This window comes from Ectothiorhodospira mobilis, assembly GCF_900114895.1.
GTDB classification, from domain to species: domain Bacteria; phylum Pseudomonadota; class Gammaproteobacteria; order Ectothiorhodospirales; family Ectothiorhodospiraceae; genus Ectothiorhodospira; species Ectothiorhodospira mobilis_A.
In genome coordinates this window covers 168553-226223 of the sequence record NZ_FOUO01000003.1, presented here as the reverse complement: position 1 = coordinate 226223, position 57671 = coordinate 168553, and the positions used below count along the sequence as shown (strand labels likewise).

At 68.4% G+C, this 57671-nt stretch carries 50 protein-coding genes, 1 tRNA gene and 1 riboswitch (2 of these 52 only partly in view); of the genes, 27 read left to right on the top strand and 24 right to left on the bottom strand.

Annotation, left to right across the window (positions count from 1 at the left end):
* From BM214_RS03955 to BM214_RS03945, 3 genes are all read right to left on the bottom strand, one after another.
* On the bottom strand, positions 1–604 hold the start of the coding sequence (locus BM214_RS03955; protein ID WP_090483901.1) for a DEAD/DEAH box helicase. The gene continues 2378 nt to the left of window position 1, outside the view; 604 of the gene's 2982 nt are visible here — the first part of the coding sequence; the start codon lies at positions 602–604; the stop codon falls past the left edge of the window.
* Positions 601–1413: a Hachiman antiphage defense system protein HamA gene (locus BM214_RS03950; protein WP_090483900.1), complete on the bottom strand. Its 813-nt coding sequence runs from the start codon at positions 1411–1413 to the stop codon at positions 601–603. The genes BM214_RS03955 and BM214_RS03950 overlap by 4 nt, the downstream gene beginning before the upstream one ends.
* 116 nt (positions 1414–1529) lie before the next feature.
* A complete protein-coding gene (locus BM214_RS03945; protein WP_090483899.1) occupies positions 1530–2390 on the bottom strand; it encodes an FRG domain-containing protein in 861 nt (286 codons plus the stop codon).
* 149 nt (positions 2391–2539) lie between these two features.
* Here BM214_RS03945 and BM214_RS03940 point away from each other — a divergent pair, with 149 nt between their 5' ends.
* The 4 genes from BM214_RS03940 to BM214_RS03925 all read left to right on the top strand — a co-directional run bounded on the left by BM214_RS03940 (position 2540) and on the right by BM214_RS03925 (position 5947).
* Positions 2540–2905: a hypothetical protein gene (locus tag BM214_RS03940; RefSeq protein WP_143096344.1), complete on the top strand. Its 366-nt coding sequence runs from the start codon at positions 2540–2542 to the stop codon at positions 2903–2905.
* Between the two features lie 199 nt (positions 2906–3104).
* Positions 3105–3315, top strand: a riboswitch (cobalamin riboswitch).
* Between the two features lie 174 nt (positions 3316–3489).
* Positions 3490–4098, top strand: coding sequence for a TroA family protein (locus tag BM214_RS03935; protein ID WP_090483897.1), 609 nt, complete (start codon positions 3490–3492; stop codon positions 4096–4098).
* Positions 4095–5183 carry a FecCD family ABC transporter permease gene (locus BM214_RS03930; protein ID WP_244887829.1) on the top strand — a complete coding sequence of 363 codons (1089 nt, stop codon included), beginning with the start codon at positions 4095–4097 and terminating at the stop codon, positions 5181–5183. Before BM214_RS03935 ends, BM214_RS03930 begins: the two co-directional genes overlap by 4 nt.
* Positions 5180–5947, top strand: coding sequence for an ABC transporter ATP-binding protein (locus tag BM214_RS03925; protein WP_090483896.1), 768 nt, complete (start codon positions 5180–5182; stop codon positions 5945–5947). Before BM214_RS03930 ends, BM214_RS03925 begins: the two co-directional genes overlap by 4 nt.
* On the opposite strand, the gene aroC is transcribed toward BM214_RS03925, so the two are convergent.
* The 3 genes from aroC to prmB all read right to left on the bottom strand — a co-directional run bounded on the left by aroC (position 5941) and on the right by prmB (position 9549).
* A complete protein-coding gene (gene aroC / locus BM214_RS03920; RefSeq protein ID WP_090483895.1) occupies positions 5941–7002 on the bottom strand; it encodes a chorismate synthase in 1062 nt (353 codons plus the stop codon). The two genes, BM214_RS03925 and aroC, sit on opposite strands and share 7 nt — an antisense overlap.
* A gap of 109 nt (positions 7003–7111) precedes the next feature.
* Positions 7112–8500, bottom strand: coding sequence for an oxygen-independent coproporphyrinogen III oxidase (gene hemN / locus BM214_RS03915; RefSeq protein ID WP_090483894.1), 1389 nt, complete (start codon positions 8498–8500; stop codon positions 7112–7114).
* A 131-nt stretch (positions 8501–8631) separates the two neighbouring features.
* Complete coding sequence (gene prmB, locus BM214_RS03910; RefSeq protein WP_090483893.1) at positions 8632–9549, bottom strand: 50S ribosomal protein L3 N(5)-glutamine methyltransferase; 918 nt, start codon at positions 9547–9549, stop codon at positions 8632–8634.
* Between the two features lie 83 nt (positions 9550–9632).
* Between prmB and asd the strand changes: the two genes are divergently transcribed.
* Positions 9633–10517, top strand: coding sequence for an archaetidylserine decarboxylase (gene asd / locus BM214_RS03905; protein WP_090483892.1), 885 nt, complete (start codon positions 9633–9635; stop codon positions 10515–10517).
* Between the two features lie 31 nt (positions 10518–10548).
* Here the strand turns inward: asd and epmA are convergent, their stop codons facing one another.
* The gene (gene epmA, locus BM214_RS03900) at positions 10549–11499 is read right to left on the bottom strand and encodes an EF-P lysine aminoacylase EpmA (protein ID WP_090483891.1); all 951 of its coding nucleotides are present in this window, start codon (positions 11497–11499) and stop codon (positions 10549–10551) included.
* Entirely contained in the window at positions 11496–12059 is a 564-nt protein-coding gene (efp, locus tag BM214_RS03895) for an elongation factor P (RefSeq protein ID WP_090483890.1), read from the bottom strand. Before efp ends, epmA begins: the two co-directional genes overlap by 4 nt.
* A gap of 139 nt (positions 12060–12198) precedes the next feature.
* On the opposite strand from efp, the gene epmB reads away from it, so the two are divergent.
* From epmB to BM214_RS03880, 3 genes are all read left to right on the top strand, one after another.
* The gene (epmB, locus tag BM214_RS03890) at positions 12199–13272 is read left to right on the top strand and encodes an EF-P beta-lysylation protein EpmB (RefSeq protein WP_090483889.1); all 1074 of its coding nucleotides are present in this window, start codon (positions 12199–12201) and stop codon (positions 13270–13272) included.
* Between the two features lie 71 nt (positions 13273–13343).
* Entirely contained in the window at positions 13344–15152 is a 1809-nt protein-coding gene (locus tag BM214_RS03885; protein ID WP_090483888.1) for a hypothetical protein, read from the top strand.
* Positions 15153–15278: 126 nt separating this feature from the next.
* A complete protein-coding gene (locus tag BM214_RS03880; protein WP_090483887.1) occupies positions 15279–17375 on the top strand; it encodes a GGDEF domain-containing response regulator in 2097 nt (698 codons plus the stop codon).
* Positions 17376–17456: 81 nt separating this feature from the next.
* On the opposite strand, the gene htpX is transcribed toward BM214_RS03880, so the two are convergent.
* The 4 genes from htpX to parE all read right to left on the bottom strand — a co-directional run bounded on the left by htpX (position 17457) and on the right by parE (position 22999).
* On the bottom strand, positions 17457–18347 hold the full coding sequence (gene htpX / locus BM214_RS03875) for a protease HtpX (protein ID WP_090483886.1): 891 nt from the start codon (positions 18345–18347) through the stop codon (positions 17457–17459).
* 187 nt (positions 18348–18534) lie between these two features.
* Positions 18535–20781, bottom strand: a complete 2247-nt coding sequence (parC, locus tag BM214_RS03870; protein ID WP_090483885.1) for a DNA topoisomerase IV subunit A — start codon at positions 20779–20781, stop codon at positions 18535–18537.
* Positions 20782–20848: 67 nt separating this feature from the next.
* Positions 20849–21079 carry a hypothetical protein gene (locus tag BM214_RS03865; RefSeq protein ID WP_143096342.1) on the bottom strand — a complete coding sequence of 77 codons (231 nt, stop codon included), beginning with the start codon at positions 21077–21079 and terminating at the stop codon, positions 20849–20851.
* A gap of 24 nt (positions 21080–21103) precedes the next feature.
* A complete protein-coding gene (parE, locus tag BM214_RS03860; RefSeq protein ID WP_090483883.1) occupies positions 21104–22999 on the bottom strand; it encodes a DNA topoisomerase IV subunit B in 1896 nt (631 codons plus the stop codon).
* Positions 23000–23164: 165 nt separating this feature from the next.
* Between parE and trxA the strand changes: the two genes are divergently transcribed.
* A complete protein-coding gene (trxA, locus tag BM214_RS03855) occupies positions 23165–24028 on the top strand; it encodes a thioredoxin (RefSeq protein WP_090483882.1) in 864 nt (287 codons plus the stop codon).
* A gap of 45 nt (positions 24029–24073) precedes the next feature.
* Here the strand turns inward: trxA and BM214_RS03850 are convergent, their stop codons facing one another.
* The 5 genes from BM214_RS03850 to BM214_RS03830 all read right to left on the bottom strand — a co-directional run bounded on the left by BM214_RS03850 (position 24074) and on the right by BM214_RS03830 (position 28492).
* The gene (locus tag BM214_RS03850; protein WP_090483881.1) at positions 24074–24805 is read right to left on the bottom strand and encodes a DsbC family protein; all 732 of its coding nucleotides are present in this window, start codon (positions 24803–24805) and stop codon (positions 24074–24076) included.
* A 44-nt stretch (positions 24806–24849) separates the two neighbouring features.
* Positions 24850–25746, bottom strand: coding sequence for a site-specific tyrosine recombinase XerD (gene xerD, locus BM214_RS03845; protein ID WP_090483880.1), 897 nt, complete (start codon positions 25744–25746; stop codon positions 24850–24852).
* Positions 25743–26549 (bottom strand): slipin family protein, encoded by an 807-nt coding sequence (locus tag BM214_RS03840; protein WP_090483879.1) that lies wholly within the window; start codon positions 26547–26549, stop codon positions 25743–25745. The genes xerD and BM214_RS03840 overlap by 4 nt, the downstream gene beginning before the upstream one ends.
* Positions 26546–28033, bottom strand: coding sequence for an NfeD family protein (locus BM214_RS03835; protein ID WP_090483878.1), 1488 nt, complete (start codon positions 28031–28033; stop codon positions 26546–26548). The genes BM214_RS03840 and BM214_RS03835 overlap by 4 nt, the downstream gene beginning before the upstream one ends.
* An 84-nt stretch (positions 28034–28117) precedes the next feature.
* Entirely contained in the window at positions 28118–28492 is a 375-nt protein-coding gene (locus BM214_RS03830; protein ID WP_090483877.1) for a PilZ domain-containing protein, read from the bottom strand.
* Positions 28493–28652: 160 nt separating this feature from the next.
* On the opposite strand from BM214_RS03830, the gene BM214_RS03825 reads away from it, so the two are divergent.
* Positions 28653–29174 (top strand): RDD family protein, encoded by a 522-nt coding sequence (locus BM214_RS03825; protein ID WP_177217571.1) that lies wholly within the window; start codon positions 28653–28655, stop codon positions 29172–29174.
* 4 nt (positions 29175–29178) lie between these two features.
* On the opposite strand, the gene lptG is transcribed toward BM214_RS03825, so the two are convergent.
* Together lptG and lptF are read right to left on the bottom strand one after the other, a co-directional pair.
* The gene (gene lptG / locus BM214_RS03820; protein ID WP_090483875.1) at positions 29179–30240 is read right to left on the bottom strand and encodes an LPS export ABC transporter permease LptG; all 1062 of its coding nucleotides are present in this window, start codon (positions 30238–30240) and stop codon (positions 29179–29181) included.
* Positions 30237–31343 (bottom strand): LPS export ABC transporter permease LptF, encoded by a 1107-nt coding sequence (gene lptF / locus BM214_RS03815; RefSeq protein ID WP_090483874.1) that lies wholly within the window; start codon positions 31341–31343, stop codon positions 30237–30239. The genes lptG and lptF overlap by 4 nt, the downstream gene beginning before the upstream one ends.
* 88 nt (positions 31344–31431) lie before the next feature.
* On the opposite strand from lptF, the gene BM214_RS03810 reads away from it, so the two are divergent.
* From BM214_RS03810 to cowN, 5 genes are all read left to right on the top strand, one after another.
* Positions 31432–32925 (top strand): leucyl aminopeptidase, encoded by a 1494-nt coding sequence (locus BM214_RS03810; RefSeq protein WP_090483873.1) that lies wholly within the window; start codon positions 31432–31434, stop codon positions 32923–32925.
* 75 nt (positions 32926–33000) lie between these two features.
* On the top strand, positions 33001–33420 hold the full coding sequence (locus tag BM214_RS03805; protein WP_090483872.1) for a DNA polymerase III subunit chi: 420 nt from the start codon (positions 33001–33003) through the stop codon (positions 33418–33420).
* 85 nt (positions 33421–33505) lie between these two features.
* Positions 33506–36271, top strand: coding sequence for a valine--tRNA ligase (locus tag BM214_RS03800; RefSeq protein WP_090483871.1), 2766 nt, complete (start codon positions 33506–33508; stop codon positions 36269–36271).
* A gap of 140 nt (positions 36272–36411) precedes the next feature.
* Positions 36412–37335 (top strand): DUF808 domain-containing protein, encoded by a 924-nt coding sequence (locus tag BM214_RS03795; protein ID WP_090483870.1) that lies wholly within the window; start codon positions 36412–36414, stop codon positions 37333–37335.
* Between the two features lie 253 nt (positions 37336–37588).
* Positions 37589–37891 carry a N(2)-fixation sustaining protein CowN gene (gene cowN / locus BM214_RS12565; RefSeq protein WP_090483869.1) on the top strand — a complete coding sequence of 101 codons (303 nt, stop codon included), beginning with the start codon at positions 37589–37591 and terminating at the stop codon, positions 37889–37891.
* Between the two features lie 215 nt (positions 37892–38106).
* On the opposite strand, the gene BM214_RS03785 is transcribed toward cowN, so the two are convergent.
* Positions 38107–38196 (bottom strand) — tRNA-Ser (locus tag BM214_RS03785).
* Positions 38197–38312: 116 nt separating this feature from the next.
* Between BM214_RS03785 and mltF the strand changes: the two genes are divergently transcribed.
* Positions 38313–39776 (top strand): membrane-bound lytic murein transglycosylase MltF, encoded by a 1464-nt coding sequence (gene mltF, locus BM214_RS03780; RefSeq protein ID WP_244887828.1) that lies wholly within the window; start codon positions 38313–38315, stop codon positions 39774–39776.
* Here mltF and tadA read toward each other — a convergent pair.
* Positions 39771–40274, bottom strand: coding sequence for a tRNA adenosine(34) deaminase TadA (gene tadA / locus BM214_RS03775; RefSeq protein ID WP_090483868.1), 504 nt, complete (start codon positions 40272–40274; stop codon positions 39771–39773). The genes mltF and tadA overlap by 6 nt on opposite strands.
* Positions 40275–40345: 71 nt before the next feature.
* Here tadA and BM214_RS03770 point away from each other — a divergent pair, with 71 nt between their 5' ends.
* On the top strand, positions 40346–41209 hold the full coding sequence (locus tag BM214_RS03770; RefSeq protein ID WP_244887827.1) for an HDOD domain-containing protein: 864 nt from the start codon (positions 40346–40348) through the stop codon (positions 41207–41209).
* Positions 41210–41212: 3 nt separating this feature from the next.
* Here the strand turns inward: BM214_RS03770 and guaA are convergent, their stop codons facing one another.
* Positions 41213–42790, bottom strand: coding sequence for a glutamine-hydrolyzing GMP synthase (gene guaA, locus BM214_RS03765; protein ID WP_090483866.1), 1578 nt, complete (start codon positions 42788–42790; stop codon positions 41213–41215).
* Positions 42791–42794: 4 nt separating this feature from the next.
* Positions 42795–44258 carry an IMP dehydrogenase gene (gene guaB, locus BM214_RS03760; RefSeq protein ID WP_090483916.1) on the bottom strand — a complete coding sequence of 488 codons (1464 nt, stop codon included), beginning with the start codon at positions 44256–44258 and terminating at the stop codon, positions 42795–42797.
* Between the two features lie 116 nt (positions 44259–44374).
* Between guaB and xseA the strand changes: the two genes are divergently transcribed.
* Positions 44375–45739 carry an exodeoxyribonuclease VII large subunit gene (gene xseA, locus BM214_RS03755; RefSeq protein ID WP_090483865.1) on the top strand — a complete coding sequence of 455 codons (1365 nt, stop codon included), beginning with the start codon at positions 44375–44377 and terminating at the stop codon, positions 45737–45739.
* A 16-nt stretch (positions 45740–45755) separates the two neighbouring features.
* Here xseA and BM214_RS03750 read toward each other — a convergent pair whose 3' ends face one another.
* Entirely contained in the window at positions 45756–46520 is a 765-nt protein-coding gene (locus BM214_RS03750) for an HAD family hydrolase (RefSeq protein WP_090483864.1), read from the bottom strand.
* Between the two features lie 167 nt (positions 46521–46687).
* Between BM214_RS03750 and dksA the strand changes: the two genes are divergently transcribed.
* The 9 genes from dksA to acs form a co-directional block, all read left to right on the top strand.
* Positions 46688–47143 (top strand): RNA polymerase-binding protein DksA, encoded by a 456-nt coding sequence (gene dksA / locus BM214_RS03745; protein ID WP_090483863.1) that lies wholly within the window; start codon positions 46688–46690, stop codon positions 47141–47143.
* Between the two features lie 80 nt (positions 47144–47223).
* Entirely contained in the window at positions 47224–48090 is an 867-nt protein-coding gene (gluQRS, locus tag BM214_RS03740; RefSeq protein ID WP_090483862.1) for a tRNA glutamyl-Q(34) synthetase GluQRS, read from the top strand.
* A gap of 129 nt (positions 48091–48219) precedes the next feature.
* On the top strand, positions 48220–48399 hold the full coding sequence (locus tag BM214_RS03735) for a hypothetical protein (RefSeq protein WP_090483861.1): 180 nt from the start codon (positions 48220–48222) through the stop codon (positions 48397–48399).
* Entirely contained in the window at positions 48389–51346 is a 2958-nt protein-coding gene (locus BM214_RS03730; RefSeq protein WP_090483860.1) for an ATP-binding protein, read from the top strand. The genes BM214_RS03735 and BM214_RS03730 overlap by 11 nt, the downstream gene beginning before the upstream one ends.
* Positions 51343–52665, top strand: a complete 1323-nt coding sequence (locus BM214_RS03725) for a sigma-54-dependent transcriptional regulator (protein ID WP_090483859.1) — start codon at positions 51343–51345, stop codon at positions 52663–52665. The genes BM214_RS03730 and BM214_RS03725 overlap by 4 nt, the downstream gene beginning before the upstream one ends.
* 168 nt (positions 52666–52833) lie before the next feature.
* Positions 52834–54759, top strand: a complete 1926-nt coding sequence (locus tag BM214_RS03720) for a putative nucleotidyltransferase substrate binding domain-containing protein (RefSeq protein WP_177217569.1) — start codon at positions 52834–52836, stop codon at positions 54757–54759.
* A gap of 210 nt (positions 54760–54969) precedes the next feature.
* On the top strand, positions 54970–55236 hold the full coding sequence (locus BM214_RS03715; RefSeq protein ID WP_090483858.1) for a DUF4212 domain-containing protein: 267 nt from the start codon (positions 54970–54972) through the stop codon (positions 55234–55236).
* A 16-nt stretch (positions 55237–55252) separates the two neighbouring features.
* Complete coding sequence (locus tag BM214_RS03710; RefSeq protein ID WP_090483857.1) at positions 55253–57019, top strand: sodium:solute symporter family protein; 1767 nt, start codon at positions 55253–55255, stop codon at positions 57017–57019.
* A gap of 453 nt (positions 57020–57472) precedes the next feature.
* A protein-coding gene (gene acs, locus BM214_RS03705; protein ID WP_090483856.1) for an acetate--CoA ligase crosses the window boundary here: on the top strand, positions 57473–57671 show its start. The gene runs 1745 nt beyond the window's last position; the window shows 199 of its 1944 coding nt (coding positions 1–199); it begins with the start codon at positions 57473–57475; its stop codon lies beyond the right edge, outside the window.

Here is a 57671-nt window from a genome sequence, read left to right as displayed (position 1 = left end):
GAAGGACGGCACGGATATTTGTCTCCTGGAACCTGGAGAGTATGCGTCGAAAAAGGCGCCATCCCACCCATTCGTCGGGGGCGGACTTCAGCGCAAACGCTTCCCTCTCCGCAGCCTCCTCGCTCTGCGCCTGAATCGCGTCCAAATTACCCCTTCGCACGGCACCAACGAGGGTACTCACACGTGCGGACGTGATCGTCGATGGCCTTGCGAGCAGCTCGTAGCACGCTCTCTGCATCTCACTGAGGGCACCCGGGTCCGTCGCCTTGAGCGTGAGATATGCAGAGGCCGAGTAGCCTCCAAAATAGAACGCTGCCGCAGCGAGGACAGCAGCTTCCGGTTCCAGTATCCCGCGATAAACTGGTGCCTGATCGACTCCGACGCCTCCTGCCTGAGTAATTGCGTTGCCTAACTGCGACCAGTCGACAGAATCGTTGTACGGCTCATGGAGTCGATCGAAGAGCTCTCCAACAAGCGAGATATAGTAGTCGTCACCTCGAGAGCGCAGGTAGCTCAGCTGCGATGGCGGCTGTGAAAAGCCAAATCGCTCCACGTGATAAAGGGCTCCAGCGTCGCTCACCCACTTGGCCAGAGTCTCCCTCATGTGCCGTCCCCAAGTTCTGCGACGGTGGCATGAACGGCGTCGAAGACCTCCTCGTAACGCCGCTTAAGATCTGGGATGGCGATCACGACTACCGTGTAATCCGTGGGCTCTTCCTCTGGAGCGTCTGCGAGCTCTTCATCCACGAGACTCGCACATACAACCGCGACGGCCCGGAACTCTTTCTGCACGTAGGGGTGATCGGTGGCATTGGTGAAGCGCTCTATATGAGCGACGGTCGTGGTTCCGAGGTCTTCGTGAAGTGCACGCTCCTTCAACCACACCAGCGTCTTGGCTAAGCGACTTGTCCGATCCTTCTCGCAGTCAGCAATTGCCGAGCTAATGGGCGTGGACTCCGCATTGGTGGACTTGGTCTTCACCTCGGAACAGAGGATGCGATCCTCGGTTGAGGCTTCGGGCCAGTGCGGCAGCACGAAGTGAACGACATCAGAGAATGGCGCTGGCTTCGTCCGATCCTGCTTCAACCGCCACTTTTTCGGGCCAATAAGATCGACTTCTGGCTCGATAGCTGCGTGGTACAGGAAGACCAGAATCTCCCCGAAATCACCGGCCATGGTGGAGCCTCGCTCTGGCAGCTTGGCCCTGACGAGTTCCGTTTTCGGGCGACCGGTGGCAGCGGCTCGCTCGTCGAGTAGCGAATCTTCGATGTAGCATCGGCGAACTGGCACACCAAGAAGATCCGCCCAAGCAGCCGCGTGCTCGTCAGGCACGCGAACCACGACGTATGGTGACTTATGCTCCTCGGCGAACCATGGCGCCAAGGTAGCTGCGTCAATACCTAGATCTAGCATCAGCTCTGCTATTCTGTAGTCCTAACGGCTTTCTTCACCCGCGCCCGCCACGAAACGAGCGACAGAGAGGCGAAATTTCCCGGGTGTCGGGTGAAAGAATTTGTTGGGCACCAAGGCTACGCACCCACGTGTGAAATCGCACCCAACTCTTTGGAAGCCGGGAAGCCTGACTTCAGAAGAATGCTATAACCACGATCATAATATGGCGGTGGAAATAGCGCGTGAACTCCAAGCATTCTTCCATTGCCAAGCCACGTGAGCGCGTCTGCTAACGAAATGCGAATAACACCCCTCACCTGCTTATGATAGTCGATTGGGCGCATTACCTGATCGCCACGCACGCGAAACACTAAGCCATGCTGAGCGTGCGGCCGGAGAAAAATCGAAGGCACGGCTGCTCGAAGATCAATAAGCTCAGTATTCTTTCCAAGATAGTGTCCCGGCGCTCTGCGTGTGTCACGGCCTTGGTCTGCTCCAACAAGCAAGACATACACGAACCCATCGAGTTCTTTGTGCACGGACCGCTTCTCGAAATGAAGATATTCGCCGGCTGGACCAGTACCGTGAGTTCGGTGGCACGCAAACCAAAGTGCTACCCAAACGTTATCTACAAGATCCAGCCAGCTTGTCTTTAACCCATAGTGCTGCAGAATTGCCTCATGCGATTCTTGCGCGAAGGAGCCAAATATATTGTTGTCCTCCCGTAACTGTCTTATGGCTTTGTTAAGTTCGCTGATCTTCCTCGACTGTCCTGCCTGCGTGGAAACGCCTCGAAACAATGTCGGCGATAGCGAGCCATGAAGCTTTGATTCTCCGCGAAAGAACACACCCTCATCTTTCTCTGCGCCATTCTTGAACTTGAGATACCCTGCTGCTTGAACAAGTGCGTGAGGATCGTAGACGTGGTAGACGCATCTGCCTGATGCTGCGTCAGGCAGGTATTCAGAATCTCGTATAGAAAGTTTGCTTAGTGGCATTGTTTTTGTTGTGCCCAACTATAAATGGACGGCCTAAACCCCGCATAATACCCAGCGTCGACCGGCGTTCAGCGTAGCAGCATCTTCAGGTTCAACGATTTATGCCCGGAACCCATACACTCTCGAGGAGTGTTATGCGGCGGATGCGCATGATAAGACGTATTGCGGCGCATCCGCCGCATCACGTCCCACGGCGGCTGCATTACAGCTACCGCACCGAACAAGCCCACATCTATTGGATCCGCTTCATCTTTTCCGGCAAGAGGCGCCCAAGAGAGATGGGCAAGGAGGTCTCGGCCATTCTGAGGCGCATGAGGGAACGCTACTGGTTGATGGCAATCGTGTACGGGAGGGGGCTTCGGGCAGCGGAGTGGCTGCCGCAGATCGATACCCACGTGCTGCAGCGTGGCGGGGGGGCGGTGCGGGGTCCGGTGGATGCGTTGCTCGGCAGCGGGGGATGCCCCGAAGACCCCGCCTGCACAGCGCGGCCTTCCTTCTTTTTTCCATCGCCCTGAATCCATGGCCGCGTCCCTCCTTTCCTTACCGGCTCAATCCCCTGGTGACGTTCCCCGAGGCATGGATGGGGATCGCACCATATCTCGGCACAGCCCTTATCAAACCACCATCGGCCTTGCCTGTCCATGCTGCCCCCTATGCTGTCCCCTATCAGGAAAAGGGCCCGCGCCGGCGTTGACCCCCGTTCGTTGCGCCAGTAGGCTTTGCCCGACTACAGGTGTTCGGGAAGCCGGTGACGCCGCCCCGCGGCCAGTCCGGCGCTGTCCCCGCAACGGTAGGCGGGCAAGGCAGGACCCAGCCACTGCGCCGCACGTGTCCCCAGGGGCAGGCGGTGTGGGAAGGCGTCCTGCAAGGGGCCATCCGGCCCCGGCCCGCGAGCCCGGAGACCGGCCTGTAGCCCATGCATGCCCAGCGGCGGGGAGCCCGCGATGGCGATACCATGCTGCTGGTGCGGCGGTCCCGCACCCGAGTATCCCGTCCTGCCCTTCTCCCGCCCCGTGGCCCCTTTTCTCAAGGATGCGGGAGAAACGTCATTCAGTCCCTCCAACGATCCCCTTTCCACGCTCCGTGCCCTCTTCCAACGATGCTGCTGTGCCTGTCCCTGCTCCTGCTGCCTGCACTGGCCTGGGGGGGCGAGGAGGCCAGGGAACCGGGTGGCGATCATGTAGCCGCCGCCACCCATACGGTCCGGGACATGCTCGGCCGGCAGGTGAGGGTTCCAAAGGAGATCCGGCGCATCGCCACGGTGAACGTGGACGCCTTTCGCATGCTCCTGCACCTGCAGGCCGAAGACCGCATCGTGGGGATCCCCAGTGACATGTTCGGGTCCCGGTTCTCCCGCGACCCGACCCTGGAGGCCCTGGCCTTCGAGCGCCTGGAGGACACCCCCCGGGTGGGGGGCGGGCAGCCCGGGTCCGAGATCGACCTGGAGGGGGTCATCGCCACGGACCCGGACCTGTTCATCCTGTGGTCCTTCAGCCATCGCGGCGACACGAGGGCCATGGCCCGCCAGGCCGACCGGATCCAGGAGAGGCTGGGCATCCCGGTGATCGCGCTCAACACCCTGGGGATGGAGCCGGACGCCGGGAAGGCCCAGGCCACCCTGAGGCGGGCCTACCGCCTGCTGGGGCGTCTGCTGCAACGGGAGGAACGGGCCCGCCAGAGCGGCCTTGAGCTCCGTACCCGCCCGTGACACCTGCCCCGACCCAGGAAAGAGACTGCGGCCCCCAGGGGGCCGCGACGATCCGGGCGTACCGGCTGCGCAACCGCAACCGCTGGCTCCTGTTGCTCCTTTTGGGGCTTGCCCTTTGCGCGACCTTGATCCTCGGGCTCACCCTGGGCCCCTTCCCGACCCCCCCCTTGGAGGTGGTCCAGGCGCTGCTGCCGGGCCTGCCCTGGGGCGAGGCGGACCCCCGCAGCGCCCACATCGTGCGCAACATCCGCCTGCCGCGCCTGGCCACGGCCGGGCTGGCGGGGGCGGGGCTGGCCCTGGCCGGGGTCATCCTGCAGACCCTGCTGCGCAATCCCATGGCCTCGCCGTTCACCCTGGGGTTCTCCTCCGGGGCCTCCCTGGGGGCGGCCCTGGTGATCATCACCGGCTTCTCGGCCTTCGGTCTGGCCGGCATCGTCATCCACGCCTTCCTCGGCGCCCTGCTGGTATCCCTGATCATCCTGGCCATGGGCCACTGGAAGGGGGCCACGCCCACCGCCCTGATCCTGACGGGCGTGGCGCTAATGTACTTCTTCAATGCCGCCACCACCCTGCTGATCTATTTCTCGGACGTCTACGCCACGCGGGAGGTCCTGTTCTGGACCGTGGGCAGCCTGAGCCGGGCCGGATGGGACAGCACCCTGTACATCGCGCTGGCCCTGATGCTGACCCTGCCGGCGTTCCTCTACTGGGCCCCCGGGCTCAACCGGCTGCTGCTGGGGGATGCATCGGCCCGCAGCCTGGGGCTGGCGGTGGGGCGGCTGCGGGTGGGGCTGATCCTGCTGGTGGCCCTGCTGGTGGCCACCGTGGTGTCCTTCACCGGCGGTATCGGGTTCCTGGGCCTGGTGGCGCCGCACCTGGCCCGCATGCTCATCGGCACGGACCACCGCTTCCTGATCCCGGCAACCGCCCTGCTGGGGGCGTTGCTGCTGATGCTGGCGGACCTGGTCTCCCTGCATGCCTTTCCGGACACCATACTCCCTGTGGGGGTGGTCACCGCCTTTCTCGGCTCGCCCCTGTTCATCTACCTGATCCTGCGCCGCCGGGAGGGGGCCCCGGCCATATGAGCACCCCCGCCCTGCAGATCACCGGATTGCACTTTGACTATGGCTCCAAGACCGCGCTCCACGGTGTGGATCTGGAAGTGGACCGGGGGGAGATCGTGGCCCTGCTCGGGCCCAACGGTTCGGGCAAGACCACCCTGCTGCAATGCGCCAACCGGCTGCTGAAGGCACGGCGGGGCGAGATCCATCTCCTCTCCCGGCCCCTTGCCGGCCTGTCCCGGGCCCGCATCGCCCGGCACATCGCCTATGTGCCCCAGGTCGCGGATGGGGTCTATCCCATGACGGTCCTGGAGAGCGTGCTGCTGGGTCTGGAAGGGATCCGGTGGCGCTATCCCACTGCGGAGGTGGAACGGGCCGTGGCCCTGCTGGAACATCTGGACATGCCCCACCTGGCCCATGCACTGCTGACGGAGATCAGCGGCGGCGAACGCCAGAAGGCGGCCATCGCCCGGGCCCTGATGCGCGAGACGCCCCTCCTGCTCCTGGATGAACCGAGCAATCACCTGGATCTGCGCCACCAGCGGGACCTGATCCGCATCCTGCAACGGCGCAGCCGGGAGACGGGTCAGGGGATCCTGGTGGTGCTGCACGACATCAACATCGCCACCCAGCTGGCGGACCGCATCGTCCTCATGCGGGAGGGGCGGATCCTCGCGCAGGGTCCGCCCTCAGAGATCATCACCCGGGATACGATCCAGGAGGTCTACGGGGTGGACGCCGGGATCGTTTCCGACGGGGCAACCCCCTACCTCACCGGCTTTTACTGACCCACCTGACCGCGGTGGCGCAGGGCGTGGTCCATGAGCACTAGGGCCAGCATGGCCTCGGCGATGGGGGTGGCGCGGATGCCCACGCAGGGGTCGTGGCGGCCGGTGGTGACCACCTCCACCGGCTGGCCGTGGCAATCCAGGGACCGCCCCGGCAGGCGGATGCTGGAGGTGGGCTTGAGGGCGATGCTCACGCGGATGTCCTGTCCCGAGGAGATGCCCCCCAGGACCCCGCCGGCGTGGTTGGAGAGAAAGCCCTCCGGGGTCATCTCGTCCCGGTGCTCGCTGCCCTTTTGCTCGACGCAGTCGAAGCCGTCGCCGATGGCCACCGCCTTGACGGCGTTGATGCCCATCATGGCATGGGCGATGTCCGCGTCCAGGCGGTCGAACACCGGCTCGCCCCAGCCCGCCGGCAGCCCGGAGGCCACCACATGGATGCGCGCCCCCACGGAGTCCCCGGACTTGCGCAGTTCGTCCATGTAGGCCTCCATCTCGGGTACCCGTTCGGCGTCCGGGCAGAAGAAGGGGTTGGTCTCCACCACGGACCAGTCCAGGGCCTGGGCACGGATGGGACCGAGCTGGGCCAGGTAACCGCGGATGTCCACGCCATAATGCAGCTTCAGGTACTTGCGGGCGATGCCCCCGGCGGCCACGCGCATGGCCGTCTCCCGGGCGGAGCTGCGGCCCCCGCCGCGGTAGTCCCGGATGCCGTATTTCTTGAAATAGGTGTAGTCGGCATGGCCCGGACGGAAACGCTCGGCGATCTGGGAGTAGTCCTTGGAGCGCTGGTCCTCGTTCTCGATGAGCAGGCCGATGGGGGTGCCGGTGGTGTACCCCTCGAACACCCCCGAGAGGATGCGCACCCGGTCGGGCTCGCGGCGCTGGGTGGTGTGGCGGGACTGGCCGGGGCGGCGCCGGTCCAGATCCTTCTGCAGGTCCGCCTCGGTCAGGGGCAGCCCCGGGGGGCAGCCGTCCACGACGCAGCCGATGGCCGGGCCGTGGCTCTCGCCGAAGCTTGTGACGGTGAAGAGTCTGCCTAGGGTGTTTCCGGACATGTTCGTGGTTTCCCGGCGGGGGACCCGCAGCTTGGCACCGCGCAGGTGGCCGCCGCGGGGCGGACAGGCGGCGGGAGGACGCGGGCCCCGGGGCCGGGGCCCGCAGTGGTCAGATCACGCGGGAGAAGCGCTGTTCCTTGGCCTCGCGCAGGTAGCGGTCGAAGGTCATGCAGATGTTGCGGATGAGCAGCCGCCCCGCCGGCAGCACGGTAATGGACTCGCCCGTCATCTGAAGCAGGCCGTCCGCCTGCATGCCCTCCAGGGCCTTGAGTTCCTGGGCGAAGTAGTCGTTGAAGCGGATGCCGTGGGCCTTCTCCACGTCGGCGAAGGCCAGTTCGAAATGGCAGATGAGGCGGGTGATCACATCCCGGCGCAGCAGGTCGTCGGCGTCCAGTTCCACGCCGCGGAACACCGCCAGGCGGCCGGCGTCGATGCGCTCGAAGTAGCTCTCCAGGTCGTGGCGGTTCTGGCTGTAGCTGTGCCCCACCATGCCCACGCTGGTGGAGCCCAGGCCCACCAGATCGCAGTTGGAATGGGTGGAGTACCCCTGGAAGTTGCGATAGAGGGTGTGGTCCCGCTGGGCCACGGCCAGTTCATCATCGGGTTTGGCGAAGTGGTCCATGCCGATGTAGACGTAGCCCGCCTCGGTGAGCTGCTGGATGGTCTGCTGCAGGATGGCCAGTTTCTCCGAGGGGCTGGGCAGGTCCGCCTCGTTGATGCGCCGCTGCGGCTTGAAGCGGTCCGGCAGGTGGGCGTAGTTGAAGACGGAGATGCGGGCCGGGTCCACCTGGATGATCTTGTCCACGGTATGGCCGAAGGTCTTGCGGTCCTGGTGCGGCAGACCGTAGATCAGGTCCACGCTGGTGGAGCGGAAGCCCAGGCGCCGGGCCTCGTCCAGCACCCCCAGCACCAGGGATTCGCTCTGCACCCGGTTGACCGCCTGCTGCACCCGCTCGTCGAAGTCCTGCACCCCCAGGCTGATGCGGTTGAAGCCCAGCTTGCGCAGCAGGGAGAGGGTATGGTCATCCACCTCCCGGGGGTCGATCTCGATGGAGTATTCGCCGGTGTCATCGTCCAGCAGCCGGAAGTGCTCCGCCGTGCGCTGCATGAGTTCGGTCATCTCGTCGTGGGAGATGAAGGTGGGGGTGCCGCCGCCCCAGTGCAGCTGGGTCACCGGACGGCTGCGATCGAACAGCTCGCCCTGCAGCTCCATCTCCCGGTACAGCCGGTCCAGGTAGGGACGGGCGCGGGTGCGGTCCTTGGTCACCACCTTGTTGCAGGCGCAGTAGAAGCAGACGGTGTCGCAGAAGGGGATGTGGAAGTACAGCGACAGCGGGCGGCCGCTGGCGTTGGTCTCCCGGGCGATCTCGGCGTAGCGCTCCGCCGTGAAGCCCTCGTGGAACTGGACCGCCGTGGGATAGGAGGTGTAGCGGGGACCCGCCGTGTCGTAACGGTTGATCAGGTCCAGATCGAAGTCGATGGTCTGCGACAAGCTCATGGCGGTAGGTTACCCGGCGATGATGTGTGACTGGAAGTCGGAATTCCTCAGGATAAAACGGCCGGCGCAAAAAGGCACGGCATGGCGCGATGCTCCCCTGACCCAGCGCAATTACACCCGCGCCGGTCCGTTCAACCCGGCCCGCCCGGGAACGCCTCCCGGAGCTGTTCCCGGGTGAGCAGGAAGACCCCCTGCCCGCCGTGCTCGAACTCCAGCCAGGTGAAGGGGACCTGGGGCAGCCGCGCCTCCAGGGCCGGGGCACTGTTGCCCACCTCCACCACCAGGATGCCCCCGGGGCTGAGGTGCTCGGCGGCCCGCTCCAGGATGCCCAGGGTGGCCTCCAGGCCGTCCTCCCCGGAGGCCAGCCCCAGGGCCGGTTCCCGGCGAAACTCCGGCGTCAGGGCCGCCATGTCGGCGGCATCCACATAGGGCGGATTGCTCACGATGAGATCGTAGCACCGCCCCTCCAGGGCGTCGAAGAGATCCGATGCCAGCGCCTCCACCCGGTCCTCCAGGGCGTGGCGGCGGATGTTCTCCCGCGCCACCGCCAGGGCATCGGCGCTGACATCGGACAGGTCCACCCGGGCCTCGGGGAAGACATGGGCGCAGGCGATGCCGATGCAGCCGCTGCCGGTGCACAGATCCAGCACCCGCGAGACCCGCTCCGGCTCCAGCCAGGGGGTGAAGCCCCGCTGGATCACCTCGGCCAGGGGGGAGCGCGGCACCAGCACGCGCTCGTCCACATAGAAGGGCAGGCCCATGAACCAGGCCTCCCGGGTCAGGTAGGCGGCGGGCTTGCGCGTCTCCACCCGCTGCTGCAGCAGGTCGGCGACCCGGTTGCGCTCCTCCCGGGTGAGGCGACAATCCAGCCAGGGGCCGGACAGGTCCAGGGGCAGATGCAGGGCGTGCAGCACCAGCCAGGCGGCCTCATCCAGGGCATTGTCGGTGCCGTGGCCGAAGGTGAGCCCGGCCGCGGTGAAGCGGCTCAGCCCCCATCGGATGAAGTCACGGGCCGTGACCAGGTCGTCGATCTCCGCTCGGTTCGTCATGCATCCAGGCGATCAGGAAAGGGAGGGAGGATGATACCCTTTCCTCCCCGGGCACATAAGACCGCTTAAGGACGCGCAAACTGATGAACGATGCATCCGCCCCCCTTGCAGACCGCATCCGGGCCCTGGCCCTGCATGTGCTGCCCCACCACGCCATCTCCCGGGGGGTGCACCGCCTGGCCCGGCTGCAGACGCCGCTGAAGGACCCCGTGGCGCGCTGGTTCATCCGCCATTACGGACTGGACATGGACGAGGCGGTGCACGCGGACCCGGCCGCCTATCCCAGCTTCAACGCCCTGTTCACCCGGGCCCTGCGCCCGGGGGCAAGGCCCCTGGACCCGCGCCCCGATGCCCTGCTGAGCCCCGCGGATGCCCGCGTGAGCCAGTTGGGGCGCATCCGGGCGGGCCGTCTCCTCCAGGCCAAGGGCCACGACTACACGGCGACGGCCCTGCTGGGGGGCGAGGACCGGGCCGCGCCCTTCCAGGACGGGGATTTCATCACCCTCTATCTCTCCCCCCGGGACTATCACCGGGTGCACATGCCCGCATCCGGCAGCCTGCGGGAGACGGCTCACATCCCCGGGCGCCTGTTCTCCGTGGCCCCCTTCACCACCCGCGCCATCCCCGGCCTGTTCACCCGCAACGAGCGTCTGGTGTGCCTGTTCGACACCCCCCACGGCCCCCTGGCCCTGGTGCTGGTGGGGGCCATCAACGTGGGTTCCATCGAGACGGTCTGGGGCGGTGAGACGGGCAGCCGCGCCCGGGGTGCACCCCGGGTGAAGGATCACCACGCCGATCCCGTGGCCCTGGAGCGGGGCGAGGAGATGGGGCGCTTCAACCTGGGGTCCACGGTCATCCTGCTGCTGCCCCGGGGACGGGTTCGGTGGGATCCGGCGCTGGCCCCGGACCAGACGGTGCGCGTGGGCCAGGGGCTGGGGACACTGCAGGGGAATGTGCCCCAGGCCTGACGGGGCCGCACCACCCGGGCCTGAGACCGGGTCAGGCCCGGGTGGTGTCGAAGGCCAGGACGCGGCGGATGTCGTCCTCGCCGCTCAGGGCCATGAGCAGGCGGTCCACCCCCAGGGCCACGCCGGCGCAGTCCGGCAGCCCGGCCTCCAGGGCCTGCAACAGACGGGTATCCATGGGCACGTCGGCAAGGCCCCGCTGGGCCCGGGCGGCGCGCTCCGCCTCGAAGCGGCGGCGCTGCTCGGCGGCGTCCCCCAGTTCATGGAAGCCGTTGGCCAGCTCCAGGGCCCCCCAGTACAACTCGAAGCGCTCCGCCACCGGCGGATCCCCGGGGCGGACCCGGGCCAGGGCCGCCTGGCTGGCGGGATAGTCATGGATCAAGGTGAGCCGGTTGGGGGGGAAGGCGGGGCAGACCACCGTGGACAGGAGCAGGTCCAGCCAGGCGTCCCGGTCCAGCTCCCCCTGCACCGCAAGGCCCAGTTCCCGGGCGCGGCGGGCCAGGGCCGGGGCATCGTCCCGGTGGGCATCCACCCCGGCATGGTCCGCCAGGGCCTGGGCATAGGTAAGCCGGCGGGTCACTGCGGCACGCCCCTCGTGGTCCACGGCCCGCACCAGGGCCTCCACCTCGTCCATGAGGCGGTGGTGATCGAACCCCACCCGGTACCATTCCAGCAGGGTGAACTCGGGGTTGTGGTGGCGACCGGCCTCATCGGCCCGAAACACCCGGGCCACCTGATAGCAGTCCCCCACCCCCGCGGCCAGCAGCCGCTTCATGGGGAACTCCGGCGAGGTATGCAGAAAGCGCCGGCCGCTGGGCAGATCCAGGGAGAGGCTGCCCACCTGGGGATCCGTGGTGCCGGCGCCGGAGAGATAGGGGGTCTCCACCTCCAGCACCCCATGCCGGGCGAAGAAGGCGCGCAGGTCCGAGAGCAGCCGCGCCCGCCGGTGCAGCAGGGCCGGCGGGGCCCCCGGCCGCCAGCTCACGCGCGGGAGACGTACTCGCCGGTGCGGGTGTCCACCCGGATCACGTCCCCCTCGTTGACGAACAGGGGCACCTTCACCACCGCCCCCGTCTCCAGGGTGGCGGGCTTGGTGCCGCCGGTGGCGGTATCCCCGCGGATGCCGGGATCGCACTGGGTGATCTTCAGTTCCACGAAATTGGGCGGGGTCACCGACAGGGGGACGTTGTTCCACAGGGTGACCACGCACATGTCCTGTTCCTTGAGCCACTTCATGGCCTCCGCCACGGCGGTCTCACCGGCGGCGTACTGCTCGAAGCTGTCCGGTACCATGAAGTGCCAGAACTCGTCATCGGCATAGAGGTACTGCATCTCGGTGTCGATGACGTCGGCGGCCTCCACCGACTCCCCGGACTTGAAGGTCTTGTCCAGGACCCTGCCCGTCTTCAGGTTGCGGATCTTGACGCGGTTGAAGGCCTGGCCCTTGCCGGGCTTGACGAACTCGTTCTCCACGATGGTGCAGGGATCGCCGTCCATCAGGATCTTGAGTCCGCTCTTGAATTCGTTGGTGCTGTAGCTAGCCATACGGATCGTTCTCCACACCGGACCGCCGGCCCGGGTCGCTCACAGGGTCGTTATCCCTTTCCTTCGGGACATGTCTGGCGCATCACGGCGGCGGGGCGGCACAATGCCCCGCTCACGTCCTGCCCCGGTAAAATTCGCCATGATAACCCGAATCCCCGCCCATCGTCAGGAGCCCGTGGCCGCCGCGGAGGGCGCACGGGACCCTCTCACCGATCCCGATACCCTGCTCCAGCAGCTGGGGCTGGACCCCGCCCTGCGCCCCGGGGCGCAGCGCGCCGCCGCCGATTTTCCCCTGCGCGTGCCGGCCGCCTATCTGCAACGCATCCCCCCGGGGCGACCGGACGACCCCCTGCTGCGCCAGGTCCTGCCCAGCGCGGCCGAACTGGAGGCAGTTCCCGGCTTTGGCCCCGACCCCCTGCAAGAGCGGGAACGCATGCCCGTGCCCGGGCTCATCCACAAATATGCCGGCAGGGTCCTGGTCATGCTCACCACGGCCTGTCCCATCCATTGCCGCTACTGCTTCCGGCGCCACTTCTCCTCCACCGAAACGGCCTCACAACGCCACTGGCCAAAGGTACTGGACTACCTGCGGGCCCGTCCTCAGCTGCGGGAGGTGATCCTGAGCGGCGGCGACCCCCTGGCCCTGGGGGACCGCCGGCTGGCCCATCGCATCGCCGACCTGGCCGGGATCCGGCACCTGCATGTCCTGCGCCTGCACAGCCGCGCCCCGGTGGTCACGCCGGAGCGGGTGACCCCGGCCCTGCTCGATACCCTGGAGACCTGCCCGCTGCAGACGGTCCTGGTGATCCACGCCAACCACGCAAGGGAACTGGACGGCCCGGCCCGCCGCGCACTGGCGCAGCTGGCGCGGCGGGGGGTGCGCCTGTTCAACCAGACGGTGCTCCTGCGGGGGGTCAACGACGATGTCCCGGCCCTGGCGGACCTGAGCCGTGCCCTGTTCGACAGCGGCGTCCAGCCCTATTACCTGCACCTGCTGGACCCGGTGGCGGGGGCGGGCCACTTCCACGTGCCCGAGGAGGAGGCGGTGCGCCTCATGCAGGACCTGGGCGCCCTCCTGCCCGGCTACCTCCTGCCCCGGCTGGTGCGGGAGATCCCGGGGCAACCGGGCAAGACCCCCGTACACGGCCCCATGGACGGCCCCGCACCCGGCGGATCCCCCGCGGCCCTTTCATTACCCCCGGAGGGGGTATAGTATTTAGTGAACTTCATCACAAAAGGTCGTTCCCAAAAGGGATTTGAACACCACACCAGGAGCATGCCGGCATGCTGGTCGGGTCCCCCGCGGCACCATCCGAGAATGAGAGCGTCCCCACCCAGCCCCGCCATCTCAAGCGGTGGCTGAAGGCCCTGCCCCTGGCCAACCCGGGGGAGACGGCGCGGCTGTTCTGCGCGGCCCTGGAGCAGATCAACGCCCGGGAGCTGCCCCCCGCCCGCCGCCTGGAACTCCTGGAACTGATGCGCCCCACCCGGCGCTACCTCCTGGATAAGCTCGGCCGGCACTTCATCAATCGCCCCCTCCCCCTGTCCCCCCGCGGCCAGCGCATCGCGGAACTCAACCGGCGGGTCCTGGAGGACGTGGCCCGGGGCTATCTCACGGCGGTGGAGGCCTGCCGCCTGGATGCGGACGCCCTGCGCCCCCGCCACCAGGTGCTGGCCATGCACCGCGCCCTCCACGCCCTGTATCAGCAGTTGTTCCACCTGGCCCGCATCTACCAGCCCGTCCCCCCGGGTCTGTGGCAGCGGATCCACGGCATCCATGCCCTGGCCGAGGCCCGCGGCCTGGAGACTCGGGCCGTGAAGGATCCGGAGATGGCCTGCGGCTCCCGTTGCACCCTCACCGGGATCTACAAGCAGGCCTGTCTCCTCGCCCTGGCCGACCCCCTGACCCTGCACCGGGGGGACGTGGAACGCCTGGCCCGCTTCCTGGAGGAACACGCCGGGGAATGCACCCTGGGCACGACCCCCATCCCCGACAACGGCGGCCATCTCTACGTGGTGGATCTGGCCGCCGACGCCCCGCCCGCCCACCGCCCCCGGGAAGAGGCCCCCCAGGGGGAGACCATCCGCTACCTGAACCCCGCCCCCTTGCTGCGGCGGCTGCGGGCCTGTACCGGGGCGACCAGCGGGCCCGGGCATACCGCCCCCCTCACCAGCGACCAGGCCAGCCGGGTCATCCAGGCCTGGACCAACACCGCCCGGCGCCGCTTCGGCCGCAGCCCGGGCCAGGGGGAGATGGAAGCCGCCATCGGCATGGACGCGATCCATCGGGTCCTGCACGGGGAGGACGAAGGCGACGGGCGCCGGGGACACGGGGACGGCCCGGGGGATGGCCCCGTCCGCTCCCGGGAGGAGGCCCTGGAGGCCCTCTTCACCCTGGCCGAGTTGTCTCCTCCCCCCCAGGAACAGGAGGAGGGCATCAGCGTCAGCTATCTAAAAGACCTGCCCGGCGAGGGCAGTGCCGGCCTGTGGGAGCAGGTGGCCCGGCGCCGTCCGATGCGGGACAGCGAGCCCGAACCGCCGGAGCCGGAACCGGCCCCCTCCCCCGGTGAGCAGATCACCCGCTGGCGGATCATGGACGCCAGCGCCGGGGGATTCCGCCTGCGCTGGAACGGCGATGGCCTCACCCGGGCCCAGGTGGGCGAACTGTTGATCCTGCGGGACCGGCGCGATCCCAAAAACACCTGGCGTGTGGGCATGATCCGGCGGATGATCCAGGGCGAGGACGGGGCGCTGGAGTTGGGGGTGAAGATGCTGGCCCCCCGGGCCCTGCCGGTGGGGGTCAGCGCCGTTACACGCCACAACGGGACCGGCCAGCCTGCACCCGCCCTGCTGCTCCCGGCCATCCAGGTGTTGGGCCAGCCCGCCACCCTGGTGTGCCCCACCGGCCTGTTCCAGTTGGGGGAACGCATCCGGGTGCACATGGATGGGGAGACCCGGGAGGTGCTCCTGCCCTATGCGGAACGCCAGACCACCCGCTTCACCCAGTTCCGTTACCGCACCGCCGCCCCACAGGAATCCACGGCCGGGCGCCCCTCCCCCAGGGACGAGGACCGCTGGCCGGATCTGCTCTGATCCCCACGGCCCCCGGCCGCCCCGGCCCCGAAAAGCCGGGCGATGTTCACCCCTTGGGCCTTGTCTGTATAATCCCCGGACGCCCCCGCGCATCGGCCCCGCCCCGCGCAGCCCGGACCCGAAGGCATGGACCACATCATCCGCCTCTTGATCATCGACCCGGACCTGAACGACGCCGAGAAGATGATCAGCGCCCTCAAATCCGCGGGACTGGCGGTGCGGCCGCAGCGGGCCGCGGACGCCCAGGACCTGGAAGACAAACTCAGGGACCACGCCCCGGATGTCATCCTCTGCACCCTGGGGCAGCCCCAACTCCCCCTGGAGACCGTGGTGGAGAGCAACCGGCGCATGGGCCGCCATGCCCCGGTCATCGCCCTCACCGAGACCCCCGACAGCGATGTGGTGGAATGCCTGGAGGCCGGCGCCCACGATCTGGTGCACAAGGACCGCTTCGACCACCTGCGCCATGTGGTGGCACGGGCGGCCGCCCATCAGCAGCAATGGCGCCAGCTCAAGGCCTGTGAGGCCTCCCTGCGGGAGACGGAGCGCCGCTGCAAGACCCTCCTGGACAACTCCCGGGACGCCATCGCCTACGTCCACGAGGGCATGCACACCTACGCCAACAGCGCCTACCTGGAACTCTTCGGCTACACGGACGAGGAGGAACTGGAAGGGATCCCCCTCATGGACATGGTGGCCCGGGAGGACCAACCGGCCCTGAAGGAATTCCTGCGCGGCCACGAGGGCGGGGTGCCCCCCGACGCGGCCGATGGGGACACACAGGAACAGGTCCTGGAGCTACAGCTCACCCGGGCCGACGGCACCCCCTTCGCCGCCCGCATGGAGTTCAGCCCGGCCACCATCGACGGCGAGCCCTGCACCCAGATCCTCATCCGCAACCGCAGCAACACCCGGGAACTGGAGCGCCAGCTCAATTACCTGGCGCAGCGGGACCTGGTCACCGGCCTCTACAACCGACAGTACTTCATCGAGCAGCTGCAGCGCACCCTGGGCCGGGCCAACCAGGGCAAGGGCAACGCCAGTCTCATGGAACTGCGCATCGACCGTTTCGGCGACATCCGCGAGGCCGTGGGGGTGGCCGGCGGCGACCTGGTGCTGGCGGACATGGGCAAGGTCCTGGAGGATGCCTGCGGCGAGGGGGATATCGTCGCCCGCTTCGACGGCGAGGCCTTCGCCATCCTCTCCCTGCGCTGGGAACCGGCGGACGTGGAGGCCTTCGTGCACACCCTGCTGGAGCACATCGCCCACCACATCTGCGATGTGGAGGGGCGCTCCATCACCTGCACCGCCTCCGTGGGGGTGGCCCGCGTCGATGAGAATGCCCCGGACGTGAATGAACTCCTCTCCCGGGCGCAGAAGGCCTGCGAACAGGCGGGCCGCCAGGGCGGCAACCGCATGCAGGTCTACCAGCCCAAGGAAGGGGAGATGACCCAGAAGCAGCTGGACGAGACCTGGAATGAACGCATCACCGCGGCCATCCGGGACAACCGCCTGCACCTGCTGTTCCAGCCCATCGTCGGCCTCCATGGCGAGGGCGGCGAGCGCTACGAGGTGTTCATGCGGCTGCTGGACGAGCACGGCGAGGCCGTCAGCCCGGCCCATTTCCTGCCCAGCGCCGAGCGTACCGGCATCGCCGCGGACCTGGACCGCTGGGTCATCGACCACGCCATCGAGCGTCTCGCGGTGCAGCGCAAGGCCGGACACGAGACGGTCTTCTTCATCAAGATCACCGCCGGCTCCCTGCACGACCCCCAGATCCTGCCCTGGATCATGGAACGCCTGAAGGAGAAACGCATCCCCGCACAGTGCGTCGTCTTCGAGATGAAGGAGTCCACCGTGGTGGCCTACCTGCGCCAGGCCAAGGAGTTCGTGAAGGCCCTGCGCAGCGTCCATTGCGGCTTCGCCCTGGAGGACTTCGGCAACGGCCTCAATCCCTTCCAGGTGCTCAACCACGTGCCCGCCGATTACCTGAAGGTGGACGCCTCCTTCACCCGTAACCTGGCCAGCAGCCAGGAGAACCAGGAGACCCTGGGACGCATGACCGACACCGCCCACACCCAGAACCGGCTCGTCATCGCCCAGCAGGTGGAGGATGCCGCCAGCCTGTCCATCCTCTGGGGGCTGGGCATCAACTACATCCAGGGCAACTTCCTCCAACCCCCCACCGAATCCCTGGACTACGACTTCTCCACCAGCGGCTAACGGCCGGGTGGCGGGCCCCCAAACGCAAGCGGGGGCCCCGAAGGGCCCCCGCCGCATGCATGATCACACCTTGTACCGGGCTCAGCCCGCGGCCTTCAGGGCCATGATCCGCTCCTCCAGCGGGGGGTGGGTCATGAACAGGCGCTTCAGGCCCTGGGCCATGCCCCCGCCGCGGATGCCGAAGGCCCGCATCTGGTCCGGCATCTGGGCGGGCATCCCCTGGGCCGCCCGCAGCCGCTCCAGGGCATGGATCATCTTCTCGCGACCCGCCAGTTCGGCGCCGCCGGCGTCGGCGCGGAACTCCCGCCGGCGCGAGAACCACATGACGATGATGGAGGCCAGGATGGCCAGCACGATCTCCGCCACGATGGTGGTGATCCAGAAGGCCGGACCGTGGCCCTCCTCGTTCTTGAACACCACCCGGTCCACCACATGCCCGATCACCCGGGCCAGGAAGATGACGAAGGTGTTCACCACCCCCTGGATCAGGGCCAGGGTCACCATGTCGCCGTTGGCCACGTGGCTCACCTCGTGCCCCAGCACGGCCTCCACCTCATCCCGGCCCATGTTCTGCAACAGGCCGGTGCTCACCGCCACCAGGGCGTTGTTGCGGCTCATGCCGGTGGCAAAGGCGTTGGGCTCCGGGGAATTGAAGATGCCCACCTCGGGCATACCGATGCCCGCCTGACGGGCCTGGCGGCGCACGGTCTCCACCAGCCACTGCTCGTCGGGGCTGCGGGGCTGCTCGATCACCTGCACCCCCATGCTCATCTTGGCCATCCATTTGGAGATGGCCAGGGAGATGAACGAGCCGCCGAAGCCGAAGACCGCGGCGAAGATCAGCAGGCTGGTGTAGTCCAGGCCGGTGCCGGACTCGTCCAGGATGCGCTCCACCCCCAACAGCCGCAGGGTGATGCTCAGCACCACGATGATGGCCAGGTTGGTGGCCAGGAAAAGGGCAATGCGTTTCATGGGCTCTCCGTTATCGCGTCATGACCTAAAGGGACCGGCGTATTAGATGGGGGCCGGGGACAATAATTCAAGCCCGCGCCGCAGCGCTGGGACCCGCATTGCCAAGCGCCGCGGGGAGAAACCGGGATGGCGGGTGTGTGCCGCCGGCCCGCGGGGATCCCCGCTGCGGTTCTGGGGGCCTGCAACCTCAGTCGGCGTGCAGGCGATCCACCTTCTGGTAGCCCCGGGGCAGCCTCTGGCCGCGCCGGCCCCGCTCCCCCAGATAGTCGCGCCATTCCTCCGGCTTCATGGTCTTGGTCTTCTTCCCGGCCACCACGGTAAGGGGGGCATCGGCATCCACCAGGGCCAGGGCGGCCAGGGTCTCCTCCCCCGACTTCAGCCGGTCCGTCGGGATGTGCAGGATCTTGTTGCCCTTGCCCCGGGCCATCTGTGGCAGCTCCGACAGGGGGAGGAGGAGCAGATGGCCGGCGCTGCTGGCCGCCGCCAGGTACTGCCTCTCCAGGTCATGGATGCGCAGGGGATGCAGCACCTGCGCCCCGGCGGGGACGGTGAGCACCGCCTTGCCGGCGCGGTTGCGGGTGATCATGTCCTCCAGGCGGACGATGAAGCCATGGCCGTGGTCCGTGGCCAGGACATAGCGGTCCTCCCCGGCCCCCATCATGACGCCGATGAAGCGGGCCCCGTCCGGCGGCGACAGCCGTCCCGACAGGGGCTCCCCCTGGCCCCGGGCGGAGGGCAGACTGTGGGCCGGGAGGGTGTAGCTGCGCCCGGTGCTGTCCAGGAAGACCGCCGGCTGGTTGCTGCGCCCGGGGGCGGCGGACTGGTAGGCGTCCCCCGACTTGTAGTTGAGCCCCGGGGCGTCCACCTCGTGGCCCTTGGCGGCCCGCACCCAGCCCATGCGCGAGAGGACCACCGTCAGCGGCTCCGAGGGCACCAGGGCGGACTCGTCCAGGGCCTGGGCCGCGGCGCGGGCCACGATGGGGGAACGGCGCGGGTCGCCGAAGCGCTCGGCGTCGGCCCGGATTTCCTCCCCCACCAGGTCGCGCAGTCTCTTTTCCGAACCCAGGGTGGCCTGCAGGTGATCCCGCTCCTGCTGCAGTTCGTCCTGCTCCCCCCGGATCTTCATCTCCTCCAGGCGCGCCAGGTGACGCAGCTTCAACTCCAGGATGGCCTCCGCCTGGGCCTCGGTGAGACCGAAGCGGCGCATCAGCTCCGGGCCCGGCTCGTCGTATTCCCGGATGATGCGGATCACCTCGTCGATGTTCAGGTAGGCGACCAGCAGCCCTTCCAGGATGTGCAGGCGCCTCTCCACCTTGTCCAGACGCCACTGCAGGCGCCGGCGCACCGTCTCGATGCGAAAGCGCAGCCATTCCGAGAGCAACTCCGGCAGGGACTTCACCTGGGGGCGACCGTCCAGGCCGATGACGTTCAGGTTGACGCGGTAGCTGCGCTCCAGGTCGGTGGTGGCGAACAGGTGCGCCATCAGGGACTCCCGGTCCACGCGGCTGTTGCGGGGGGTGATCACCAGGCGGGTGGGATGCTCGTGATCCGACTCGTCCCGCAGGTCCTCCACCATGGGCAGCTTCTTCGCCTGGATCTGCGCCGCGATCTGCTCCAGCACCTTGGCCCCGGAGACCTGGAACGGCAGAGCGGTGATGATGAGATCGCCGTTCTCGTGTTCGAACCGGGCGCGCATGCGCAGGCTGCCCTGGCCGCTGCGATACAGGGCCAGCAGTTCCTCCCGGGGGGTGATGATCTCCGCCTCCGTGGGGAAGTCGGGGCCGGGCATGTGGGCGCACAGGGCGTCGGCGTCCGCATCCGGGTGCGCCAGCAGGTGCAGGCAGGCGGCGGCCACTTCCTTCAGATTATGGGGCGGGATGTCGGTGGCCATGACCACGGCGATGCCCGAGCCGCCGTTGAGGAGCACGTTGGGCAGGCGGGCCGGCAGGACCTTGGGTTCCTCCAGGGTGCCGTCGAAGTTGGGGACCCAGTCCGCGGTGCCCTGCCCCAGTTCCGACAGCAAGAGCTGGGCGTAGGGGGACAGGCGCGCCTCGGTGTAGCGCATGGCGGCGAAGGACTTGGGATCGTCCGGGGAGCCCCAGTTGCCCTGCCCGTCCACGAAGGGATAGCGGGAGGAGAAGGGCTGGGCCAGGAGCACCATGGCCTCGTAGCAGGCGGCATCCCCGTGGGGATGGTACTTGCCCAGCACGTCCCCCACGGTGCGGGCGGACTTCTTGTGCTTGGACAGGGCCGACAGGCCCAGCTCGCTCATGGCATACACCAGGCGCCGCTGCACCGGCTTGAGCCCGTCCCCCACGTGGGGCAGGGCCCGGTCCAGGATGACGTACATGGAGTAATCCAGGTACGCCTTCTCCGTGAAGGTCTTCAGGGGCTGTCGCTCGACGCCCTCGGGCAGGTATGCGCTCTCGGTCATGGATCCGGGGGTTCGGGGGTCGGTGGGGCGGGCGTGCCCGCCCGCAAAGGGGATGGGCGGGACGCCCTCAGTCGGACTGGGCGTCGCGCCAGTAGAGCCAGCCCATGGGCACCATCATGAGATAGCCCGCCAGCGTCAGCACCACGCCGTGGCCGGGAAAGCGCAGGGCCGGCGGATAGAAACTGCCCATGCCCCCGGCCAGCAGTTCCAGGATGCCGGTCATGGCCACGATGATGCCCAGGATGCTGATGGCCACCAGCAGCAGGCGCGTTCCGAATCCAACCATGGGTCTTGCCATGTCGCTCCCCCTTGCAGGAATGGTTCAGGTAACCTCGGCCAGGTGCCCCTTGGACTCCAGCCAGGCGCGCCGGTCGGCGGCCCGCTTCTTGGCCAGGAGCATGTCCAAAAGCTTCCCGGTGTCGTCGCCGTCGTCCAGGGTCAGTTGCACCAGGCGGCGGGTGTCCGGGGCCATGGTGGTCTCCCGCAGCTGGATGGGGTTCATCTCCCCCAGGCCCTTGAAGCGGGTGACGGCCACCTTGCCCTTTTTCTTCTCCGCCTGGATGCGCTGCAGGATGCCGGCCTTCTCCTCCTCGTCCAGGGCGTAGTGCACCTCCTTGCCCACGTCGATGCGAAACAGCGGCGGCATGGCCACGAACACCCGCCCCTGCTGCACCAGGGGGCGGAAGTGGCGCACGAACAGGGCGCACAGCAGCGTGGCGATGTGCAGGCCGTCGGAGTCGGCGTCCGCCAGGATGCAGACCTTGCCGTAGCGCAGACCCTCCAGGTCCGCTGCCCCGGGATGGACGCCGATGGCGACGCTGATGTCGTGGATCTCCTGGGAGCCCAGCACCTGATCCGGGTCCACCTCCCAGGCATTCAGGATCTTGCCCCGCAGCGGCATGATGGCCTGGAAGTCCCGGTCCCGGGCCTGCTTGGCCGAACCGCCAGCGGAGTCCCCCTCCACCAGGAACAGCTCCGTGCGCGCCAGGTCCTGGGCGGCGCAGTCCGCCAGCTTGCCCGGCAGGGTGGGCCCCTGGGTCACCTTCTTGCGCACCACCTTGCGGCCGGCCCGCAGGCGCCTCTGGGCGCTGGCGATGGCCAGTTCGGCGATGCGCTCCCCGGCGCCGGGATGCTGGTTCAGCCAGAGGCTGAAGGCGTCCTTGACCACGCCGGAGATGAACGGCGCCGCCTCCCGGGAGGAGAGGCGTTCCTTGGTCTGGCCCGCGAACTGCGGGTCCAGCATCTTGAAGGAGAGGATGTAGGCCACCCCGTCCCAGACGTCCTCCGGGGTGATGCGCACGCCCCGGGGCACCAGACTGCGGAACTCGCAGAACTCGCGCACGGCATCGGTGAGCCCGGTGCGCAGGCCGTTCACGTGGGTGCCCCCCTGGGTCGTGGGGATCAGGTTCACGTAGCTCTCGGCCACCGGCTCGCCCCCCTCGGGCAGCCAGACCACGGCCCAGTCCACGGCATCCGTCTCGCCGCTGACGCTGCCCATGAAGGGCTCCTCCGGCTCGCGGGCGGCCCCGTCCAGGGCCTCCACCAGGTAATCCCGCAGCCCGGCCTCGTAGCACCAGTTACACTGCTCGCCGCTGTTCTCGTCCCGGAAGGAGACCGCCAGGCCCGGGCAGAGCACCGCCTTGGCCCGCAGGATGTGCTTGAGCCGGGGCACGGAGAAACGGGGGGTGTCGAAATAGGAGGCATTGGGACGAAAGCGCAGCGTGGTGCCGGTATTGCGCCGGCCCACCTCCCCGATGACCTCTAGCTCGCTCTGACGGTGGCCGTCGGCGAAGGTCATGCGGTATTCGTGCCCGTCGCGGCGGATGCGCACCTCCAGGTGCTCCGACAGGGCGTTGACCACCGACACCCCCACACCATGAAGCCCGCCGGAGAAGCGGTAGCTCTTCTGGGAGAACTTGCCCCCGGCGTGCAGCGTCCCCAGGATCACCTCCACCCCGGGATGCTTCTCCCGGGGATGGGGGTCCACCGGCATGCCCCGGCCGTTGTCGGCCACGGACAGGGCGCCATCGTCATGGAGCACCACGTCGATGCGGTCGGCGTGGCCGGCGATGGCCTCGTCCACGGCGTTGTCGATCACCTCCTGGGCCAGGTGGTTGGGCCGGGTGGTGTCGGTGTACATCCCCGGGCGCTTGCGCACCGGGTCCAGGCCGGAGAGGACCTCGATATCGGAGGCGGTGTAATCGGATGAGGCGCCCATGGGCGGGTGATGGTCCGGTGGAAAAGGCGCGGCTACTGTATGCAACCTCCCCGCAAACCACAAGTGGGACGGCCTTGAAGACGGCGCCGGCCGTCCCGACAATGAATCCCGAAAGACCCCATTGCCAAACCGATTCACCCGACATTCACGACAAGGTCATTCCCGATGAGTACATCTCCCCACATCGTTGAGGTCTCCCGCGATCAGTTCCCTTCCCTGGTGCTCCAGGAGTCCCACAACCGGCCCGTCCTGGTGGACTTCTGGGCGGATTGGTGCCAGCCCTGCCAGATGCTGATCCCCATCCTGTCGAAGCTGGCGGAGGAGTACGCCGGGGGCTTCCTCCTGGCCAAGGTGAACACCGACCAGGAGCAGGAACTGGCCATGGAGTACGGGGTGCGCAGCCTGCCCACGGTGATGCTCTTCCGGGACGGGGAGGTGGCGGACCAGTTCATGGGTGTGCAGCCGGAGTCGGCGGTACGCGAATTGCTGGAACGCCATCTGCCCGGCCCCGAATCCGATGCCCTGCGCGCCGGGCGCGAGGCCCTGGAGCAGGGGGACGCCCACACCGCCGTGGAGCAGTTCGAGGCCGCCCGCCGGGCACGGCCGGAGAAGGAGGAGATCAAGATCGAGCAGGCCCGGGCCCTGCTCCAGCTGGGGCGGGCCGATGAGGCGGAGGCGCTGGTGAAGAGCCTGCCCATGGACCTGCACCAGCGGGAGGACGTGAAACGGATCGAGTCGGAACTGCATTTTGCCCGGGCCGCCGGGGACCCGCAGGAATGGCCGGCCCTGGAGGCGCGTCTGGAGCAGGATCCGGACGATCCCGAGGCCCTGCACCGCCTGGGGGCCGTCCGCCTGCTGCAGGGGGACCCGGCCGGGGGCCTGGAACTGCTCATGCGGCTGATGAAGAAGCACCGCCGCTACGGCGATGACGCGGGCCACAAGGGCCTGCTCGCCGCCTTCGAGCTCCTGGGGGCCCATCACCCGCTGGTGAACGAATACCGCCGCAAGATGATGGCCCTGTTGTTCTGAAGCCCGGGACGGGGCGCCCGGTGGGGCACCCCGAGGCGGCCGTCCTCAGGTCCCGGCCTGCTCCAGGGCCTGGAGGATCCGCTCCGCCGGGCGGTACCCCGGGAGCATCTCACCGCCCTCCAGGAGGATGGCCGGGGTGCCCCGCACCCCCATCCTGTGCCCCAGGGTCATGTGCTCGCGCACCGGGGTCTCGCATGCCTCGGCCTTCACCGGCTTGTCCGCCTTGGCCCGGTTGAAGGCCGCCGCCGGGTCGTCGGCACACCAGACCCGGACCATCTTGTCGTAGCCCGGCGAGCCCTGCCCGGAGCGGGGGAACATGAGATAACGCACCGTCACCCCCGCCTCGTTCAGGGCCTCCACCTCGTCGTGGAGGCGACGGCAGTAGGGGCACTCCACATCGGTGAACACCGTGATCTCGTGCTTCTCCTCCCCCTTGGCCGGATAGACCACCATGTCCTTCTCATCCATCTGCGCCAGCAGCTCGCGCCGGCCCACGGCACGGGCGGCCTCGGTGAGGTTGCGTCCCGTGTCCACCTCCACGAGGGTGCCCTCCAGGACATGTTCCCCGTCCGCCGTGATGTAGAACAGGCGGGCCCCGAAACGCACCTGGTAGAGCCCGGCCACCGGCGTCTCGCGGATGTCACTGGGCTTGGTGTCGGGGACCAGTTCGGCCACCCGCTCGCGCAGGGCGGCGATGGTCCCGTCCTCCTCGGCGGGCGCCGTGAGGGGCAGGAGGGTCAGACAGAGAGACACAAGGATCGGGATGGTTCTGTACATGCACTCGACTCACTGGATCAGGGGTGGATGGCAGGATACCCGGGTCAGCCCCGGGGGTGGTGTTCCGCGTGCAGGGACTTGAGCCGCTCGCGGGCCACGTGGGTGTAGATCTGGGTGGTGGAGAGGCTGGCATGCCCCAGCAACATCTGCACCACGCGCAGGTCGGCCCCGTGGTTGAGCAGGTGGGTGGCAAAGGCATGGCGCAGGGTGTGGGGGGAGAGGTGCTTGCGGATGCCGGCGGTGGCGGCGTGGCGGCGGATGGCGTACCAGAAGGCCTGGCGCGTCATGGCCTCGCCCCGGCGGGTGACGAACACCGCCTCGCATTGACCGCGGCCCCGCAGCAGGGCCGGACGTGCCGTGTCCAGATAGGCCTCCAGCCAGTCCACGGCCTCCTCCCCCAGGGGCACCAGGCGTTCCTTGCCCCCCTTGCCCAGGGTGCGCACCACGCCGTGGCGCAGGTTCGTCTGCCCCAGGCGCAGCCCCACCAGTTCGGAGACCCGCAGGCCGGTGGCGTAGAGCACCTCCAGCATGGCCCGGTCCCGCAGCCCCAGGTCGTCCTCCGGGTCCGGGGCCCGGAGCAGGCCCTCCACCTCCGCCTCGGTAAGGGCATCAGGCAGCGGCCGCCCCAGGCGCGGCGCGTCGATGCGGGCCGTGGGGTCCTCGGGGATCATGCCCTGTTGCGCCAGGTGGCCATAGAAACGGCGCAGGGTGGAGAGCAGCCGCGCCATGGTGCGGGGCCGCGCCCCCTGCTCCATGCGCTGGGCCAGATAGGCCAGGAGCCGGGACCGGTCCGCCGCCTCCAGGGCCACCCCCTGCCCCTCCAGCCAGCGGTCCAGCCCCTTCAGGTCCGCGCGGTAGGCCGCCAGGGTGTGATCGCTCAGCCCCTGCTCCATCCACAGGGCGTCCAGGAAACGGTCGATCAGCGGGGCCTCCCGCGTCATGCCCCGCCCCCGCCGGTGCGTTCACCGGCAACGTCCCGCGGGGGCGCCTTGCGCCCCGCCCCGGCGGCGCCGGTGAAGGCCCCCATGAGGTCGAAGGGGAAGGGGAAGATCACCGTGGAGGCGTTCTTGTTGGTCATGTCGCTCATGGTCTGCAGATAGCGCAGCTGCAGGGCCTGGGGGCTGCCGGAGAGGACATCCGCCGCCTCGGTGAGCTTGGCCGCCGCCTGCAGCTCCCCCTCGGCGTGGATCACCTTGGCGCGGCGTTCCCGCTCCGCCTCCGCCTGGCGGGCGATGGCGCGGATCATGGTGTCGTCCAGGTCCACGTGTTTGATCTCCACGTTGGCCACCTTGATGCCCCAGCTGTCGGTCTGGCTGTCCAGGATGGACTGGATGTCGTCGTTGAGCCGGTCCCGCTCTGAGAGCATCTCGTCCAGGTCGTGCTTGCCCAGCACCGAACGCAGGGTGGTCTGGGCCAGCTGGCTGGTGGCGTTGTAGTAGTCCTCCACCTGGATGATGGCCTTCTCCGGATCCACCACCCGGAAGTAGAGCACGGCGTTGACCCGCACCGTGACGTTGTCCTGGGAGATCACGTCCTGGCTGGGGACGTCCAGGGTGATGAGCCGCAGGTCCACCCGCACCATCTGCTGGATGACCGGGATCACCAGGATCAGCCCCGGGCCCTTCACCGCCTGGAAACGGCCGAGGAAGAAGACGACACCGCGCTCGTATTCCCGCAGCACGCGGATGGACAGGACGAGCAGGCCCAATACCAGGGCCAGGGGTACCACCAGTGCGAGGATCATGATGCGGCTCCTTTCGGGGTTCCGGTTTCACGGGCGGGCTCCACCGTGAGGGTGAGACCGTCCATGGCCGTCACCCGCACGCTGTCGCCCCGGGCGACGGGGGCGTCGCTGCGGGCCAGCCAGGATTCGCCGTGTACCCGGATGCGTCCGCTGCCCCCGGAAAAGTCCTTCAGGGCGGTGCCCACGGCGCCGATCATCTCCTCCCGGCCGGTGGTGACATGGCGCCGGCGCATCTGGAAGAAGCGGCCCAGCACCCAGACGAAGAACAGGGCCGACACCAGGGCAGTGCCGCCGATGAGGGGGATGGAGATGCCCAGGTTGCCCTCGTCCACCAGGATGATGGAGCCGAAGACAAAGGCGGCCACCCCGCCGAATCCAAGAATGCCCAGGCTGGGGACGAAGGCCTCGGCGATCATGAGCACCACCCCGACGAGGATCAACGCCAGCCCGGCGTAGTTGATGGGCAGCACCTGGAAGGCGTACAGGGCCAGGATCAGGCTGATGGTCCCCACCACACCGGGGAAGATGCTGCCGGGATTGGCCAGTTCGAAGATGATGCCGTAGATCCCCACCAGCATGAGGATGTAGGCCACGTTGGGGTTGGTGAGGACCGCCAGCAGGCGGGTGCGCCAGTCGGGGGTCCGCTGCACCAGTTGTAGCCCCTGGGTGTCCAGGGTGCGCTCCCCCCGGTCCAGGCGCACCGTCAGGCCGTCGATCTGGCGCAGGAGATCCCCGGTGCTGTCCGCCACCCGGTCGATGACCCCCTGCTCCAGGGCCTGGGTGGCCCCCAGGCTCACCGCCTCGCGTACCGCGTCCTCGGCCCAGTCGGCATTGCGCCCGCGCAGCTCCGCCAGGCCGCGGATGTAGGCCACGGCGTCCTCCAGGACCTTGCGCTCCATGGCGGTCTCGCCGCGGCGGGGTGCGGGTGGCCCGGTCTCGTTCTCGTCCTGCCCCGCTGTGTCCGGGGCATCGCCTTTGGAGGCCTCAGGGGATGGTGTTTGGCCATCGCCCTGGGGTGCCTCGTCCCGGCCGCCCTCGGGCATCCCGGGCAGCCCGCCCCCGCCGATCTGCACCGGCGTGGCCGAGCCCAGGTTGGTGGCCGGCGCCATGGCCGCCACATGGCTGGCGTAGAGGAGATAGGTCCCGGCGCTGGCGGCCCGCGCCCCGGAGGGGGCCACATAGGTGACCACCGGCACCGGGGAGGCGAGGATGCCCTGGATCATGTCCCGCATGGCGCTGTCCAGGCCGCCGGGGGTGTCCAGGCGCACCAACACCAGTTCCGCGTCCATCTCCCGGGCGGCCTCCAGGCCCCGCAGGAAATAATCGCTGGTGGCCGGGCCGATGGCCCCGTCCACCTCCAGCATCAAGCCCATGCGCTCCCCTCCATCCCGGGCCTGGACGGCAAAGGCCAGCGCCAGGCCCGCCAGCAGGGCCAGCAGCCAGGGGAGGATGCGCGGGATGGGGGATCGGCGGCCGAGATTCATGATGCGGGCCCCGCAGCGTTCGTCATGCCTGGATTGGACCCCGGACCCCGGGGAACGGTTTCATCGCCATGGGCGGTGTCGGCATCATGCATTCACCAGGGCCGCCAGGTCGCGGTTGAGCAGTTCCGGATCCCCCAGGTTCAGCTCCACGATGCGGCGCAGGTGCTGCGCGCTCTCCAGATCCATCTGGGTCACCCGCAGCCCCAGGTCGTGGCCATCCATGCGCACCACCTGGATCATCAGCAGGATGTGAAAGTCGGGATTCAGGGGTACCCGCAGATAGCCGTAGGTGGAGCGGCGGTCCTCGGCGAGGGGCTCCAGCGTACGCACCAGGGCCCCCTGGAGGGAGAGGTCCAGCAATTCCACCGGCAACTCGTCGCCGCCCTCGAAGGTGAGAAAGGCGCGGCCGTCGAAACGGACGCGGTGAAAGTGGCGTCTGCCGTTGTTTTCCGTGCTCATGGACTGGCCTCCCGTTGCTGCGCCCCGCCCGGCGTCCCGCGCAGGCAGATCCAGTATAGGCCCCATGCGCCGCGGGTGTCAGGCGGGGAGATTGCCCCCTTGGCCGGGCCCAGGGACAGGGGCGTATAATGCAGGCCCCTTATCATTCCCCGATGTCCCCATGAACGACTCCACCACCGGATCCCAACCCGCCCCCGTGGGCCTGCTGCGCCGCCTGGGCTGCATGGCCTACGACGGTATCATGGTCCTGGCCGTGCTGCTGCTGGTCACCCTGGGGGTGAGTATCTTCGGGGGCATCACCCCGGAACACCCCTGGTATCCCGCCTACGTCCTCCTGGTGGGCCTGTCGGCCTTCCTCTACTACGGCTGGTTCTGGACCCACGGCGGCATCAGTCTGCCCATGCAGACCTGGCGCGTGCGCCTGGTGTCCCGCTCCGGAGGGGCGGTCACCTGGCTGCAATCCCTGAGCCGCTTCACCGTGGCCCTGGCCCAGTGGGTGCTGGTCCTTTGGGGGATCCGGCTCTGGAACACGGGCCAGGTGCCCATGGCAGCCGGGGTGGGCGCGGTGGTCTTGGCGGGCCTGGTCTGGACGGTGCTGCACCCGCAAAAGCTCATGCTCCACGATCTGCTCTCCGGCACCCGCCTGATCCGCCTGGGGCCCGACCGCTCGGGGGGGATCTGAAGGCCTAGCGCACCCGGCGCAGGGCCACCACGGCGACCGCCAGGAACAGCACCATGGGCAGCGCCGCGCTCAACAGGGGCGGCAGGCCGTAGACCAGCCCCATGTGGTTGAGCATGCGGTTGAGCAGGTGGAAGCCCACCCCCACGAGGATACCGATGAACAGGCGCTGCCCCGCCCCCCCGGAGCGCAGGGAGCCGAACACGAAGGGCAGCGCCAGCAGCAGCATCACCAGGCTGGACAGGGGCGTGGTGAAGCGGCTCCAGAAGGCCAGCTCATAGGGGGCGGCGTCCAGGCTGTTATCCCGCAGATAGGTGATGTAGCGCCACAGGGTCCAGGCGGACATCTGCTGCGGCTCCACCACCACCACGTCGAACAGCTCCGGGGCCAGCAGGCGTTCCCAGGACTCCTCGGCGGTGCGCTCCACCTCCACCCCCTCCAGGGCGATGCGGCTGCGGGTGACCCCCCGCATCCGCCAGGTGCCGTCCGTGTAGCGGGCCGACTCCGCATGGACCATCTCGGTGAGATGACGCCCCTCGTCGAAACGGTAGACGCGGACATCGTGCAGCCGCAGCCCGGGCATGATCACCTGCACGTTGAGATAATCGTTCCCCTCCCGGGCCCAGAGCCCGGTGCCCCCCACCTGGATGCGCTCGGAATGGGCGAAGGTGCGCATGCCCTGGGCCTGACGCTCGCTGGCCGGGGCCACCACCTCCCCCAGCAACAGGGCCACCACCATGAGCACCCCCCCGGCCTGCAGCACGGCCCCGGCGATACGGCGCACCGGCAGCCCGGCGGCGCGCATGGCCGTGAGTTCGCTGTTCTCCGCCAGGGTCCCCAGGCTCAGCAGGGCGCCGATGAGCACGCCGGTGGGGAAGAGTTCATACACCCGTCCGGGGATGGTCAGGGCGGTGAACACCAGGGCCTGGACCCAGCCATAGCTGCCCTCCCCCACGTCCTCGATCTCACCGACGAAGGCAAACCCCACATCCAGGGCGGTGAGCACCGCCAGGGCCAGCAGGGTGCCGCCGATGACCTGGCGGATGAGATACAGGCGCAGGATCCTCATGCCACCGCCTCCCGGCGGGTTCGCCCCCGGGGCCGGAACACCCCCTGGCGCTGCATCAGCAGCAGCACGGCCAACAGGGCCAGCGCCAGGTGCACCCACCACATCCCCAGCCAGGCGGGCAACTGGCCGTCGGCGAACCACTCCTTGGCCAGGATCTGCATCTGGGCATACACCACATACACCCCCACCCCCAGGGCGAGGCGGGCGAAACGCCCCTTGCGCGGCGCGGTGTGGGCCAGGGGCGGGGCCAGCAGCGCCAGCAGCAACAGGGATACCGGCACCGACAGGCGCCACTGCAACTCGGCACGGTAATCCACGCGTTCGCTCCCCCAGAGCCGGGCCGTGGGCACGTTATCCGTGCGGTTGCGCACCCGCGCCGCGCCGGGGTCCGGCATGCGCACCCCGTGGGTGGCGAAACGGATGATGCGAAAATCCCGATCCCCGGGGCTGCCGTCGTAGCGCATCCCGTCCTTGAGCACGAGGAAGCGCTGCCCGCTCACCGCATCCACCTCCTGACGGGCGCTGCGGGCCACCATCACCTGGGTCTCCCCCTCCTGGCGGCGCTGGATGAAGACGTTGTGCATCACCTCCCGGTCCTCGGAGAAGGACTCCACGAAGAACACCGTACCGCCGATGCCCGTCTCCAGGAAGCGCCCGGGGGTCACCCCCACCAGGTCGGAACGTTGCGCTGATTCGGCGCGGATCTCGTCCACCTGGAGCTTGCTCCAGGGCCCCACGGTGAGGGACAGCGCCAACAGGATCCCGGCCAGCGGCAGGCTCACCAGCAGCACCGGGCGGTAGAGCCCGCCGTAGCCCACGCCGCAGGCCATGAGGGCGGCCATCTCGCTGTCCTTGTACAAACGCCCCAGGGTGAGCATCACCGCCAGGAACAGGGACACCGGCAGCAGCAGGATGAGGGCATTGAGGGTGCCCAGCAGCAGGATTGGCGGCAGCACATCCGCCGGGATACGCCCCTCGGTCACCTCCTGCAGCAGGCGCGCCAGCATACCGCCCAGGATGATGAGCACGAGCACCAGGATCACCGCCCCCTGGGTGGCCAGCATCTCCCGCATCAGGTATCGGTCCAGAACCTTCAAGGTCACCTCGGGGTCACCGCCGCGCGGTCTGTGTTGGTGGAAAGGGGGTATTTTCTCTAAACTGAGCCGTCACCGACAGCGATCGAGGAACGGCATGGAATTCTCAGTCCAAAGCGGCATTCCCGGCACCCAGCCCAGCCCCTGTATCGTCGCGGGCGTATTCGAGCGACGCAAGCTCTCCGCCGCCGCCAAGGCCGTGGACCGGGCCACCGACGGCGCCCTCACCGCCCTGCTCAAGCGCGGCGACATGGACGGGGAACGGGGTCAGACCCTCTGGCTGCACCACCTCCCCGGCACGGTGGCCGAAAGGGTCCTGCTGGTGGGCCTGGGCAAGGAGAAGGAATTCGGCCAGGTTCCCTTCCGCGAGGCCACCGCCGCCATGACCCGGGCCCTGCTGCAAAGCGGCGCCGAGCGCGCGCACAACACCCTCACGGAGCTGCCGGTGAAGGGCCGCGATCTCCCCTGGAAGGCCTTCCAGACGGTGCTTGCCGTGGAGGACGGGCTCTACCGCTTCGACGAGTTCCGCACGGGCAAGAAACGGCCCCGACCCGCCCTCAAGCACATGATCCTGGAGGCCGGTGACGAAGACCAGGTGGCCCTCGGTGAACGGGCGGTGGCCCGCGCCCGGGCCACCGCCGCCGGCATGGGCCTGGCCCGGGACCTGGCCAACCGCCCGGGCAACGTCTGCACCCCCGTGCACCTGGCGGAAGAGGCCAAGGCCCTGAAGAAGGCCAGCAAGGACCTCAAGCTGGAGGTGCTTGACGAGGAGGCCATGGAGAAGGAGGGCATGGGGGCCCTGCTGGCCGTGGGCCGGGGCTCGGAACAGCCCCCGCGGTTCATCGTCCTGCAGCACCGGGGCGGCGCCAAGGGGGACAAACCCGTGGTGCTGGTGGGCAAGGGCATCACCTTCGACAGCGGCGGCATCTCCCTCAAGCCCGGCGAGGCCATGGATGAGATGAAATACGACATGGGCGGTGCCGCCGCCGTGCTGGGGGTCATGAAGGCCTGCGCCGAACTCCAGCTGCCCCTGAACGTGGTGGGGGTGATCGCCGCCGCCGAGAACATGCCCGACGGCCGCGCCACCCGCCCCGGGGACATCATCCAGACCCTCTCCGGCCAGACCGTGGAGATCCTCAACACCGATGCCGAGGGCCGCCTGGTGCTCTGCGACGCCCTCACCTACGTGGAGCGCCTGGAACCGGCGGCGGTGGTGGACATGGCCACCCTCACCGGGGCCTGCATCATCGCCCTGGGCCACCAGGCCAGCGCCGTGCTGGGCAACGATACCGCCCTGGTGAAGGAATTGCTCAGCGCCGGCCAGGAGACCCTGGACCGGGCCTGGGAACTGCCCCTGTGGGACGAATACCAGGAGCAGCTCAAGAGCAATTTCGCCGACATGGCCAACATCGGCGGCCGTCCCGCCGGCACCATCACCGCCGCCTGCTTCCTCTCCCGCTTCACCAAGAAATACAAGTGGGCCCACCTGGACATCGCCGGCGTGGCCTGGAAGAGCGGCAAGGAGAAGGGGGCCACCGGCCGCCCGGTGCCGCTGGTGATGCAGTTCCTGTTCAACCGCCTGGGGGACTGAGCATGGCCGCCGGCGCCCCGCTTCGGGCCCCTGCCCGCGGTCACGGGTCCCCCGCCCGTGGCGCGGCCTGAGCCCATGCCCCGGGTCGACTTCTACGTCATCCCGGGGGACGACCCGCGCCAGCGCCTGCTCACCGTCTGCCGCCTGGTGCACAAGGCCTACGGCCTCGGCCACCGGGTGCATGTGCGCACCGCCTCCGCCGGGGAGTCCCGCTTCCTGGACGAGTTGCTATGGACCTTCCGGGACGACGCCTTCATCCCCCACGGCACCGACCCGCAGGACCCCTCATTGCCGGTCACCCTCGGCCATGAAGATCCGCCGCCGTCCACCACCCGGGTACTGGTGAACCTGGCCCACCCCGCCCCCGACCTGCCCCCGGGGCTGGAGCGGGTGGCGGAGGTGATCAACGACGACCCCCAGGTGCGCGACCCCGGCCGGGAGCGCTTTCGCAGCTACCGCCAACGGGGCTGCGAGATGCATCACCACCGCCTTTGACCCCGGGATTGGCCCTGGTGGGCAGATAGACCGAAAAAGCTTAATATAATCCGCCACTTTCGCTCCCATTCGACACCACGAACCCATGCAAAAGACCTACGACCCCCGCGCCATCGAGCAATCCATCTATCAGGAATGGGAGAACCGAGGCTGGTTCGCGCCCGCGGGGGAAGGGAGCCCCTACTGCATCCTGCTGCCGCCGCCCAACGTCACCGGCACCCTGCACATGGGGCACGCCTTCCAGGACACCCTCATGGATACCCTGGTGCGCTACCACCGCATGTGCGGCGACAACACCCTCTGGCAGGGGGGCACCGACCACGCGGGCATCGCCACCCAGATGGTGGTGGAGCGCCAGCTGGCCCGGGAGGGGCGCAGCCGCCACGAACTGGGGCGCGAGGTCTTTCTGGAGAAGGTATGGGAATGGCGTGAACAATCCGGCCACCAGATCCAGCAACAGATGCGCCGCCTGGGCACCTCCGTGGACTGGAGCCGGGAGCGCTTCACCATGGACGAGGGCCTGTCCCGGGCGGTGACCGAGGTCTTCGTACGCCTCTATGACGAGGGGCTCATCTATCGTGGCAAGCGCCTGGTGAACTGGGACCCGGTGCTGCACACCGCCGTCTCCGACCTGGAGGTGCTCTCCGAGGAGGAGCAGGGCAAGCTCTGGCACATGCGCTACCCCCTGGCCGACGGCTCCGGCCATCTGGTGGTGGCCACCACCCGCCCGGAAACGATGCTGGGGGACACCGCCGTGGCGGTGCATCCGCAGGACGAGCGTTACCGCCATCTCATCGGCCGGGAGGTGGAACTCCCCCTCACCGGCCGGCGCATCCCGGTGATCGCCGACGACTACGTGGACCCGGAATTCGGCTCCGGCTGCGTCAAGATCACCCCGGCCCACGACTTCAACGACTATGCCGTGGGCAGCCGCCATGACCTGCCCATGATCAACCTCTTCACCATCGACGCCCGGCTCAACGACGAGGCCCCCGAGGCCTACCGGGGGCTGGACCGCTACGAGGCCCGCGAGCGCATCGTCGCCGACCTGGACGCCCAGGGCCTGCTGGAGCGCGTCGATGACCACAAGCTCATGGTCCCCCGGGGGGACCGCAGCGGCGCCGTCATCGAACCCTTCCTCACCGACCAGTGGTACGTCAAGGTGGGCCCCCTGGCCGGCCCCGCCATCCAGGCGGTGGAGGACGGCCGCATCCGCTTCGTGCCGGAGAACTGGAGCAAGACCTACTTCGAATGGATGCGCAACATCGAGGACTGGTGCATCTCCCGCCAGATCTGGTGGGGCCACCGCATCCCCGCCTGGTACGACGACGCCGGCAACCTCTACGTGGCCCGGGACGAGGATGAGGCCCGCCGCAAGTACCATCTCCAGGAGGATGTGCGCCTGACCCAGGACCCGGACGTACTGGACACCTGGTTCAGCTCCGCCCTGTGGCCCTTCTCCACCCTGGGCTGGCCGGACAAGATCCCGGAACTGGACACCTTCTACCCCACCTCGGTGCTGGTCACCGGTTTTGACATCATCTTCTTCTGGGTGGCCCGCATGATCATGATGGGCCTGAAGTTCATGGACGACGTCCCCTTCCGCGAGGTCTACGTCACCGGCCTGATCCGCGACGCCGAGGGCCAGAAGATGTCCAAGTCAAAGGGCAACGTGCTGGACCCCATCGACCTCATCGACGGCATCACCCTGGACGACCTGCTGGCCAAGCGTACCCACGGCCTCATGCAGCCGCAGATGGAAAAGCGCATCGCCAAGGCCACCAAGAAGCAGTTCCCCGACGGCATCCCCGCCTTCGGCACCGATGCCCTGCGCTTCACCCTGGCGGCCCTGGCCACCAGCGGCCGGGACATCAAGTTCGACCTGGGGCGCATCGAGGGCTACCGCAACTTCTGCAACAAGCTCTGGAACGCCGCCCGCTACGTGCTCATGAACACCGAGGGTCAGGACACCGGCCTGGACGGCGGCGAGCACGCCTATTCCCTGGCGGACCGCTGGATCCGCTCCCGCCTGCAGACGGTCATCCACGACACCCGTCGCCACCTGGACACCTACCGCTTCGACCTGGCCGCCCGCGCCCTGTACGACTTCACCTGGCACGACTACTGCGACTGGTACCTGGAACTGAGCAAACCGGTGCTCACCGGCGAGGCCAGCAGCGAGGCCGCCCGCCGCGGCACGCGCCACACCCTGGTGCAGGTGCTGGAGACCCTGCTACGCCTGTTGCATCCCATCATGCCCTTCATCACCGAGGCCATCTGGCGCCAGGTGGCCCCCCTGGCGGGAAGCGAGGGCGAGACCGTCATGCACCGGCCCTACCCCACGCCTGATCAGGCCCAGCAGGATGCCGAAGCGGAGCGGGAGATCGAATGGGTCAAGCAGTTCATCCTGGGCATGCGCCGCATCCGCGCCGAGATGGACATCCCCCCGGGGCGGCCCGTGCCCGTGGTCCTCAGCCAGTGGAGCGCCAACGACCAGGCCCGCCTGGAGGCCAACCGGGGCTTCATCGACTTCCTGGGCAAACCGGAATCCATCACCTGGCTGGAACCGGGCGGCGAGGAACCCGAATCCGCCCTGGCCCTGGTGGGCGAGATGCGCCTGCTCATCCCCCTGGCGGGGCTCATCGACAAGGACGCCGAGATTACCCGTCTGGAGAAAGAGGTGGCCAAGGCGCAGAAGAACCTGGACCAGTGCCGGGGACGCCTGGACAACCCCAGCTTCGTGGAACGGGCCCCGGCCCAGGTGGTGGACAAGGAACGGGCCCGCGTGGCGGAACTCACCGCCAGCCTGCGGGAACTGGAGGGCCAGCTGGAGAAGATCCGCCGCCTGTGAGGGGAACCGGATCCAACCCCACCGTCTGGAGGACAGCAAAAGGGGTGGCCAGCGTGCGCCACCCGCCCCTTGACCCATATCGGACCGTACACCCCGTGGGCCATCACGGCCCACAAGACTGATTCGGAAGGATACCGCCCATGGCCGCCGCCGGACTTCTTGCACTGCTGGACGACATCGCCACCCTGCTGGACGACGTGGCCGTCTACTCCAAGGTCGCCGCCAAGAACACCGCCGGGGTACTGGGGGACGACCTGGCCCTCAATGCCCAGCAGGTCAGCGGCGTACAAGCCCAACGCGAGCTGCCGGTAGTCTGGGCGGTGGCCAAGGGTTCGCTTCTCAACAAGCTGATGCTGGTGCCGGCGGCATTGCTCATCAGCGCCTTCATCCCCTGGCTGATCACGCCCCTGCTGATGGCCGGGGGCCTGTTCCTCTGCTTCGAGGGCTTCGAGAAGATCAGCCACAAATGGCTGCACGACGCCGAGGAAGAAGAGGCCCACCACCAGGAACTGACCCGGGCGGCCCGGGACGCATCGGTGGACATGCGCGCCGCCGAGGGGGAACAGATCCGCGGCGCCATCCGTACCGACTTCATCCTCTCCGCAGAGATCATCGTCATCGCCCTGGGGGCGACCCAGGATGCCGGCATCGGGACCCAGACCCTGGTGGTCTCCCTGGTTGCCCTGGCGGCCACCGTCGGGGTCTATGGCCTGGTGGCGGGCATCGTGAAATTCGACGATGCCGGCCTGGCCCTGATGCGGCGTTCCGGGGAAACCCCTTGGGGTCGGTTCAAGCAGAAGGCGGGAGAGGGGATCCTCTACATCGCCCCCAAGATCATGCGGCTGATATCGGTGGTGGGCATGGCCGCCATGTTCCTGGTGGGTGGTGGCATCCTGGTCCACGGCCTCCCCTTCCTGCACCACCGGGTCGAGGACCTCACCCACGGTCTGGATGGCCTTATCGGCATCACCGCCGTGGGCGCGGCCAACGCCGCGACGGGCCTGGTGGCCGGAGCGCTGGTGCTGGCCGTGGTGGAGGGTTTCAAGCGGGCCAGAGGGGCCTGAGCCGCGTGCCCTGAATTCAACCCGCCTGAGAGCGCAGCGCGCTGGGATCACAAATGCAGTCATCCAGGGCACACGTCCCATACCGGGCCGCCGGGGGCCAATCCCCCACGATCCCTGTCGCCTTCCCCACAATCCCCGCATTCCCCTGCCCCACCGACCAGAAATACCTTTAACATTCAGTCAGTTGGGCGCTCACCGCAAACTGGCCCGCTCCTTGCATTTTCTTGCGAAACCCTGCACCCAGGAGCCCCCCGTGAGCCGGCCCGACCTTGATCCCGACGCCATCCAAGCCCGCTACATCAGCTTCAAGGACCTGGACTGCGACGGCAACGCCCGCCGCGTCATGGAGCGGATCCAACACCACACCGCCGACCCGGCCCGACGATCCCCCTTCTGGGACTACTTCCTGGGCAAACGCCAACCCGCCTCGGGCCCCGCCCCCGATGACCTCTTCCTGATCCACGCCCACGTCAACACCATCCGGGAACTGTTCGAGGACTGCGACGACGAGGACGCCCTGGCCCTGCTGGACTGGGTGGAGGAGGCCTGCTGCTGAGGGGTGCCCATGGCCCAATCCGGGTTCGACGTTGAGTGTAAAGACCAGTGCCAGTCCCAAGCCCTGCACACAAAGTAAAACGCCCCGGAAGCCGAAGCCACCGGGGCGTTATCCTGTCGGGCCGGCAGGATGGGCCACGGGCATTTCAAGGCCGTCGATCACATGGGCGGACGGATACCCATCCCGATTCCAACCAAATGAGTCTGTTGGGTATATGGCGGAGAGGGAGGGATTCGAACCCTCGGTACGCTTGCGCGTACAACGGTTTTCGAGACCGCCCCGTTCGACCGCTCCGGCACCTCTCCTGGGGGCTTGCTGTTCTTCCCTTCCGCGATCCTGGGGGTGCGCTCGTGCAGGATGGGCCATGCCTTAGCCAGGGAAGTCTGGCATTATAGACCAGAACCAGCACCGTTTTAAGCCCTTGAAACGCCGACGACCGCACCCGACCGTAACCCAGCGCCTCGAGATCCTGGCCTTCTTCCTGGTGCTGGTGATCACACTGATGTTCGTGCTCATCCGGCCCATGACCCACCTGGAGCGGGTGAAGCACCGGGGGGAACTGGTGGTGGCCACGCGCATCGGCACCACCACCTTCCAGCCCTCGGGGGAAGGGGGCAGCGGCTTCGAACACGACCTGGTGAAGGCCTTCGCCAACCACCTGGGGGTGCAGGTGCGCTGGGTGGTGCCGGAGCGCTTCGAGGCCATCCTCTCCCTGACGCAGAACGGGCGGGTGGATCTGGCGGCTGCGGGCATCAGTGTCACCCAGGAGCGGCTGGGGCGGGTGCGTTTCGGACCCCATTATCAGCAGGTGACCGAGGAACTGGTCTACCGCAATGGGTCGTCACGGCCGGAGTCGATCCAGGACCTACGGGGCAGGCACATCGCGGTGGTGGCCGGCAGCAGCCACGAGGAGACCTTGCGCCGATTGGCCCGGCAGCATCCCTGGCTGGACTGGGAATCGGTTGCGCACGTGAGCCCGGATGAAATGCTGCGCCGCGTGGCCGAAGGGAGATTGGACTTGACCGTGGCCGATTCCAAGGAACTGGCCTCGGTGCGGCGGTTCTTCCCGGAGCTTCGGGTGGCCATGGAGCTCTCCGAGCCCCGCTTCATCGCCTGGGCCTTCCCCCCGGGCCGGGACACCTCCCTGGTGGAGTCGGCGGAGCGCTTCTTCGAACGCCTGGCGGCCAACGGCCGTTTGCAGCAGATCCGGGAGCGCCACTTCGGCCACGTGGACGTACTGGACTATCCGGGCCTGCTCACCTTCATGCAGCGGGTGCGGGAACGTCTGCCGGAGCTGGAGCCCCTGTTCCGTGAGGCCGGACGAAACTATGGGGTGGACTGGCGCCTGCTGGCGGCCATCAGCTATCAGGAATCCCACTGGAATCCGGAGGCGGTTTCGCGCACGGGGGTGCGCGGTCTCATGATGCTCACGCGGGCCACGGCAGGACAGGTGGGTGTATCGGACCGCACCGATCCCAGGGCCTCGGTGATGGGGGGGGCGGAATATCTGATGAGCCTGCGCCGGCGTCTGCCGGCGGACATCCGCGAACCGGACCGCACCTGGATGGCCCTGGCGGCCTACAACGTGGGCCTGGGTCACCTGGAGGATGCAAGGCGCATCACCGAGGCCCAGGGCAAGGATCCGGATCGCTGGATCGACGTCATGGAACACCTGCCGCTGCTCAGCCAGCGCCAGTGGTATCAGGACACACGCCATGGCTATGCCCGGGGGTGGGAACCGGTGCAGTATGTGCAGAACATCCGCAGCTTTTATGACATCATCAGCTGGTTTGCCCGTCCTGGGCGGGAGGTCACCCCTTCCCGCCCAGGACGGGAAGGGGCCAAGGGGACGGCCCTGCTGGAGATCCTGCCGCCAACCCTATGAGCGGGCGCGGCGGGCGCGGAAGAAGTCCCGCAGCAGGGTGCCGCATTCCTCCGCCATGAGGCCGCCCTGAACGGCGATGCGGTGGTGATGGATGGGCATATGGGTGAGGTCCACGCAGCCGCCCACGGCCCCGGTCTTGGGATCCGGGGCCCCGAAGACCAGACGCTCCACCCGGGCGTGCACCATGGCACCAAGGCACATACTGCACGGCTCCAGGGTGACGTAGAGGGTGCTGCCGGGCAGGCGGTAGTTGCCCTCGGCGCGCCCGGCCGCCCGCAGGGCCAGGATCTCGGCATGGGCGGTGGGATCGGCCAGGGCGATGGGGCGGTTGCGCCCCTCCCCCAGGATCCGCCCGTCGCGGCAGATCACCGCGCCCACGGGCACCTCCCCCTCGGCGGCGGACTGGCGGGCCCGCTCCAGCGCCCGGGCCATCCACTGCCGGTCCTTGGCCGCTGCGGCCGCCGCCCATGGATCGATGTAGGCCGCTCCAGGGTCCATGCTCAATAGGTGTGCCCTCGTTGCGGGCTCGGTATGCCATACTGAGTCCAGTTCACCATGCCTTCACCCCCGTGAAAAGAAATCTTCAACCCCGCGAGATCGTCGATACCTTCATCACCGATCTGCGCGATGATCTGCGGCGTAACGGGATCTATATCCCCACCCTGCCGGACATCTCCGTCCAGGCCCTGTTCACCATCAACCGCGAAGAAAGCTCCATCGACGAGGTCACCTCGCTGGTGGCCCATGACACGGCCATGGCGACGCGCCTGGTGCGCTATGCCAACAGCCCCGCCTATCGCGGCTATGCCCGTTGCTCCACCATCAAATCGGCCGTCACCCGCCTGGGCCTGGAGAAGACCAAACACCTGATCCTCTCGCTGGCGATGAAGGATGTATTCAATACCGGCCACCGGGGCATCCGCAGCCGCATGGAGACCCTGTGGAACCACAGTGTGGAGGTGGCCTTCCTCAGCACCCTGCTGGCCCGGCCCCACCGCCATCTGGACCCGGAGGTGGCCCTGCTGGCGGGTCTGGTGCACGACGTGGGCGTGATCCCCATCCTCATCAAGGCCAAGGACATCGACGTCATCGTGGAGAACGAAAAGCACCTGAACCTGATCACCGGCACGCTGCACATGGCCGTGGGTCGGGCCGTACTGCAGGCCTGGAACTTCGAGGATCCCCTGGTGGCGGTGGCCGCCGAACACGAAAACCTGGACCGGGACCCGGGGGAGGATGCCCCGGTGGACTACGTGGACATCGTGCAGGCGGCCAACATCGAGAGCTACCAGTCCACCCGCCACCGCCTCGCCAGCGTGGACCGCGCCCGGGTGCCGGCCCTGCGGCGCCTGGGCTGCACCCCCGAGGACCCCACCCTGCACTGGGATGAGGACCAGGCCGCCCTGGAGCAGGTCAGCCGGGTCTTCGTATAGCCGTCATTCCCACTCGATGGTGGCCGGCGGCTTGCCGGAGATGTCGTAGGTGACGCGGGAGATCCCCGGGATCTCGTTGATGATGCGCCGCGACACCCGGTCCAGGAATTCATAGGGCAGGTGCGCCCAGCGGGCGGTCATGAAGTCGATGGTCTCCACCGCGCGCAGGGCCACCACGAAGTCATAGCGGCGGCCATCCCCCATCACCCCCACCGACCTCACCGGCAGGAACACGGCGAAGGCCTGGGAGACCTGGTCGTAGAGGCCGTCGCGGCGCAGTTCCTCGATGAAGATGTGATCGGCCCGGCGCAGCAGATCGGCGTATTCCTTCTTCACCTCGCCAAGGATGCGCACCCCCAGGCCCGGCCCGGGGAAGGGATGGCGGTAGACCATCTCCGAGGGCAGGCCCAGTTCCACGCCGATGCGCCGCACCTCGTCCTTGAACAGCTCCCGCAGGGGTTCCACCAGCCCCAGCTTCATGGTCTCCGGCAGGCCGCCCACGTTGTGGTGGGACTTGATGACATGGGCCTTGCCCGTGCTGGAACCGGCGGACTCGATGACATCCGGATAGATGGTGCCCTGGGCCAGCCAGCGGGCGTTGGTGAGCCTTCCGGCCTCCTCGTCGAAGACCTCCACGAACAGCCGGCCGATGATACGGCGCTTCTCCTCCGGATCGGTCACCCCCTCCAGGGCCTTCAGGAACCGCTCCTCGGCATCCACGCGGATCACCCGCACGCCCATGTGCCGGGCGAAGGTGGCCATCACCTGGTCCCCCTCCTGGTGGCGCAACAGACCGGTGTCCACGAACACACAGGTGAGCTGGTCACCGATGGCCTTGTGCAGCAGGGCCCCCACCACGGAGGAATCCACCCCCCCGGAGAGCCCCAGGACCACGTGGTCCTCCCCCACCTGCTGGCGCACCCGGGCGGTCATGTCCTCGATGATGTTGCCCGGGGTCCACAGGTGCTCGCAGCCGCAGATGTCGTGCACGAAACGGGAGAGGATGCGCTTGCCCTGGGTGGTGTGGGTCACCTCCGGATGGAACTGCACGCCGTAGAAGCCGCGTTCCTCGTCGGCCATGCCGGCCACGGGGGCGGAATCGGTGGAGGCCATGACGCGAAAGCCCGGGGGCATCTCGCAGACGCGGTCGCCGTGGGACATCCACACGTCCAGCATCCCCTCGCCTTCGGGGGTGGTGTGGTCCTCGATGTCTTGCAGCAGGCGGGTGTGGCCCCGGGCGCGCACACGGGCGTAGCCGAATTCGCGGTGATCGGCCGCCTCCACGCGCCCGCCCAGCTGGGCGGCCATGGTCTGCATGCCGTAGCAGATCCCCAGCACGGGCACGCCCAACTCGAAGAGGGTCTGCGAGGCCCCCGGGGGGTCGCTCTCGTTCACCGACTCGGGGCCGCCGGAGAGGATGATGCCACTGGGGCGAAAGTCGCGGATGGCGGCCGCGTCCATGTCCCAGGGGTGGACCTCGGAATAGACCCCGCAATCCCGCACCCGGCGGGCGATGAGCTGGGTGTACTGGGATCCGAAGTCGATGATGAGGATGCGGTGGGCGTGGATGTCGGTGCTCATGGGGTCAGTCCATGCGGTAGTTGGGGGCTTCCTTGGTGATGGTCACGTCGTGGACGTGGCTCTCACGCATGCCCGCGTTGGTCACCCGCACGAAGCCGGGACGGGTGCGCATCTCCTCGATGTTGCGGCAGCCCACGTAGCCCATGGAGGAGCGCAGTCCGCCCACCAGCTGATGGATGATGGCGACGATGCTGCCCTTGTAGGGCACCCGGCCCTCGATGCCCTCGGGCACCAGCTTGTCGGCCCGGTCGCTGTCCTCCTCCTGGAAGTAGCGGTCGGAGGAACCCTGCTGCATGGCCCCCAGGGAACCCATGCCCCGGTAGGACTTGTAGGAACGGCCCTGGTAGAGCTCCACCTCTCCCGGTGCCTCCTCGGTGCCGGCGAAGAGGCTGCCCAGCATGACGGAATGGGCCCCGGCCGCCATGGCCTTGGCGAAATCCCCGGAGAAGCGCACGCCGCCGTCGGCGATGAGCGGCACGCCGGTCCCCTCCAGGGCCTGGCGCACGTTGTCGATGGCGGTGATCTGGGGCACCCCTACACCCGCCACGATGCGCGTGGTGCAGATGGAACCGGGGCCGATGCCCACCTTCACCGCATCCGCCCCGGCCTCCACCAGGGCCCGGGCCGCCTCACCGGTGGCGATGTTGCCGCCCACCACTTGCACCTCGGGAAAGTGCTTCTTCACCCAGGCCACCCGGTCCAGCACCCCCTGGGAATGGCCGTGGGCCGTATCCACCACGATCACGTCCACCCCGGCCTCCGCCAGGGCGGCACAGCGCTCCTCGGTGCCCTCGCCCACGCCCACGGCCGCGCCCACCCGCAGGCGGCCCTGGCTGTCCTTGGCGGCGTTTGGAAAGTCGGTGGACTTCTGGATATCCTTCACCGTGATCATGCCCCGCAGCTGGAAGCGGTCGTTCACCACCAGCACCTTCTCGATGCGGTGCTCATGCAGCAGGGCCTGCACCTCCTCCCGGCTGGCCCCTTCCCGCACCGTGACAAGGCGCTCCCGGGGGGTCATGATCTGGGAGACGGGGGCCTCCATGCGGCTCTCGAAGCGCAGGTCACGGCTGGTGACGATGCCCTCCAGGTCTTCGCCGCGCACCACCGGCACGCCGGAGATGTCGTTGGCCCGGGTGATGGCCAGGACCTCGCGGATGCTGGTGTCGGGGGAGACGGTGATGGGGTCGACGATGACCCCGCTCTCGTATTTCTTGACCACCCGCACCTGGTGCGCCTGGGCCTGGATGCTCATGTTCTTGTGCACGATGCCGATGCCCCCCTCCTGGGCGATGGCGATGGCCAGGCGTGCCTCGGTGACGGTATCCATGGCGGCGGACACCACGGGGATATTCAGATCGATCTCCCGGGTGAAGCGGGTGCGCAGATCCACGTCCCGGGGCATCACGTCGGAGTGGGACGGCAGCAGCAGGACATCATCGAAGGTAAGGGCTTCCTGAACGATACGCATGATCAATCTCGGAGGGACGCGTTGGTTAATCTTCCAATTATAAAGTGGCGCCCCGGGGCGGTAAACCTGAGTAGTGCACTAAACGAAGCCGGAAACCCTCCGGGCAGGGCCGGGGCATGAGCGGCGAGGACACGGCCGCCCCCGGACGGGGGGTGTTCACCGTATCCCAGCTCAATGAGGCGGTGCGGGATCACCTGGAGGGGGGATTCCCCCTGGTGCGGGTGGAGGGGGAGTTGTCCAACCTGGCCCGCCCCGCCTCGGGACACCTCTATTTCTCCCTCAAGGACGCCGATGCCCAGGTGCGCTGCGCCCTCTTCCGCAACCGCGCCCGGCTGCTGGGCTTTCGCCCGGACAACGGCATGCAGGTGCTGGCCCGGGCGCGGGTGAGCCTGTACGCCCCCCGCGGGGACTACCAGCTCATCATCGAGCACCTGGAGGAGGCGGGGGACGGCGCCCTGCGGCGCGCCTTCGAGGAACTGCGCCGCCGGCTGCAGGCCGAGGGGCTGTTCGACACCGGCATCAAGCGTCCCCTGCCCCCCTTCCCGCGGCGGGTGGGGGTCATCACCTCCCCCACCGGGGCGGCCATCCGGGACATCCTCTCGGTACTGCGCCGCCGCTGCCCCGCCCTGCCGGTGCTGGTGCACCCGGTGCCGGTACAGGGCACGGAGGCGGCCCCGCGCATCGTCCGCGCCCTGGAACGGGCCGGGCGGCGGGGGGACTGCGACGTGCTCATCCTGGCCCGGGGCGGGGGCTCCCTGGAGGACCTGTGGGCCTTCAACGAGGAGGCCGTGGCCCGGGCCATCCGCGCCTGTCCCGTGCCGGTGGTCACCGGCGTGGGCCACGAAACGGACGTGACCATCGCCGACTTCGCCGCCGACCTGCGCGCCGCCACCCCCTCCGCCGCCGCCGAGCTGGCCAGCCCCGACGGGGGCGCCCTGCTGCAGCGGGTGAAGCGCCTGGAGGACCTGCTGCTGATGCGCTTCCAGCGCCGCATCGAGACCGGCCAGCGGCGCCTGACGGAACTGGAGCAGCGCCTGCGCCGGCAGCATCCGGAACGCCGCCTGCAGGAGCGGGGGCAGCGCCTGGACGAACTGGAACAGCGCCTGCACGGCGCCATGGGGCGCACCCTGCGCGGTCAGGGGGAACGCCTGCAGGGGCTGGGCCTGCGCCTGCGGCGGGCCTCGCCTCGGTCCAGGATCCAGGCCCTGGGGCAACACCGGGATCACCTGTCCGGGCGTCTGCAACGGGCCATGGACCTGCGCCTGGAACGGCTGGGGCACCGCCTGGCGGTGCAGGCCCGCAGCCTGCATGCCGTCAGCCCCCTGGCCACCCTGGGGCGGGGCTACAGCATCCTCCTGAACGCGGCGGGCGAGGTGGTGCGCTCGGCCCAACAGGCCCCGCCCGGCAGCCGGCTGCAGGCCCGCCTGGCCCGGGGGCAGCTGCACTGCCGCGTGGAGGCCGACGGGGAAGACCCGTCATGACCTGCCTTACCGGGGATCAGGACTGGGCCATCAGGGCCCGCAGCCAGTCCAGATCCACCACCCCGGATTCCGGGGCCGGGCCGTGCAGGGCGCGGCAGGGCTTCTCCGGCGTCCCCAGACGGTCCAGCACCGCCAGGGCCCCGTCCAGGGGGTCCCCGGCGGTGTAGGCGTTCACCGTCACCAGGGTGGGCAGCCCCGCCGCCCGTGCCGCCGTCAGGCCCTGGCGCGAGTCCTCGATGGCCAGACAGGCCCCGGGGGGCAGCCCCAGGTGTTGCAGGACGTAGTGATAGATGTCGGGGGCCGGCTTCTTGTGGGGCACCACATCCCCGGCGCCGATGACCCGGAACCAGTCCCGGGCCTCCCGCCCCAGGTTGGCCTCCAGCAGGGTCTCCACATTGGCCGGCGAGGTGGTGGTGGCGATGGCCAGGGTCAGCCCCGCCTCCCGCGCCTGGCACAGCACCCGCTCCACCCCAGGACGCAGGGGGATACGGCCCCGCTCCAGCAGGGAGACGAAATGGGCCGTCTTGCGGGTGTGCAACTCCGCCACGAAACGCTCCATATCCCCCGGCGGGGTGAAATCCGGTCGGTGCAGGCGCAGGTAATGACGGATACGCTCCTTGCCGCCGGTCACCTCCAGCAATTCGCCGTAGAGTTCCTCGGACCAGTGCCAGTCCAGGCCCCTGTCCCGGAAGGCGGCGTTGAAGGCCTCCCGGTGTCCGTGCCGTTCGGTATCCGCCAGGGTCCCGTCCACATCCCAGATCAGGGCCTGCAATGAAGCCATTACGCCGTTCCTCCGGTGGTTCTAATGGGGTCTGCGGGGAGACTACTATCTTCCGCGCGGGAATCCGAGTGGCGGGACCGCGCAACCATGGGCGGGCGCAAGTTGCGCCCCGCTGGATTCTCTGGTATCTAGACTCGCCCTTTGGACAATCAGGAGTGGTCGAAGCGATGGCCCCCAGCAAGCAGAAGCCGGAGAGCAGCGGCAAGCTGTCCCGGCCCGAAGACGGGATCCCCCCCTACCAGCCCGCGGAGGGGGAGGAGTACATGAACAAGGAGCAGAGGGAGCATTTCCGCAGGATCCTCCAGGCCTGGAAGCAGCAGCTCATGGAGGAGGTGGACCGCACCATGGGCCACATGAAGGAGGACGCCGCCAACTTCGCCGACCCCTCGGACCGGGCCAGCCAGGAGGAGGAATTCAGCCTGGAACTGCGCACCCGCGACCGGGAACGCAAGCTGATCCGCAAGATCGACGAGGCCCTGAACGACATCGACAACGGCGACTACGGCTACTGCGAGGCCTGCGGCGTGGAGATCGGCATCCGCCGCCTGGAGGCCCGGCCCACGGCGACGCTGTGCATCGACTGCAAGACCCTGCAGGAGATCAAGGAAAAGCAGATGGCCTGATGGCGCCCGTGCGGCCGCGAGCCATTCCACCCCGGCGGCGCTCCCCCGCCGCCCCAGCCACCGGGGGCTGAGGGCCTGCCTTGGCCCCCGGGACCTACACCGGCCGTTTCGCCCCCTCCCCCACCGGTCCGCTGCATGCCGGCTCCCTGGTGGCGGCGGTGGCCTCCTGGCTGGATGCCCGCGCCCATGGCGGCATCTGGCGGGTGCGCATCGAGGACCTGGACCCTCCGCGGGAGATGCCTGGGGCCGCGAGCGCCATCCTGCGCACCCTGGAGGCCCACGCCCTGCATTGGGATGGCGAGGTGCTCTTCCAGCACACCCGCCAGGCCGCCTACGAGGCGGCCATGGAGACCCTGCGGTCCCGGGGCCAGGCCTATGACTGCGGCTGCACCCGCCGCGAGATCGCCGCCGTGGCGGTCCAGGGCCCCGAAGGCCCGGTGTATCCCGGCACCTGCCGCCGGGGGCTGCCGCCGGGCAAGGCCCCCCGCGCCCTGCGGGTGCGCACCCACGACACCCCCATCGTCTTCACCGACCGCCTCCAGGGCCCGGTCCGCCAGTGCCTGGAGACGCAGACCGGGGACTTCGTCATCCGCCGCGCCGACGGCCTCACCGCCTATCAACTGGCGGTGGTGGTGGACGATGCCCACCAGGGGATCACCCACGTGGTGCGCGGCGTGGACCTGCTGCCCTCCACCCCCCGACAGATCCATCTGCAGCGCCTGCTGGGCCTGGCCACCCCCGCCTACCTGCATCACCCCGTGATCCTGGATGCGGGTGGCCGCAAGCTCTCCAAGCAGACCCACGCCCCGCCGGTGGACGATGCCCGCCCGGGGGAGAACCTGGCCGCGGCCCTCACCTTCCTGGGGCTGCCCCCGCCGGAACCCGCCCCCCCGGCGCAACTGCTGGCCTGGGCCGCCGCCCGCTGGCCCCACCGCAACGAACCCTGAGCCGGGCCCCTTGGCCGGGACGGCCGCATGCTGCATCCTATGTGGCATCCGTTTCCGTCCTCTCCGCCAGCGGGTCCCGGCGCCGGGATCCCCGGCAGGCACAGGCCCAGGCGAATCGCAGCGCAGCCCATGCCGACCCTGGACAAGACCGTCATCCTCTTTTTGACCGGCCTGTTGCTCTTCGCCTCCCCCCTGGTGGGGTGGTGGTCCCGGCCCGGTCTGCCCTGGTTCACCCCCTACCTCCTCTGGGGCGGGCTGATCGGGCTGGGCGCCCTGGCCCACCTGCTGCAGCGGCGTCATGATCTCTGAGATCGGCCTGCTCTACGCCGCCGGGGTGGCCTATCTGGGGCTGCTGTTCTTCATCGCCCATGCCACCGAGCGGGGCTGGCTGCCCGCCGCCCTGGTGCGCCATCCCCTGGTGTACATCCTGTCGCTGGGGGTCTACGCCACCACCTGGACCTACTACGGCAGCGTGGGCTTCGCCCAGTCCGAGGGCTACACCTTCCTCACCATCTACCTGGGGCTCACCCTGGCCTTCCTCCTGGCCCCCGTGCTGCTGGCCCCGGTGCTGCGCCTGGTGCGGGACTACCAGCTCACCTCCCTGGCGGACCTGTTCGCCTTCCGCTACCGCAGCCAGCTCACCGGGGTGCTGGTGACCCTGTTCATGCTCATGGGGGTGCTGCCCTACATCGCCCTGCAGATCAAGGCGGTGACCGAATCGGTATCGGTGCTCACCCAGGAGGCCCCGCCCAACCTGCTGGCCCTGGGCTTTTGCGCCACCCTGGGGCTGTTCGCCATCCTCTTCGGGGCGCGGCACATCACCCCCCGGGAGAAGCACGAGGGCCTGGTGGTGGCCATCGCCTTCGAATCGGCGGTGAAGCTGGTGGCCCTGCTGCTGGTGGGCGGGTTCGCCCTGTTCCAGGTCTTCGGCGGCCCGGCGGGGCTGGGCGACTGGCTGGCGGCCCACCCCCAGGCCCTGGAGGCCCTCAATGAACCGGTGAGCGAAGGGCCCTGGAGCAGCCTCATGCTGCTGGCCTTCGCCGCCGCCTTCCTGCTGCCGCGCCAGTTCCACATGCTCTTCGTGGAGAACATGGACCCCCGCGCCCTGCAGGCGGCCAGCTGGGGCTTTCCCCTCTTCCTGCTGCTGCTCAACCTGCCCATCCCCCTGGTGCTGTGGGCCGGTCAGGCCCGGGGCCTGGAGATCCCGCCGGACTACTACGTCCTGGGGCTGACCGCTGGCGATGGCGCCGGCTGGCTGGCCCTGCTCACCTTCATCGGCGGGGTCTCGGCGGCCAGCGCCATGATGATCGTCACCACCCTGGCCCTGGCCGCCATGTGCCTGAACCACCTCCTGCTGCCGGCCCACGTGACCCAGCAGAGCCTGCCCCAGAGCAACCTCTACGGCTGGCTGCTGTGGGGGCGGCGGCTGCTCATCCTCCTCATCATCGCCCTGGGCTACGGCTTCTACTGGCTGCTGGAGTTCAACCAGGGCCTGGTGCAGATCGGGCTCATCTCCTTCGTCGCCGTGGCCCAGTTCCTGCCCGGGTTCATCGCCCTGCTGTTCTGGCCCCGGGCCACCCGCATCGGCTTCATCGCCGGCCTCTCCGGGGGCATCCTCATGTGGCTGCTGGCCCTCATCCTGCCGCTGCTGGAGGCCTCGGGTCTGCCGGGCCTGCCCCTGAACCTGGCCGCCCTCATGGGCGCGGAGGAGGAGAACCGCTGGGCCTTCGCCACCTTCTGGTCTTTGGCGGTGAACAGCGCCCTGTTCGTGTTGGGTTCCCTGCTCTCCCGGCCCACGCGGGAAGAGGCCGAGGCGGCCCTGGCCTGCCGCCGGGAACAGCTGCCGCCGGCCCGCACCGCCGGGGAGGTGCAGAGCGTGTCCCAGCTGGAGACCCATCTGGCCCGGGTGGTGGGGCCGCAGACCGCCGCCCTGGAGGTGGAGCGGGCGCTGCAGGACCTGGACCTGAAGGCCACGGAACGCCGCCCGGCGGAGCTTAGGCGCCTGCGCGGTCGCCTGGAGCGCAACCTCTCCGGACTCATGGGCCCCCTGCTGGCGCGCATGATGGTGGACAACCGGCTGGACGTGGCACCCCAGACCCAGGTGGCCCTGGCGGACAGCCTGCGCTTCGTGGAGGAACAGCTGGAGCATTCCACCGTGCGCCTGCGGGGCCTGGCGGCGGAACTGGACACCCTGCGCCGCTACCACCGCCAGGTGCTGCACGAACTGCCCCTGGGGGTGTGCTCCATCGCCCCCTGCGGCGACATCCTCATCTGGAACCACACCATGTCCACCATCTCCGGCATCCCCGCCGAGGATGCCGTGGGCCAGCCCCTGGAATCCCTGAAAGACCCCTGGGAGGGGGTGCTGCGCACCTTCATCAACGGCGACGACCGCCACCTGTACAAGCTGCAGCTCTCGGTGGAGGGGCGCTACCGCTGGCTGAACCTGCACAAGGCGGCCATCGAGTCCTCCGTAACGGGGGATTCCGCCGCCCACGGCCTGGGGGGCATGGTGGTGCTGGTGGAGGACCTGACCGAACTCCATACCCTGGAGAGCGAGGTGGCCCACAACGACCGCCTGGCCTCCATCGGCCGCCTGGCGGCGGGGGTGGCCCACGAGATCGGCAACCCCCTCACCGGCATCACCTCCCTGGCGCAGAACCTGCGCTACGAACAGGACCCGGCGGAGGTGGAGCTGACCGTGCGCCAGATCCTGGAGCAGACCCGGCGCATCAACGACATCGTGCAGTCCCTGATCACCTTCAGCCATGCCGGTGAGGCGCCGCGTCCCCTGCCGGCGGCGGTGGACCTGCGCGCCTGTGTGGACGAGGCCCTGCAACTGGTGCAGCTGGGGGGCAGCGGGCGCGAGATCACCTGCATCAACGGCGTGCCGCGGGAGCTGCGCGCCCGGGGGAACCAGCAGCGGCTGCTGCAGGTCTTCGTCAACCTCATCAACAACGCCCTGCAGGCCTCCCGCCCCGGCGACCGGGTCACCCTCACCGGCGCGCGCGTCCCCGGCGGCGTGGAGGTGCGTGTGGAGGACGAGGGCAGCGGCATCGAGGACGGCCTGCTGGACCAGATCTTCGAACCCTTCTTCACCACCAAGCCCCCCGGCGAAGGCACCGGCCTGGGGCTTTCCGTGGTGTACAGCATCATCCAGGACCACGGCGGGACGGTCTACGCGGACAACCGCCCCGAGGGGGGCACGTGCTTTCGCATCCGCCTGCCGGCGGCCGAAGAGGAGGTCATGGCTTGAACCGCATTCTCGTCGTCGAGGACGAAACCGTCATCCGCCGCGCCCTGGTGCGCCTGCTGGAACACGAGGGCTATCGCGTGGCCGAGGCCGGCAGCCTGCAGGAGGCCCGGACCCACTGCGGCGAGGCCGCCTTCGACCTGCTCATCTGCGACCTGCGCCTGCCCGACGGCGAGGGCATCCGTCTCGCCGGCGAGCTGCCCGGGGTCCCCGTGCTCATCATGACCAGCTACGCCAGCGTACGCTCCGCCGTGGACGCCATGAAACAGGGGGCGGCGGACTACATCGCCAAGCCCTTCGACCACGACGAGATGCTGCTGTGCGTCGCCCGCATCCTCAAGCAGCACCAGCTGGAGAAGGAGAACGCCCAGCTGCAGTCGGAGATGGGCGAGGTCTACCCCGTGGACGGCATGGTGGGCGAGGCCCCGGCCATGCGCCAGGTCTGCCGCATGGTGGAGAAGGTCTCCCCCACCGACATCACCGTGCTCATCCGCGGCGAATCGGGCACGGGCAAGGAGCTGGTGGCCCGGGCCATCCACAAGAAGGGCCCCCGCGCCCAGGCCCCGCTGATCAGCGTCAACTGCGCCGCCATCCCCGAGGGCCTGCTGGAATCGGAGCTCTTCGGCCACGAGAAGGGGGCCTTCACCGGCGCCGGGCAGACCCGCCAGGGCCTGGTGGAGGCCGCCGACACCGGCACCCTGTTCCTGGACGAGATCGGCGAACTCACCCCCCAGGCCCAGTCCCGCCTGCTGCGGGTCTTGCAGGACGGCGAGATCCGCCGCGTGGGCTCTACCCAGAGCCGCAAGGTGGACGTGCGCCTGCTGGCGGCCACCCACCGAGACCTGGAGTCCATGGTGCGCGAGGGGGCCTTTCGCGAGGACCTCTACTACCGCCTCAAGGTCATGGAGATCACTCTCCCGCCCCTGCGGGAGCGCCGGGAGGACCTGCCGCAGCTGGCCCGCTTCCTGCTGGAGAAGGCCTGCAAGCGCCTCAAGCGCAACCCGGTGGATCTGGACCCGGCCGCGCTGCAGGCGATGCAGGCCCACAGCTGGCCCGGCAACGTGCGCGAACTGGAGAACGCCATCGAGCGGGCGGTGATCCTGGCCGACGGCGAGCCCATCCGCCCCGAACACCTGGCCCTCACCCCGGCTGCGGAGTGCGGCGGGGAAGGCCGCACCAGCCTGGAGGCCTACTTCCGCCGCTTCGTCCTGGAGAACCAGGGACACATGACCGAGACGGAACTGGCCCGCCGCCTGGGCATCAGCCGCAAGGCCCTGTGGGAGCGCCGCAACCGCCTGGGCATCCCCCGGCCCAAGGGGTGAGCAGGCGCGATCCGGACACCCCCGGGTGTTACCTCAGGTAACAGCCGTTACCCGAGGTAACACCCGGCCACCCCTCTGTCCCTGTATGTCCTTGTTTCCTCAGGGAACACCAATCCGGCACGATGCATGCTTTATGTCCCGCATCATCCACGGCGGCGACAGGCCTTGATGCACACGGACCCCCCAAGCGGTCAGGAACGCCCCCAGGGCGTATTGATCCCGGTGATGGAATTCCTGGGGCGGCATTCGCCGTTCGACCAGATGGATCCGGTGCACCTGGAGTTCCTGGCCAAGCGCCTGAAGCTGGTGTTCTACGCCCACGACGAGGAGGTGACCGGCCCCCGCGCCGGCCCGGCGAACCGTTTCTTCATCATCAAGCAGGGCCGCGTCCTGGGGGAACCGCTGGACGCGGACGGCAACATCACCAGCACCGCCTGGGAGCTGGTCCCCGGGGAGTGCTTCCCCGTGGGGGCCCTCATGGGGCGGCGGCCGGTGCGCACCCGTTACCGCGCGGCGGAGGACACCTTCTGCTTTGAACTGGACCGGGAGGACTTCCACAAGCTCTTTCGCATGTCCGGGGAGTTCCAGGATTTCTGCACGCGCCGCCTGGCCAGCCTGCTGGACAAGGTGCGCCGCCAGGTCCAGGCCAGCGCCGCGGCGGGGCTGGGGGGCGATACCTCCCTGAACATCACCCTGGGGGAGCGGGTGCGCCGTGACCCGGTCACCTGCCCGCCGGGCACCCCCATCCGCCGGGTGCTGCAGACCATGGACGACGAACACGTGGGCAGCGTGGTGGTGGTGGATGCGAATCATCGTCCCCTGGGGGTGTTCACGCTGCATGACCTGCTCAGCCGCGTCTCCCTGCCGGAGGTGGGCCTGGACGAGCCCATCGAGGCGGTGATGACCCCGGACCCCATCACCCTGCCCCCCACGGCGTTCGCCTTCGAGGCGGCCATGCTCATGGCGAGCCACGGCTTCCATCATCTGTGCATCGTGGAGCGGGGCCGGCTCACCGGGGTCATCTCCGAGCGGGACCTGTTCTCGCTGCAGCGGGTGGGGCTGGTGAACCTGAGCCGGGCGGTGGGACGCGCGGAGGACGTGGCCACCCTGGCACGCCTGGGGCGGGACGTTCACCTGCTCATCGGGCAGATGATCGCCCAGGGGGTGCGGGTGGATCAGATCACCCAGATCATCACCCTGCTCAATGACCAGGTGACCCGGCGGGTGATCCGCCTCTGTCTGGACGACACGGACCCGGAACTGCCGGAATTCACCTGGCTGGCCTTCGGCAGCGAGGGGCGCCAGGAGCAGACCCTGAAGACGGACCAGGACAACGGCATCCTGTTCCTGCCCCGGGAGGGCATGTCCGTCGAGGAGGCGCGGCAGCGGCTGCTGCCCCTGGCCCAGCGCATCAACCAGGCCCTGGACCTGTGCGGTTTCCCCCTGTGCAAGGGCAACGTCATGGCGGGCAACCCGGAATGCTGCCTGAGCGCAGACGAATGGCGCCAGCGCTTCACCCGCTGGATCGACCAGGGCACGCCGCGCCACCTGCTCAACGCCAGCATCTACTTCGATTTTCGCGTCCTCCACGGCAACCAGGCCGCGGGGGAGGACCTGCGCACATGGCTGCTGGAGAAGACCTCCCAGAACAGCCGCTTCCTGCGCCAGATGGCGGAGAACGCCCTGCGCCTGCGTCCGCCCCTGGGGCTGTTCGGGGACTTCAAGGTCACCTCCGGCGGGAGCCACCCCCGCAGTCTGGACCTGAAGGTGAACGGGGCCACCCCCATCGTGGACGTGGCCCGCATCTATGCCCTCGCCCACCAGGTGCCAGAGAGCAACACCGCCCGGCGCCTGGAGGCCTGTGCCGGGGCCGGGCTGATGAAGCGCGAGGACGTGGCCGCCTGGCTCAACGCCTATCACTACATCCAGCTACTGCGCATGCGCAGCCATCAGGACCAGGCCCAGGCGGGGCAGCCGCTGAGCAATTTCATCAATCCGGAGCGCCTGGACGAGCTGGAGCAGCGCATCCTGAAGGAGGCCTTCCGTCAGGTGCGCAAGCTCCAGTCCCGCCTGGCCCTGGACTACCAGTTATAGGGAGGTTCGCGGACGGGGCCCGCAGAAGGCCCCGGCGCGCCAGGGAGGAATCCCGCCGCGGCCCGTGCCGCGGCCGCATGTTTCAAGGGGAGGATGAGAGGTTCTTACGACAATGCGCTCGACGATGACCAAAAACGGAACGATGGAGGAAGACCGGGTGAAACCGACCCACGCAGTCCACAACAAGACCTTTGTACGGAGGAGTATCCCATGAACACAAAGCTTCAAGAACAGCGAAGCGCCTACTGGAAGGCGAACCTGCGCATCCTCATCGGGTGCCTGATCGTCTGGTTCATCGCCGGTTACGTACTGCCCATCTTCATGGTGGACGTGCTGAACCTGATCTCGCTGGGCGGCTATCCGCTGGGCTTCTGGATGGCGCAGCAGGGGTCGATCTACGTCTTTCTGATGTTGATCTTCTTCTACGCCTGGCGCATGAACCGTCTGGACCGCAAGTTCGACGTCCACGAAGAGTGACACTGGGGGAGACATCATGGATCTCAAACTAATGATCTACCTGGTGGTCGGTGCCACCTTCGCGCTGTACATCGGCATCGCCATCTGGGCCCGTGCGGGCAGCACGGGCGAATTCTACGTGGCCGGCAAGGGGGTCAACCCCGTGGCCAACGGCATGGCCACCGCGGCGGACTGGATGTCGGCGGCCTCCTTCATCTCCATGGCGGGCCTGATCGCCTTCTTGGGCTATAGCGGATCGGTCTACCTCATGGGCTGGACCGGCGGCTACGTGCTCATGGCCCTGCTGCTGGCCCCGTACCTGCGCAAGTTCGGCAAGTTCACGGTGCCGCAGTTCGTGGGCGACCGGTTCTACTCCAACACCGCGCGCATCGTGGCCGTGATCTGCCTGCTGGTGATCTCCATCACCTACGTCATCGGGCAGATGCGCGGCGTGGGCATCGCCTTCTCCCGCTTTCTGGAGGTGGACCTGCTCTGGGGCCTCATCGCCGGCATGGGCGTGGTCTTCGTGTACGCCGTGCTCGGCGGCATGAAGGGCATCACCTACACCCAGATCGCCCAGTACGTGGTGATGATCTTCGCCTATACGGTGCCCGCCATCTTCATCTCCCTGCAGCTCACCGGCCACTTCCTGCCCCAGACGGGCCTGGGGGGCACCCTGAGCGGTCAGGACGGGATGTACCTGCTCAACGCACTGGACCAGACCCTGGTGGACCTCGGCTTCAATGAGTACACCACCAACCGCAATCTCAGCACCATGAACATCTTCCTGCTGACCATGGCGCTGATGATCGGGACCGCGGGCCTGCCCCACGTGATCATCCGCTTCTTCACCGTGCCCCGGGTGCGCGACGCCCGCAAATCCGCCGGCTGGGCCCTGGTGTTCATCTCCATCCTGTACACCACCGCCCCCGCCGTGGGCGCCATGGCCATGTACAACCTGATCGACACCTTCCACCCGGGCGGCGTGGGCAACCCCGAGGCCGCCATGGTCTACGAGGACCGGCCGCAGTGGATGCGCACCTGGGAAGAGACCGGCCTGCTGCAGTTCGAGCAGGAAGGGGACGGCGAACGGGTTCACTACTATAACTACAAGAACCCGCCCGCATGGACCGAGGAAGCGGAACTGGACGGCTACACCGTCGCCAACCTGGACCGCGACATCATGGTGCTGGCCAACCCCGAGATCGCGAGCCTGCCCAACTGGGTGATCGCCCTGGTGGCGGCCGGCGGCATCGCGGCGGCCCTGTCCACCGCGGCGGGCCTGCTGCTGGCCATCTCCTCGGCCATCTCCCACGACCTGCTCAAGGGCGTGTTCATGCCCAAGATCTCGGAGAAGAACGAGCTCATGGCAGGACGCCTGGCCATGGTGGCGGCCATCCTCCTGGCCGGATACCTGGGGCTGAACCCGCCGGGCTTCGCGGCCGAGGTGGTGGCCCTGGCCTTCGGTCTGGCGGCCTCCTCGCTCTTCCCCGTGCTCATGATGGGCATCTTCTACAAGCGGATGAACCGTCAGGGGGCCATCGCCGGCATGCTGGTGGGCATCTCCATCACCCTGATCTACATCTTCCTGTACAAGGGGTGGTTCTTCTTCCCGGGCACCGCCATGCTGGCGGACAACCCGGACGGCTGGCTGCTGGGCATCGCCCCCCAGGGCTTTGGCACCGTCGGCGCGATCTTCAATGTGATCACCGCCTTCGTCGTGTCCAAGCTGACGGCCCCGCCGCCGAAGGAGATCCAGGACCTGGTGGAAAGCGTGCGTGTGCCGCGCGCCGACACGGCCTGACCGAATCGGGACGATCCATCAAGGCAGGGCCCCGCTTCGGCGGGGCCCTTGCCCATCGGGGCAACGGCAGGACCCTTCCCTCAGGCCGTCATGGCCACGGCCTGAGGGAAGGGTCCTGGAAGACGGGACCCAGGCCCGGCGGCCAACGCCGCTCACCGTCATGCACACTGATGCACTCATCCGACAGATCCACCAGGCCGAGGACCGCGCCGCCTGCGGGCGCGCACTGGGCTGGTTTTGGGAAACCGAACCGGCGGATCGACCGCAATCCGGACCCCTGCGGGCTGGTGCACCGCCCCGGCGACGTCATGGCCGGCCCCCGCACCGGGGGCGTGCTGCAGTGATCCGACCCCGGGTGATGGACGAATCTGCTGCAAGGACGCGTTATACTGAGATGTTTGCCGGTCATCGGCCCGTATTCATTCATGTCCATGCATGTGCAGGAGGAGATCCATGTCCGAAGTGAAGGTTCATGAAGTACCCCGGACGTTTGCCGAGCAGGCCAACGTCAACGCCGACCAGTACGAGGCCATGTACCGGCAGTCGGTGGAGGACCCGAAGGGCTTCTGGGCCGAACAGGCGGAGCGGTACCTCACCTGGTTCAAGAAGTGGGACAGCGTCCTGGAGGGTGACTTCGAGGGCGATGTCCGGG

What these genes read in the sequence shown, in the direction of transcription:
- BM214_RS03830 (WP_090483877.1), bottom strand. Translation starts at nt 28,492, where the DNA reads ATGAGCACGGAAAACAACGGCAGACGCCACTTTCACCGCGTCCGTTTC.
- BM214_RS03810 (WP_090483873.1), top strand. Translation starts at nt 31,432, where the DNA reads ATGGAATTCTCAGTCCAAAGCGGCATTCCCGGCACCCAGCCCAGCCCC.
- xseA (WP_090483865.1), top strand. Translation starts at nt 44,375, where the DNA reads ATGAGCGGCGAGGACACGGCCGCCCCCGGACGGGGGGTGTTCACCGTA.
- BM214_RS03950 (WP_090483900.1), bottom strand. Translation starts at nt 1,413, where the DNA reads ATGCTAGATCTAGGTATTGACGCAGCTACCTTGGCGCCATGGTTCGCC.
- BM214_RS03940 (WP_143096344.1), top strand. Translation starts at nt 2,540, where the DNA reads ATGATAAGACGTATTGCGGCGCATCCGCCGCATCACGTCCCACGGCGG.
- tadA (WP_090483868.1), bottom strand. Translation starts at nt 40,274, where the DNA reads ATGGACCCTGGAGCGGCCTACATCGATCCATGGGCGGCGGCCGCAGCG.
- guaA (WP_090483866.1), bottom strand. Translation starts at nt 42,790, where the DNA reads ATGAGCACCGACATCCACGCCCACCGCATCCTCATCATCGACTTCGGA.
- BM214_RS03835 (WP_090483878.1), bottom strand. Translation starts at nt 28,033, where the DNA reads ATGAATCTCGGCCGCCGATCCCCCATCCCGCGCATCCTCCCCTGGCTG.
- BM214_RS03730 (WP_090483860.1), top strand. Translation starts at nt 48,389, where the DNA reads ATGATCTCTGAGATCGGCCTGCTCTACGCCGCCGGGGTGGCCTATCTG.
- epmB (WP_090483889.1), top strand. Translation starts at nt 12,199, where the DNA reads ATGATAACCCGAATCCCCGCCCATCGTCAGGAGCCCGTGGCCGCCGCG.
- dksA (WP_090483863.1), top strand. Translation starts at nt 46,688, where the DNA reads ATGGCCCCCAGCAAGCAGAAGCCGGAGAGCAGCGGCAAGCTGTCCCGG.
- BM214_RS03735 (WP_090483861.1), top strand. Translation starts at nt 48,220, where the DNA reads ATGCCGACCCTGGACAAGACCGTCATCCTCTTTTTGACCGGCCTGTTG.
- prmB (WP_090483893.1), bottom strand. Translation starts at nt 9,549, where the DNA reads ATGACGAACCGAGCGGAGATCGACGACCTGGTCACGGCCCGTGACTTC.
- BM214_RS03710 (WP_090483857.1), top strand. Translation starts at nt 55,253, where the DNA reads ATGGATCTCAAACTAATGATCTACCTGGTGGTCGGTGCCACCTTCGCG.
- asd (WP_090483892.1), top strand. Translation starts at nt 9,633, where the DNA reads ATGAACGATGCATCCGCCCCCCTTGCAGACCGCATCCGGGCCCTGGCC.
- guaB (WP_090483916.1), bottom strand. Translation starts at nt 44,258, where the DNA reads ATGCGTATCGTTCAGGAAGCCCTTACCTTCGATGATGTCCTGCTGCTG.
- BM214_RS03795 (WP_090483870.1), top strand. Translation starts at nt 36,412, where the DNA reads ATGGCCGCCGCCGGACTTCTTGCACTGCTGGACGACATCGCCACCCTG.
- BM214_RS03750 (WP_090483864.1), bottom strand. Translation starts at nt 46,520, where the DNA reads ATGGCTTCATTGCAGGCCCTGATCTGGGATGTGGACGGGACCCTGGCG.
- hemN (WP_090483894.1), bottom strand. Translation starts at nt 8,500, where the DNA reads ATGAGCTTGTCGCAGACCATCGACTTCGATCTGGACCTGATCAACCGT.
- BM214_RS03850 (WP_090483881.1), bottom strand. Translation starts at nt 24,805, where the DNA reads ATGTACAGAACCATCCCGATCCTTGTGTCTCTCTGTCTGACCCTCCTG.
- trxA (WP_090483882.1), top strand. Translation starts at nt 23,165, where the DNA reads ATGAGTACATCTCCCCACATCGTTGAGGTCTCCCGCGATCAGTTCCCT.
- lptG (WP_090483875.1), bottom strand. Translation starts at nt 30,240, where the DNA reads ATGAGGATCCTGCGCCTGTATCTCATCCGCCAGGTCATCGGCGGCACC.
- aroC (WP_090483895.1), bottom strand. Translation starts at nt 7,002, where the DNA reads ATGTCCGGAAACACCCTAGGCAGACTCTTCACCGTCACAAGCTTCGGC.
- BM214_RS03720 (WP_177217569.1), top strand. Translation starts at nt 52,834, where the DNA reads ATGCACACGGACCCCCCAAGCGGTCAGGAACGCCCCCAGGGCGTATTG.
- BM214_RS03880 (WP_090483887.1), top strand. Translation starts at nt 15,279, where the DNA reads ATGGACCACATCATCCGCCTCTTGATCATCGACCCGGACCTGAACGAC.
- parC (WP_090483885.1), bottom strand. Translation starts at nt 20,781, where the DNA reads ATGACCGAGAGCGCATACCTGCCCGAGGGCGTCGAGCGACAGCCCCTG.
- BM214_RS03715 (WP_090483858.1), top strand. Translation starts at nt 54,970, where the DNA reads ATGAACACAAAGCTTCAAGAACAGCGAAGCGCCTACTGGAAGGCGAAC.
- BM214_RS03935 (WP_090483897.1), top strand. Translation starts at nt 3,490, where the DNA reads ATGCTGCTGTGCCTGTCCCTGCTCCTGCTGCCTGCACTGGCCTGGGGG.
- htpX (WP_090483886.1), bottom strand. Translation starts at nt 18,347, where the DNA reads ATGAAACGCATTGCCCTTTTCCTGGCCACCAACCTGGCCATCATCGTG.
- parE (WP_090483883.1), bottom strand. Translation starts at nt 22,999, where the DNA reads ATGGGCGCCTCATCCGATTACACCGCCTCCGATATCGAGGTCCTCTCC.
- xerD (WP_090483880.1), bottom strand. Translation starts at nt 25,746, where the DNA reads ATGACGCGGGAGGCCCCGCTGATCGACCGTTTCCTGGACGCCCTGTGG.
- efp (WP_090483890.1), bottom strand. Translation starts at nt 12,059, where the DNA reads ATGGCTAGCTACAGCACCAACGAATTCAAGAGCGGACTCAAGATCCTG.
- BM214_RS03805 (WP_090483872.1), top strand. Translation starts at nt 33,001, where the DNA reads ATGCCCCGGGTCGACTTCTACGTCATCCCGGGGGACGACCCGCGCCAG.
- BM214_RS03925 (WP_090483896.1), top strand. Translation starts at nt 5,180, where the DNA reads ATGAGCACCCCCGCCCTGCAGATCACCGGATTGCACTTTGACTATGGC.
- BM214_RS03825 (WP_177217571.1), top strand. Translation starts at nt 28,653, where the DNA reads ATGAACGACTCCACCACCGGATCCCAACCCGCCCCCGTGGGCCTGCTG.
- BM214_RS03840 (WP_090483879.1), bottom strand. Translation starts at nt 26,549, where the DNA reads ATGATCCTCGCACTGGTGGTACCCCTGGCCCTGGTATTGGGCCTGCTC.
- BM214_RS03865 (WP_143096342.1), bottom strand. Translation starts at nt 21,079, where the DNA reads ATGGCAAGACCCATGGTTGGATTCGGAACGCGCCTGCTGCTGGTGGCC.
- BM214_RS03945 (WP_090483899.1), bottom strand. Translation starts at nt 2,390, where the DNA reads ATGCCACTAAGCAAACTTTCTATACGAGATTCTGAATACCTGCCTGAC.
- BM214_RS03885 (WP_090483888.1), top strand. Translation starts at nt 13,344, where the DNA reads ATGCTGGTCGGGTCCCCCGCGGCACCATCCGAGAATGAGAGCGTCCCC.
- BM214_RS03800 (WP_090483871.1), top strand. Translation starts at nt 33,506, where the DNA reads ATGCAAAAGACCTACGACCCCCGCGCCATCGAGCAATCCATCTATCAG.